Raw genomic sequence first — 56354 nt, 5'->3', positions numbered from 1 at the left:
AGTAGTCATGGTCTTTCCTTTTGTAAGTCTTTGTCAATTTTGGCTTGTTGGTGTTATTCGCCGCTGATCGCGTCCTTCTGGACGTCGCCCGCACCGCCGCGCCAACCGGTCTCGCGCAGCCAGCTTTCGAAGCTGCGCAGACCGGGGTGGATCGCGCGCAAAGCATCATACTCGCGCGGTGCCGAATGGCCTTTCCGGTAGAAGATGAAGTTGTTGAGCACGTCGTGCGCGTTGGGCAGGTCTGACGCGAGAAACGCCTCGTCGCTTGGCGGTGCAAACTCCGCAGGGACACCTGTGACTTTCTCGAAGGTTGCGGCGGCCTCTGAAATCGTTGGCGCGTCCGAACCAATACGCAGCGTCTTGCCGCCCCACTGGTCGGGATCAGCGAACATGATCCGGGCGAACGCGCCGATATCGTCGAGCGCGACCATCGGCCATGGCGCATCTCCTGCCAGTGGCCCGCGGAAGATCAAACCTTCGCGGCCGTCACTGAGGGTGCCTCTCTCCGGCAGGAAGATGCTTTGGAAGTTCTCGATATAGGGTTCGGTCACCAGAATAGCGGTGTGATTGGTGTACCAACCGTCATGATCTTGCCGGAAGAACTCATCTGACCTGCGCCAATCCATCTCGTGCTCGACAGACGCCTTCGCGTCATAGTGCGGAACTGCAACAGCACCGTCAGACCGGTTCGCCGCCGCGTCGAGCGAGGAGTGTATGAACAACGTGACACCGGCACGCTCCGCAGCTTCAAGAACTTTCAGACCATATGCCCGCTCCCTGGCAACAGACTTCTCACCTGCTGTCCAGAAATTGGTGTTTGAGAAGACCCCGTAAGCGTCCTTCATCACCGCATCGAGGCCGGTTCCGTCGTCAAGATCGCCGACGACGAACGCGACCCGGTCACCACCCGCCGCCTTCATGGCCAGCGCGCGCTCACTTTTTGGATCGCGTGTTAGAAGGCGAACGCTCCAGTCTTCGGTCTGGTCATTCAACAGCGCGTTGACGACAGCGCGGCCCATGGCCCCGGTACCGCCGATTAATGCAATAGTTTTGCTCATTGCTTCATTCCTTTTCCAAGCGCTGGGGTGTCCTGCAGGACGACCAGCTTCGAAAGGAAAGGTAGACAACAGCCATCATCTATTGAAACGCATTGTGTGGATGAGTAATATCCATGACATGAATTTAACTCAGTTCGACCTCAACCTTCTCCTCGTCTTCGAAGCCCTGCTGACAGAAGGCCATGTGACGCGCGCCGGTCGGCGTCTCAATCTCAGCCAGTCCGCGACCAGCAGCGCGCTGCGGCGACTGCGCGAGGCGCTGCAGGACGATCTGTTCGTCCGCACGGCCGATGGTATGATCCCGACGCCCCGCGCGCTGGAGCTGGCTGAACCCCTGCGCCGTGCGCTGCGAGATGTGCGTTCTGCATTGGATGGCGGCACTTTCGATCCATCGACTGCGGAACGCACCTTTACCGTCAGCGCGAGCGATTATGACGTCGCGCTTCATGTGCCGCGCCTGGCGCAGCGTCTTTCGAAAGAAGCCCCCGGGATCAACTTGCGGATTCTGCCACACATCAACGTAGACGCCGTGGCGCAGGTCGACACGGCCGAGGTTGATGCGGCGCTCGGCTGGTTTCCCCGCGCGCCCCAGCGGCTCCATACAGAACTGTTGCTTGAAGAGAGCTTCGTCTGTGTCATGCGCCGGGGACATCCCCTGGCTGCGCAGCTTCTCAAACTGGGGGACTTCGCCTCAGCCTCCCATCTGCTAGTCACACTGGTCGGTGACACCACCGGTATCATCGACGACCTCTTGGCGGAACGCGGGCTCGAGCGCCGCGTTGCCATGACGATCCCGCACTTTGCCGCCGCGCCAAGCGTTCTGGCTCATTCAGACCTTATCGCGACATTGCCGAAACGCCTCTCGGATCGCTTTGCGACCCAATACGGTCTGATCGCGCGCGCGCTGCCGTTCGAGAGTCACCGGACACGACATGAGATGCTGTGGCACCCACGGGTGGACAAGCATCCAGCGCATAAGTGGTTGCGGCAAACGATCAAGACTGCAATCGCAGGTGCCGGAGACGGAGCACCATGAGCTATCAGCAGCGCTGATGCCATCTTTATGGAAGCTCAATTGCCGTTTGTTGGGTGGGACGAGCGTCCAACGCCAGAAACTTCAAAGTCCACTCTTTGAGTGCGTGGGCCACTGCTTCGCCACACTATGATCGAAGGCCCCCTTGGTGGGACCCAGCAATGAAACGTGTCGAGCATTTGAGCGACAGGTTCACTACGTCACTCAGTGCCGGCAGGACAGACGTCCGCTGAACTTTCACTGGGTCGCTGCATTGTACGGGTTCGGCCTCGACACAAACGACTGGAAAAAGGAGCTTTCAAAATGGCTTCGATCAAGGCCGCGATCTGCATGTTTTGCGCCAGCATTTTGCTAGGCGGCCCAGCAAGTGCACAGAACGTTACTTCACCCTTGATAGACGGGCGCCCGTGGTCCGTCACATTGCCCGATGGACGTGCCATCGCAATGACGTTCATGCCGAACGGCGTTGTTGTGGCATCGGCCGGGTACGGGTCATCAGCCATGAGATGGGTCAGAAATGGCAATGTTCTGTGCATCTCCGGGGCACCGATCTTCCGCGCCGCCGCGATGCACCCTATCCCCAGACCAGGCCCCAAGATACGACCCGGACCGGGCCCGAAAATCCGCCCAGGCCCCGGTCCCAAAATTGCGCCCAGAGCGCAGCATGCGCCGAGCGTCCAGCAAAGACAGTGCCTGAGCCTGCAGGCCTACGGCACCGGGTATGCTGGATACACCGACCACGGACACATGGTGCTGTTCAACCGTTGAGCAGGCTTTGGCCTCTGTTTGAACGATCACGCAGATCAGCGCACAAACAGGCCCGACGTCAGAAGGTCCACGTGGTTTTTAACAAGGTGCTGCATGTCCAAAGGGGCGATGTCTTCAAAGGTCAGCCTCCAGATCGCTGCCATAACTACGGGGGCCATGATCAGTTTCGGACCGTAATCCAGCGCCTCGGGGCGGACCTCTCCTCGTGCGACACCATGGGCCAGCATCTGGGACATCATGTCCTGTGCGGCCGACAATACCGTGTCGTGGTAAAAGCGCGTAAGCTCTGGAAACTGACGCCCTTCGGCGATCAGGACACGCAGCAACACGATTGTGTCCTTGTCGACAAGTCGCACGTACATCGTGTTGAGCATTTGGGACAACACCTCGGAAAATGGCTGATCGGCCGCGTCGCCTGAGGGCCGTGCGTCGGTCATAACGGCACCGACACGCACGCGAAACGCTTCTTGAATCAGCGCCTCCTTGTCTTCGAAATACAGGTACACCGTGGACCTCGCGATCTGTGCCCGCGCTGCTATCGAACCGATTGTCGTCGCCGAGTATCCCTTGATCCCGAATTCCTGCACGGCTGCATCAATGATGTCGGTCGGGCGCATGTCCTTGCGCCGCCTGCGTTTGGTTTGTGTCATTTTGTGTCTCTTGTTGAAACGCTATTCGTTAATGACATATGTGTCATTAGTATTCTCAAGGACGAGAAATGGCCAACCCTGATCGATCCCAAGCCCCTGATTTACCACTCACGGATAATGGGCTTGAGGCGTCAGCACCAGAACGCGTCACCCGGGCACAGCCACGCAAACCTGTGCTTCGGATGGTGCCTCTGGTGCTGGCGTCAATGTTTGCGGGCGGGGTGATCGGCATGTATTTCCAACCGCCTGCCTTGCGCGCGTTCTTTGAAACCACGGGGCTGACGCCTGGTGCCGGGACGGACACGCCCATTGCCGTTGCCCTTGCCAAGGTCAGCACGCAGGAAGAGGTCGCCGTTGTCAGCGAAGGGGATATTGTCGCGTTGGGCCGCATCCTGCCTGCAGGCGATGTGATCAGGATTGCCACGCCATTCGGCGCCAGCGACGCCCGCATTCATGCGCTGAAAGTGGCAGTCGGGGATACCGTTGCGCAAGGGGATACGTTGGCAATCCTCGACAACAGGCTCGATCTGGAAAGCGGCATTGAAATGGCCGCAGCCACGGTCAAGGTCCGCGAAGCGACCCTTATGCAGTCCCGCGAAACCGTCCGCGCCAGCCGCGAGGAAGCGGCTGCCAATCTGGAGCGTGCCGAGGTAACGGCAAAGCAGGCCGACTCGGAATTGGAACGGGCCACGTCCTTGCTGGATCGCGGCGTCACCACCCGGGCTGACTTCGACGAGGTGGTTGCGCGGGCCACCGAAGCCGCGCGCGACGTGGAACGAAATCGCGCCACGCTGTCGCGGTACAATACGTTGTCCGGTTCGGTGCAGGCCGACATTGCCGTGGCCGAAGCCAATCTTGAGGCCGCGCGGGTCGATCTGCGCCGCGCTGAACGGGAGCTTGAGCGCAGCATTGTCCGCGCGCCGCAAGATGGCACCGTTCTCGACATAAATGTGCAGGTGGGGGAACGCCCGGACACCGACGGCGTCCTGAACCTTGGCGACATCGGGCAGATGACGGTCGAGGCCGAGGTATACCAGACCCTGATCGGGCGCGTGTCTATTGGTGATCCGGTGACAGTGACCGCGGCGGCCTTGGGTGACGTATTGACTGGCACCGTACAGGCGATTGGGTTGGAGATTGGTCGCCAGTCGATCACCTCGGATGATCCTGCGGCCAATACGGATGCGCGGGTGGTTGATGTGATTATAAAGCTTGACCCGGCCTCTTCGGACAAGGCCAAGCGTTACACCAACCTTGAAACCATCGTGCGCATTGATACGGCGCAATCCGAATGAGCAGGCTGTTGCAACGAATGTTTGGACGCCTTCCGATCGGATGGTTACAGCTGTCGCACAGCAAGGCCCGGTTTGCGGCCGCCCTTGCGGGCGTCGCCTTTGCCACGCTTCTGGTGTTCATGCAGTTGGGTATCTTGGGCGCACTCAACAGCTCCACAATCGCGCCCTACAGCTTCTTTGACGCTGACATCATTATTTCTGCCGAAGACGCCAACACCCTCACCGATGGCAGCAATGTCGCACGCAGTCGCCTGTTTCAGGCGTTGGGCGTGGCCGGTGTCGCATCCGGCACGCCGCTCTATATCGGTTCTCTCGACTTCCAATTGGATGGGGGCAGCACGGCCAGCCTAGAAACCTACGCGCTCGACACACAGGGGCAAGCCTTTGTCACCCGCACCATCGCGGCACAGTTCGACCGCCTGATCCCAGAAAACACTGCGTTGATCGACACGGCCATGCGCGGTGTGCCATCAAATGCGTTTGACGGATTACGCGCGGGCCAACCCTTCGCGTTCGAGATCAACGGCAAGACCCTGACAGCCGTGGGGACGTTGACAATGGGCGGCGGGTTCACCGCTGACGGCACCTTGTTCGTCTCCGACCAGACGTTTCTACGGTTCTTCAGCGGGCGCAGCAGTGGCGCGCCCAATCACATCCTGCTCAAAGTGACGGACGGCGCGGCTCCTGACGATGTTGTCACCCGTCTGCGCACGGTTCTGCCTGCCGAGGCGGTCAAAGTGCAAACGCTGGAAGAGGCGGCCGATGCCGATCTGGCTTACCAAACGACAGAACGGCCCACGGGCATCATCTTTGGCTTTGGCGTGCTGATCGGGATCATCGTCGGCATCGTGATCGTCTATCAGGTGTTGTCGACCGACGTGGCGGATCACCTCAGCGAGTATGCGACGTTCAAAGCGATGGGCTATGGGCAACCATTTTTCCTTGGGATCGTATTCGAAGAGGCGCTTGTGCTGGCCGTCTTTGGCTTCATTCCGGGCTTGTTCATTTCCATGCTCCTGTACATGGGGATGAGTGCGGCTACCGGGCTTCCCGTGGAAATGGAGATCACCCGCATCCTGTCCGTCTTTGTCGGCACCCTTGTTGCGTGCTGCCTCTCGGGTGCGATTGCGACCCGGCGGCTGGCGGGCGCTGATCCGGCGGACCTGTTCTGATGACGGACAACGCCCCCATCATCACCTCCGGCCTCGACCATTTCTTCGGCGCGGGCGAGGCGCGCAAACAGGCCATCTGGGACGTGAACCTGGAAATAGCACCCGGCAAGCTGACGGTTTTGATGGGGCCATCCGGATCCGGCAAGACCACCCTCCTGACGCTGATGGGGTGCCTGCGCGACGTCAAGGATGGCAGCGTCAGACTGCTGGGCACCGAACTCAACGGTGCGCCGGAAAAACAACTGGTCGCATTGCGGCGCAAGCTGGGGTTCATCTTTCAGGCGCACAATCTGCATGAAAGCCTGACCGCGACCCAAAACGTCATGATGGGGCTGCAAGTGCACGGGCGCGGTGATCCTGTCAAACAACTCGCCGCAGCCCATCACATCCTTGGGTTGGTTGGCCTCGATGATCGCCGCGACTATCTGCCGGGCAACCTGTCCGGTGGGCAAAAGCAGCGGGTTGCGATTGCACGGGCACTTGTCTCAAATCCCAAGATCGTCTTTGCCGATGAACCGACCGCAGCACTGGACAAGGTGTCGGGTCGCACCGTCGTGGAAATGCTCAAGGCGCTTGGCGTCCAACGCAACACCACTACGGTCATGGTCACACATGACAACCGCATTCTTGAGATGGCGGACCGCATCATAACGCTGGAGGAAGGCCGGGTGGTCAAGGATGTCGTCCAGCCCAGCAAGCCCTTGCAACTTGTCGAATTGACCAAGAGCTAATGCGATGACCAACTATGATCATCCCGTGTCATTGTTGGATCGTCGCACGCTGTTCCTTGGCGCATCCGTGCTTTCAGTAACGGCCTGCGCGGGCCAAGTGCCGAGCCTTGATGAGCTGCCCGACCCAAACGCGCCCGATCCGCTCGTCCGCTTTCGACTCTCAGCCTCGGACGATGCAGACGCATGGATGCGTCACCTCGACCCGTCGCGGATGCGCGGCGGTCCTAACATGCTTGCGCTGTCAGGGGGCGGAGAGGATGGCGCATTTGGCGCAGGTGCCCTGAATGGCTGGACCTCGCATGGCAGCAGGCCCGAGTTTGACTTGGTTACGGGCATTTCGACAGGAGCCCTGATCGCGCCCTTTGCCTTTTCCGGGCCGGAACACGATGCCGCGTTGAAAGAGATTTTTACCCAGCACGGCCCCAATGACATCTTGCGCTTGCGGGGGTTGCGTGGACTGCTGAACGACTCGCTCTATGATGTGAAACCGATGGCAAACCTGATTGCCAAATACACCTCTGCCGACGTGTTGAACGCCGTCGCCGCGCGTCACGCAGACGGGGCACGCCTGTTTGTGGTCACATCCAATCTGGACACGGGGAAAGGCACGGTCTGGAACATGGGCGCACTCGCATCTGATGGGCAGCATGAGTTGTTCCGTGAGGTGATGCGCGCCTCGTCCGCGCTGCCCGGCCTGTTTCCGCCGGTCACGCTTCAATACACAACCGAAGGCCGTACTGTCCGCGAAACCCATATCGACGGCGGCGTGAACATGCAGCTTCTGGCCGTACCGCCCGCTGCGTTTTCAGGTCCCACGCGTCGCGGAGATGGCGGCCACCTCTATGTCGTGATCAACAACACGCTTGATCCATCCCCCCAACCCGTCGCGCGCAACGTCATGTCGATTTCTCAACGCGCACTCACCACGATGATCCGCTCAAGTGCGGCTGAAACAGTGCGATCCGCGCGCCTGTTTTCCAAGCAAAGTGACCTTGATCTTTCGGTGGCGTCCATCGCTCAGGATTCCGGCATCACGTTCGATCCAAGCGCACGGTTCAACCAGCAATACATGCAACAGCTCTTTGCACATGGTTACGACCGGGCGGCACGCGGTGCTTTGTGGGGCAATCTGCCCAAAACGATCTAACCGACACCCATGCGGGCCACAAATCGTCACAGAGCCGACGGTGAAACACGCAGCAAAACGTGGTCCAGTTCAAGAAAACACTGAAATGACAGGCCATGGCACAAGATCAAAAACATATCCTGATTGTAGAGGACGATGCCGAGATTGCAGACATGGTCGGCAAAGCCCTTGGTCATGCCGGATATCATGTGTCTGCTGTCATGACCTCGGACGAGGTGCACATCACCTTTGCGCATGACCCGCCCGATCTGGTGCTGCTCGACATCATGCTGCCCGGGGACGACGGTATTGATATCATACGCCAAATCCGCCTCAACCGCACCACGCCCGTGATCATGCTGACGGCCCTGAGCGAAACCGGGGACAAGGTCAACGCCCTGCGCCTTGGCGCGGATGATTACGTATCAAAGCCGTTCAATTCTCAGGAACTTCTGGCCCGGATCGAAGCGGTGTTGCGCCGGGCTGCGGCGTCACCAAAACTAGCGCGCGACGTATATCTGGAGTTTGACGGCTGGCGGCTCGACACCCGGTCGCGCGACTTTCGGGCACCGGATGGATCACTGGTCTTGCTGACCAGCGCCGAGTTCGATCTGCTGCGCGTCCTGTGCGAGCACGCCGGTCAAATCCTGAGCCGTGACAAATTGGTCCTAATGACCCAGCAGCGTCAGGTCGAACCCTATGATCGCAGCGTCGATACGCTGATCAGCCGCATTCGACAGAAGACCGAAACCGACCCCACGCACCCGACCATCATCAAGACAGTGCGCAATGGCGGGTATGTCTTTGCCCCCAAAGTGCAGGAGATCATGCCGTGATCGAACGACTGCGCCATTGGATTGGAACGCTTGGGATCAGAGCGCAGATCGGAGCGCTGTTGGTTGGCACGCAACTTCTTGCCCATACCGTGACCTTTGGTTTCATGCTGTTTCTGTCCAGCGAACTTGGTCGTAAGTCCGAAGTCATTCTGGATCTGTCCGATCCGATGCTGAGCGTATTGCGTGTATTGGGCGACGACCCCGACAAGCTGGATGTGTTGGTCGATCAAGATCGCCGTTTCACCCTTGTTGACCAGGCCCCGCTTGAAGCCACCGTGCCGGATGTTGACGCCGTCGTGTCCGAGGCGATGGGGGCGGGGTCCATTGCAAGTGTCATGGCCTTCGCCCTACCGGACAATGCAGAGTGGCCGCCCGCTCCGCGGGTTCAGCCCTTCGGACTGGCCAGCAGGGCCCCGGATGGGCGGTGGCTGATCTTCACGCCTCGGCCCAACGTTATCACCCGCACGCTTCCCCGTGTTGCCTCCATTCTGGCGCTCAGCCTCCTCGCATTGCCCTTAATGCTCCTGTCGGTATGGGCTGGGGCATGGTTGGTTGCCCCCATTGCCCGCCTTTCGGCGGCTACGAACGCCTTTGCTCGCGACATTCAAGCGCCTGACATGGCGGTGGAAGGCGCACTGGAAGTGCGGCGGGCCATCGTCGCCTTCAATCGCATGCAGAACAAGCTACGCAGGCTAATTGACGACCGCGCCAACACGCTCGCCTCCATTGGGCATGACATGCGCACACCGCTGACCCGCCTGCGTCTGCGCCTTGAAACAGCCAACTTAGGCGCAGCGAAAGCGCCGGTGGATCGGGACTTATCGGTGCTGGAAAATATGATCGACGATGCCTTGCGATTCATGCGCGACGATCAACAACAGGTTGACCTGCAAAACATTGATCTGACAGCGCTTTGCCAGACGGCAGTCGATGCTATGCGGGATCAGGGTCACGACGTCATTATGTCCAGCGGGGCTCGCGTTGTCGCAGTTGGTGATCTGAAACTGACGATACGGGCGCTAGACAACATTCTGAACAATGCAGTGACGCATGCAGAAGCTGCCGAGGTTGCGGTGGAAAGTAATCCAACGTCTTCCACTGCGCAGATCGTTATCACGGACACTGGCCCTGGCATCCCTGACCACCTTATCTCATTCGTACAGCAACCCTTTAACCGGCTGCCGACCGTGGCAGCAGGGGACACGGGCGACAAAACTGGCTTTGGACTTGGCCTTGCCATCGCAAGTGATCTGATGGCGCGCCAATCCGGCGCATTGGAGCTCGCGGCAAACACACCACGTGGGCTCAGGGCAACCCTGACCCTCAAAACGCGACGCGATGGCGCATGACCGATGAACCACCCCCAAGACCCCGAATGGGCAGACCCGAGGTGTGGATCATCGTCGCGCTTCTGATCATCGCTGCCCTATCGGGCACCTACGCAGCACGTGTCTTGGTGTTTTGATGCGAGCTGTTCCTTCCACTGCAACCGAAAGGACCCAGAGATGAAACGCACGACACTTTTCATACTTCCCTTGACGCTCGCGGTACTGTCACTGGTCACATTGGCCCACGCCGATGTCGCCAGGCTGGCAGATGGCCAGCCCTGGAACGCTGATAATGGCGAAGGCCGGTCCATGACCATGACCCTTGCACCGGATGGGACCGGCCGAATGAAAATGGGGATCATGTCGCGCAAGGTTGCGTGGCGCGATGCCGATGGCGCGCTGTGCCTGAACGGATTGCCGGGCGGTGGTGAACGCTGCATGGCCTTGCAACCCGTCCAAGGTGGATATCGGGCCGAGGCAAGCGACGGAACCGTTCTGATCCTGACGCGCTGACCGAAGCAAAAGACAGGCCAATGCAGCCAGTTATCGACGCGCTTTTGGATGTAGCCGCGCGCATCCCAAACAGCTTTTTGTTGGCTATGACCATCAATGTGCCGTTGGTTGCATCGGCATATTACGTGTTCTGGCATCTGCTCGCGGATCGGTTGAGAAACTGGCGCATCCAGATCGTGCGCCGCGCCAACGCGACTCAGTTTCGGCGTGAGCTGAAGAACAGCTTTTACGTCCTGTGCGTGAACGCAATATTTGCGGCGGTGCTGACCTATCTCGGCACCATGGGACACACGCGGATTTACCTTGGCATCTCAGAGCATCACTGGTTGATCGCCTTGCTCACTTTTCCGGTGTTGCTGATCATGGATGACGCGTGGTTCTACTGGATGCACCGCGCCCTGCATCACCCGGCGATCTATCACCGCATCCATCATGAGCATCACAAAAGCCTGGACGTGAACCCGCTGACATCGCTGTCCTTTCACTGGGCGGAGCCTGTCTTGCTGACCCTTTGGATCGTGCCGGTTTCACTGATCTTCCCGCTTTACGCTCCGGCTCTGATGCTCCTGCAAGTCTATGGGTCCCTGGACAATCTGAAGTCCCACCTGGGATACGAACTCTATCCACGACGCTTGAACACAAGCCCCCTGCGGTTTCTGACTTCAAGCACCTATCACAATCTGCACCACACAAAATTCAAAGGGAACTACGGGGTCCACTTTCGGCTCTGGGACCGCATGATGAAAACCGAGTTGGATGATTACGAAGCGCGCTATGACGAAATTCAAAGAGCCAAACGAAGTTGAAAACGATTGTTCGGCGTTAGCTCTTTGGATAGCCAAGAGCAGATCGAAGATACCTCACTGTGCATCATACTATGGTTCAGCATTGCCCCAATGGGGGCATCTATGATCGTGCTGTAGCTGTTTGGTGGTTCCTTCATCGCAACAATGGTCCTGCTGGCAATTTGGGCGCCGACCGGCTGGAAACTCGAGACTATTGTTCAGACCCGTATACTGGAAGCCGTAGGCCTCAATGGTTCAACGGCATTGGCCTTGAATGTCTCAGCCTTCAACGTTGGCATCGCCTTCGGGGCGGCGAGGAACGCGGTGGTCGTTTTGGTTCTTACGAACCCAAGAACAGCCATTGGTCAGTAGCGCAGCATTCGGCACTTTGGGCTCTTTGCGGACCTTAGCCCATCTAATGTCTATGGTCGGCAGAGCGGACTAGGCTGCCTTTTGGTAGTCTTCGACCAATGGCAGCTCGCAGTTGTTGAGCTCATCCTGCAAAGTCGGCTTTGTTGGCGTGGTGCAACAACTGTATACATGTCATAATTGCGGTCCAGTTCCGGTATACAATGCCTGCATGAAAGAACCAATCACGATCCAACCATCTCGGTTTCGCGTTGCTAGCCATGAAATCATTTTCTGTTGCATCGCCCTCGTTTGGCCTCTGATTTATGTGGTCGACATCCACTGGGCAGGTCACATTAATCCCTTTTCCAAGCTGATGTTTGCCGTTTTTGGCGTGGCTGGCTTAGGATGGGCGATTTTTAGCTCCCGCAGGATCTGGCGGATTTTCCAGTCTAAACGTGCATGGCGGGCAACCATCGGCAACGGCAGGCTGCGGTGGGAATCGGGTATACCCTCCATGGGACTTCCGCTAGATATCGCATTGGCCGATATCGCGACCGCCATACAGGTCAAGACGTTCAAAACAGCCATCGACAGCGACGGTGAATACACAGAACTCGATGAATTCTACGAACTGCGTTTGACCGATGGGCGCGGGTTGTCATTTGATCGTGAAACCGTTGGAATTTATCCTGATCGTGTGTTCAAGGCATTGGAAAAACACGGTGTGACCTATGAACGCTGGCTGCAAAACACCACCAAACACAGTACCAATCATGCGCGCGTACGGGTCGATTAGCACTCCAAGCACGGAAACCAAGGTTTGATGGTTCAGTCATCGACGAACGCAAAGGCTGACATTCGTTACATCCGCAGCAATTGTCGAATGGGCTCAAACCGCACATCCGACACCAACGAAATACCCTGCATTCCTATCTCTAAAACCAACGTCATCAGGCGTTGAGACAACCGCTCCTGCGCCAACGAACTCCCCTCAGAACCCAGAACGTCGCTCTCAGGCCAGTCGGTTCGCATGCGGGTCGACGCAGACCGCCATGACACGGTTCACTCTCCCCAAGACCCAGAGGGAGGCAAGCCATGTCACAGATCCGCACCCGATCCGGTGGTCGCGCCAGCCGGCGCGCGCTGCGCTCAGCACCCAATGTCACCATGCTCCCCGGGCTCAGGAACACCCTGCCCTGGTGCGAGATCATGGATGGGTCACAGGTGGAACGGATCGATGCCGCTTCCATGGATATCCTCGAAAACGTAGGCGTCGTGTTCCGTGATGACATCGCGCTGGCCGACTGGAAAGCTGCCGGGGCCAAAGTGGTGGGCGAAACCGTCTATCTTGACCGTGGCCTTGTCCGCGACCTGATCTCGACGATCCCGTCGGACTTCACCTATCACGCCCGCGACCCTCAAAAGAACGTGCGTCTTGGCGGGCGGCACAGCATCTTTGTGCCCATGACCGGCGCGCCGTTCCTGCGCGATCTTGAGGACGTGCGGCGCAATCCAACTCTCGACGATCTGGCGATGTTTCACAAGCTCAGCCACATGATGCCCAGCCTGCATTCATCCGCCCACCATATCGTCGAACCCTACGATCACCCGATCAGCCACCGGCATCTGCGCATCACCTATTCGTCCATGAAACACTCGGACAAGACGTTCATGGGCATGACCACCAGCCCCAAAAACGCCGAGGATGTGATGGAGATGTGCGCGATCCTCTTTGGCGAGGACTTCATGGAGGATCACCCGGTCACGACGGGCAATTGCAACGGCAACTCACCCCTTGTCTGGGACGAAACCATGCTGGGGGCCATGCGGGCATTTTCCAAGCGCAATCAACCGGTTCTGTGTTCGCCCTTCGTGCTGGGCGGGGCCAATACCCCGGCCTCGGTCGCCGCATCGGTTGCGCAATTGAATGCAGAGGCACTTTCGGCCCTCGCCTACACTCAGGTGATCCGGCGCAGTGCGCCCGCGATCTATGGCCACTACCTGTCCACCGTGTCGATGAAGTCAGGCGCGCCGATGGCCGGCACGCCCGAGATTTCCATGATGAACTTCATGATCGGCCAGATGGCCCGGTACTATGGCGTGCCGTGGCGCACCTCGAACACGCTGGGTGGGGCCAAAACATTCGACGCACAGGCAGGCTACGAAAGCGCCACGACCCTCTCCGCCGTGATGCATGCCGGGGCCAACTATATTTGGCATTCCGCAGGCTGGAACGAGGCGGGCATGCATTGCTCGGTCGCCAAATTCATCGTGGACGCCGAACAATGCGCCATGGCCTACCGCATGGCCGAAGGTCTGAAATGGGATGATTTCGAAACCGCCGTTGCCGCGGTGCCCGACGTGGGCCCGGGGGGGCATTATCTGGGCCACCCGCACACGCAAGAGAACTTTCAGACGGCGTTTTTCATGCCGGAATTGTTCGACAACAACTCGATCGAGCAGTGGCAGGCCGAAGGATCAAAAGAGATCACGGAACGCGCCCTGGCACACGCCGTCAACCTTTTGGCAACCTATGAGGAGCCAAGATTGGATGAGGCCGTAGATGAAGCGCTGCACGACTACATCGCAAGACGGGAGCATGAGATACCGGCCGCAGACGCTTTGAACCAGGACTACTGATATGCGAAGGAATTGTGAGTAAAATGCTGGTTTGTCTCTTTTTAGATATTTTGACCGCAAAATCTGTGCGTGAGAGCCCCATAAAGTTGATTTTACGCTATTCTCCGCCTGCCCGCCACTCCTTCCACCGCAAATAAGCGTTCGCACCAAGCGTCGCAAAAGGCTGCGGCGGCAGGCGCTTGGGCTCTGCTTCCGCTTCAAAATAATCCGCAATCTCAGACGGCTGACCACAGCACCGATCCGCCGCCGCGATGCCCGTCAACGTGCCCCGCGCCGTGCCCAATCCGTTCTGCACACAAGCACTGAACAGCCCCTGCTCGATCTCACGTGCATGGGCTACACCGTTCAGAGACAGGCACAAATGCCCACCCCACACCTGGGCCTGACGCACACCCGTCAAATGCGGGAACCGCGCAGCAAAGGCGCGCGCGTGGGCACGGGCCGCCCGCCCCATGTCGCGGTCCGTCGGGTGCATTCCAGGCCGCACCGCCGCGCAGTTTCGGGTGACAATCCGGTGCCCACCCTGCCCCGTATCGATCCGGCGCACCGTTGTGCCCATGGGATCGGACGGCGTCACCCCCCAACGGGGCGCACCGCCCACCACCTGCGGATCCAAATCCTCGGTCATGGAGGCAAACAGGAACAACTGCACCAACCGCCCCCGCGCCACGCCAAAGCTCTCCAAATGCCCGTTCACGGCAAGGATCACACGCTCAGCCGTGACTGACCCCTTCGGCGCCCGCAGCACCCAATCCCGCCCCGCACGTTCAAAACGCAGAACCGGGCTGCGGTCATACACCTCCGCCCCGCGGGCCAGACCGGCTGCCAACCCACGCACGTAGCCCGCAGGCTGCAACATGACGGTGCCCGGCGTGTACAGACCCGACCGATAATGCGCGGAGCCGGTCAACTCCTTCATTGCCGGGGCATCCAACCACTCATGGGGCTCTCCCAACCCCTCAAGGTGCTTGGCGTAACTGCGGTTATGCGCATCGCCCGCTTCTGTCGCTGCACCATTCACCTTGCCCGCAGGATCGAAATAGTCCAGCGAAATGTCGTAATCGGCCACCGCGTCGCGGGCAAATGCAATAGCCGCGCGGTTCAACCGGGTCAGCATACGGTCATCCCCGGCACCCGCATAGTCTTCGGACGCAAGATCATGCGGCAGATCAATCATGAAACCGGAATTGCGCCCCGCCGCACCATCTGCGACGCGCCACGCATCCAACACAACAACCCGCGCCTGTGGCCAGTGCTGCAACACGCGCCGCGCCGCAGACAGTCCTGCGAAACCAGCGCCCACAACGGCCACATCCGCCGTCACCTGCGTCTCAAGCCGGGGAAAGGACGGCCCCGGCCCCAATATCTCCGCCCAACCTGCTGGGCCGCGATGCCGCGGCAAGCGGCGCGCGGCATATCTCATTCCACGGCCTCGTCTGCATCATCGGACAGATCCACCCAAATGGTCTTGATCTGGGTGTATTGATCATGGGCCTGCACCCCGTTGTCGCGCCCACCAAAGCCCGACATCTTCATGCCCCCGAACGGTGTCGCAATGTCACCCTCTCCATAAGCATTGACCGTCACGGTCCCCGCCCGCAACATCCGTGCCCCGCGCAGGGCGCGCTTGGCGTTGGAGGTGAACAGGGACGCACACAAACCATAGGGCGTGTCATTGGCAACCGCCATAGCCTCGTCAAACGACGCCACTGGGATCACCGCCAACACCGGGCCGAAAATCTCGTCTCGCGCCAGCGGATTGTCCGACGAAGCTGAGACAACGGTTGGAGAGACAAAGGGTTTATTCACAGAACCACCCACAAGGATATCCCCGGCTTTTTCCACATATCCACAGACTTTATCAAAATGCGAACCACTCACCAGCGCCCCTTGCCGCGTCTCAGGGTCCAGCGGATCACCCACGGGCAAATGGCGCATATGGGCTTCGATCCGCGCCAGCAGGTCCTCTCGCACATCCTCGTGCACGATCAGGCGAGAGATTGCGGAACAGTTTTCACCCATGTTCCAGAACGCGCCGTTGACGATGTGCTGCGCCACACGGTCAAGGTTTTCGGCATCGTCCATGACGACACAGGGGTTCTTGCCGCCCATCTCCAACACAACCTCTTTTGCATTGGACTCGGCGGCATAGGTCAAGAACTTCATGCCCGTCTCAGTCGACCCGGTAAAGCTGACCATGTCGATATCCATATGGCGGCCAATCGGTTCCCCCACATCCGGCCCGTGCCCCGGCACAACGTTCAACACACCGCGCGGCACCCCAGCCTCCATGGCCAACTCCGCGAGCCGCAGCGCAGTCAGCGATGTCTCCTCGGCAGGTTTCAGCACCACGGAACAGCCAGAAGCCAAAGCAGGCCCGATCTTCCACGCCATCATCAACAGCGGGAAGTTCCACGGCAAAACCAACCCGACAACGCCCACGGGCTCGCGCACCACCATGGCAATGTGATCATCCGAAGCGGGCGCAACCGAATCGTAAATCTTGTCGATGGCTTCCGCATGCCACTTGATGCAATGAATGGCCTCGGGCACATCGACAGTCTCGCAATCGAAGATCGTCTTACCACTGTCCACACTCTCCAGCACGGCCAGTTCACGAGCGTTCCGGGTCATCAGCTTGCACAACCGGATCAACACATCCTTGCGATCACTCGGGTGCAACCGCGACCAGCGCCCGTCCTCAAACGCCTCGCGTGCTTTGAGCACGGCAAAATCCACATCTTCCGCCCCGCAGGCCGACACTTTCGCAATCACATCCCCCGTCGCAGGGTTCACGCTATCAAAAGTCTTGCCTGACGCAGCGGGCCGAAACCCACCGTCGATAAAAGCGCTTGTGGCAGGTGTCAGATCTGCGGCGATGGCCTTGTATTCTTCTGTCGTCAGCATGGATTATCCCTCCGCCTCGATCTGCGCGATGGTGGTCTTCAGCACGCGGACCACCTGTTCCAGCGCCCGCTTGTCATCTTTGTTCAACGCCTTGAGCGGCGGCCGGATCGCACCCGTCTCAATGCCCTGGAACGTCACACCGTACTTGATGCATTGCACGAACTTGCCACCCTGCTCCAGCACCCGCATCAGCGGCATCATCGCCGACATGATGCGGCGGCCCTTGTCAAAATTCCCTTCGACCACGCAAGCGCGCCACAGCGCGACATGCTCATCAGGCAGGAAGTTCGATCCGCCACAGACCCAGCTTTTTGCCCCCCAGGCAAAGAATTCCAGCGCCTGATCGTCCATGCCACAGGACATCTGGATATGCGGGTAATCCCGCGCCAGCAGGTGCACCCGATTGATATCGCCCGAACTTTCCTTGATCGCACAGAAATTCCGGGACCGGCCTACGCGGTCGAGGAATTCCTCACCCATACTCACACCCATCCGTCCCGGATAGTTGTAAAGCATGATGGGCAGATCGACGGCCTTGTCGATGGCAAGGGCGGCCAGCGCGTTTTCCCGCTCGGTCGGCACGGCATAGGGCGGCGTGGCCACCAGCAGCGCATTGGCACCCATACCCTTGCCGCCCTGTGCCAGCGCCATCATGTCGGCGGGCAGCATCGCGCCTGTACCCATGATCATTGGCACCCGGCCCGCCACGATCCTGATCGTCCGCTCTGCCACCTCAAGCCGTTCGGCAACGGTCATGGCGTAATTCTCGCCCGTTGATCCGCCCGAAATGAGGCCGTGCACACCTGCCGCGATCAGTCGCTCAAGAACTGCATCCAGCGCCCCGAAATCCGGCGAGTAATCCGCATTAAAAGGGGTGACAACAGGGGTATAAATCCCGTTGAACTCCATGATGGGCGTCATAGGCGCGCCTCCTGTGGGGGTGGGCCCAGCGGCAGATCAAGGCCGCCGGGCATGACAAACTGAGCGATCCGGTCGCGTGACAGCGCCCAATGGGCTTGCGCCAGCTCTCCGGCCCGCGCGGCATCGCGTGCGTCGATTGCCTCGATGATCTGTTCGTGATGGTCGCGAGCGGTTTTGATGGTGTTTTTGTCAGCGTCGGTGCGCGGAGCGTAGAACGTCATCGAAATGCGCGCATGATCCAGCAGCAGCCGGTTGAAGCTGGGCAACAGGAACGGGTTGTCCGCCATCTCGCCCGTGATGCGGTGAAACCGGTCATTGGCCAGCGCCCGATCTGCCGTCGAGCCATTGCGCAGCGCGCGGATGAATATGTCCTGCGCTTCGGCCAGCTCAACGACCTGTGCGGGGGTCCGGTTCTCGGTTGCGAGCTGCAGGATGGCTGCATAGATCATAGGGGCTGCGATGAAAAAAGCGCGGAGGGAGGCATGGGACATCTCCGACACCTGCGCCCCCCGGTTCTGGCGCAGGGTGACATATCCCTCGCCTGCCAGCTGCCGCAGCACTTCGCGCATCGGCGTGCGGGACAGGCCGTGCTCAGCGCACAGACGGGCTTCATCCAGATCGGTACCGGGCGCCAGATCCAGTGTCAGGATACCGGCGACAAGCGCGTCATAGGCGTTGGATTTAGGCGACGACTCAGATTGCATACAATATGTATACAAAATCTGTCCCCGCGGGGACAATCCAAAAAGTAAGGCGCAGGTAAACCTGCGCCTTTAACCTTCTTTTCATCTGTAAGGCGCACCTACCGGTGCGCCCCGCGGCTCAAACAAAATCGATATGTTTGTTCATAGGCATCTCACGAATCCGCTGCCCGGTCGCCGCAAAGATTGCGTTGGACAGCGCCGCAGCAGCCGGCGGAACCATAGGCTCACCCATGCCACGCACGGTGTCGCCATTCTCCAGCCCGCGCACGAAAATCTCCGGCGCTTGCGACAGGCGCATGCCTTCGAAATCATAATAATTCCGCTGCTCCGCCATGCCGTCTGCGATCGTGATCTCGGAGTTCATGGCATGGCCCAACGCCCAGACGATGCCGCCTTGCACCATGTTTTCAAAGTTGATCGGGTCGATCACGCGGCCAACCTCGGCAGCCACCCAGACCTTGTCGATCTTGATCGCGCCGTCCATGTTTGTGACTTCGACCACTTCTGCGGTAGGGACGCCAAAGGACATGCAAAAGGCAACGCCACGCCCCTTGTTCGGCCCCAAGTCATTGCCCCAATTGGACATTTCAGCGACGGCTTCCAGGGTCTTGCGAGACGGATCGTGCCAACACAGCCGCATCCGCTCCTCCATCGGATCGGCACCCGCGGCATGGATCAGCTCGTCCAGAAAGACGTCATGGAAGAACCCGTTGGTCGACGCTCCCACCGACCGCCAGCTTGAGACCGGCGCAAGTTCAGGCGCGCGGTAGCCGGTGACGCGGTAGTTGGGGATCTGCATGGGTTGCTCCCACGCGCCAGCGACGATTTGCAGGTCGGGGCCCGGGACAGGCAGACCCTGCCGTCCCATCTGGCTGGCCACAACAGAGGGCATGGCGATGCCCAGATCATAGGCCTCGACCGTGCCATCACGCACCGCACCACGCCCGCGTGCCATGGCGATCTGGCGGGTGTCGTTCTGGACGGTGTCCTCTTCGCGGCTATAAGTCAGCTTAACGGGCGCACCCTTCATTTGCATTGCAATTTCAGTGGCTTCGCGCACGACCCGGTCCTCAAGACGGTGACCAAAGCTGCCGCCCATCATCAGCACATGGACAAAGACCTGATCCGTGTCCAAGCCGGTCAACTTCGCCACGTTGGTTTGCACAAAGCGCGGGATCTGGGTGCCGGTCCACACATCCGCACGGTCGTCCGTGACCTGCACGACGGCAGAGATCGGCTCCAACGGCGCGTGGGCAAGGTAGGGTGCGCGGTACTCGGCCTCGATCACCTCGGCGCCTTCCAATACAGCGTCCACGTCTCCGTCATCACGGAAGCGGCTGTCCTGATGGTCCGAGGTGAAGCTGTCGGACAGGGTCTGCCAATGCTCTGCCTGCTCTGCCGGATACGGGGCTGGTCCCCAATCGACATCAATCGCGTTCACGGCCTGAATGGCGCGCCATGTGTTGTCGGCCACGACGGCCACACCGTCCGTCACCTGCACCACGTCGATGACGCCCCGCATCTCGCGTGCAGCCTCTGCGTCAAAGCCGTTCATGATCCCCCTGCGGGGGCTGGTACGAACCGACGCATGCACCATGCCATCCATTTCGAAATCGATACCATAGCGCTGTGTTCCGGTGGATTTGGCAAGAATATCAACGCGCTCCATCTCTTTCCCAACCAGCCGCCAGGTGGAGGGATCGCGCAAAGTCACATCGTTGACCGGGTCCATGGTCGCTGCCGTGGCCGCGAGTTCCATGTAGGCAATCGTTCCACCACCGGGCAGGATCACCGCGCCTTTTTCAGTTTTGAGGTCAGAGACATCCGCACCCGTCTGTTCGGCGGCTGCGGCCTTCAACGTTTCACGCGCCACGGCCCCTGCAAGGCGCAGCTTTTCAAAGCTGTCGGGCACGGTGGTCGAACCGCCTGTGATCTGCATACCCATGAACTTCATCATCGCATCCATGATCCCGCGTGTCGTGTCAGCAGCAAACCCATCATCGGTGGATCGGAAGGGCGCCGCCTCGGCGCTCAAAGCCGTGTTGTAATAGGCGGGGTCAGGCATACCGGGATCGACACTGACCTGATCCAGCTCGACATCCAATTCCTCTGCAATCAGGGCGGCCTGCACGTGGTATGCCCCCTGCCCGCTGTCGGCACGCGGGGTAATGAGCGTGATGCCTGTGCTGTCGATCTTGACGTAGGGCGTCAGCGCCGCCTCGCCCTCGGCCAGATCATTCAGAAGCGGGTTCGAAATGGGGCGCTTGTAGGCATAGTAGCCAAAAGCGACGCCACCGACGACGGCGGCTGAGCCCACAAGAAAGGTGCGACGCGCGATTTTTCCGATACGGCCCATGATTACGCCTCCTGCAGCTTGGTGGCGGCGGTTTTGACGGCGGCCCGGATACGGGAATAGGTCCCGCAGCGGCAGAGATTGCCGTTCATCGCGTCATCAATATCCGCATCTGTCGGTGCCGGGTTGATCGCCAGCAAGGACGCCGCCTGCATCATCTGGCCCGACTGGCAGTAACCGCATTGAGCCACTTGGTGTTCCACCCACGCCTGTTGCACGACATGCATAGCGTCGGGAGTGCCGAGCCCTTCGATCGTGGTCACGTCGCCCCAGACATCTGCCGCTGCGGTTTGACAGGACCGGACCGCCTCACCGTCGATATGCACCGTACAGGCCCCGCATTGCGCAACACCGCAGCCGTATTTGACGCCCTTTATGTTCAGCTCGTCCCGCAGAACCCAAAGCAGTGGCATGTCATCCTCGACATCCACCTCGTGTTCCGTGCCATTGACCGTGAGTTTCATCGCGCGCTCCTGAAAGGGTCGGTTTCATACCGAAGATATGTCAGGGCCGCCCGATAGTAACTTGCAGATCACGCCAATCGAGGTGAATATGACGCCAAGTCATTTATGGGCGCGCATAGCGCACATAGGCGAAAGCGGCCCCGTCGGGCGACCAGTTGGGCACGTTGATGGATCCCTGCCCGCCATGGAATTCAGCAACGGTACGTGCCGCACCGCCGTTCTGCGGCATCAGCTTCAGTGCAACGTCCTGGCCACGGGGGTGGCCCTCAACATCTTCTGGATAGGCCAAGTATAGCACGCGGCGCCCATCCGGCGAAGGGTGCGGGAACCAGTTGACCGGTGCGTCATCCGTCATCTGCTGCAAGTCCGAGCCGTCCGGGCGGATGCGCCAGATATCCGCCGTTGCGCCGTGGTGATCCGAATTGAACCAGATCCATTGCCCATCGGCTGAGTAATCCGGGCCATCCTTGTGCCCGGACCCAGAGGTCAGCTGGGTTTCGTCCCCGCCCCTGGCCGGGATGGTGAAGATTTGAAACAGGCCATCGCGCTGCGCCGTGTAGGTCAGCGTCGTGCCATCTGGCGACCAGCCATGGAAATATGATGGGACCAGAGGTGTCACCTTGGTCGGAGTGCCGCCCGTGATGGGCAATGTATAGATGCAGGATGTGCCGCGCGCGGGGCTTTCGCTGACCGCCAGCGTTTTGCCGTCGGGCGAAATGCCGTGATCGTTGTTCAGCGCGCTCAGCGGCCCGGTGTCGATCCAGTGGATCGCACCATCGGCAAGGGTCAGGCGAAACAGCCGTCCCCCACCATTCAAAACCAAAAAGGTCCCGCAAGGGGACCAGTTCGGCGCCTCGATCAAATCGGGCGTTTCATGGACAACCTGCTCGACGCCAGTGGCGACGTCGTGCAGGACCACGAAGCTGTGTGGCGTCAAAACTCGACGACGGCGCGGATCGACTTGCCTTCGTGCATCAGGTCGAAGCCGTGGTTGATTTCGTCCAGCGTGAGTTTGTGGGTGATCATCGGGTCGATCTCGATCTTGCCGTCCATGTACCAGTCCACGATCTTGGGCACGTCCGTGCGCCCCTTCGCCCCGCCAAAGGCGGTGCCGCGCCAGACGCGGCCCGTGACCAGTTGGAAGGGCCGGGTCGAGATTTCGGCACCCGCCGGAGCAACGCCGATGATGATCGATTCACCCCAGCCCTTGTGCGCCGCTTCCAGCGCCGTGCGCATCACCTCCACGTTGCCGGTGGCGTCGAAGGTGTAGTCCGCCCCACCGTTGGTCAGTTCGACCAGGTGCGCGACCATGTCGCCGTCGACCTTGGAGGGGTTCACGAAGTCGGTCATGCCGAAATGCGTCGCCATCTCGACCTTGCTGTCATTGAGGTCCACACCGACGATCTGGTCACAGCCTGCCAGTTTGAGGCCCTGGATCACGTTGAGGCCGATGCCACCCAGGCCAAAGACGATGGCCCGCGAGCCAATCTCGACTTTGGCGGTGTTGATCACCGCACCGATGCCGGTGGTAACGCCGCAGCCGATGTAGCAGATCTTGTCGAACGGCGCGTCCTTGCGGACCTTGGCCAGTGCGATCTCGGGCACGACCGTGTGGTTGGCGAAGGTGGAGCAGCCCATGTAGTGGTGGATCGGCGTGCCATCGAGCATCGAGAAGCGGGTGGAGCCGTCGGGCAGCAGGCCTTGCCCTTGGGTCGCGCGGACCTTTTGGCACAGGTTGGTTTTGGGGTTCAGGCAGTATTCGCATTCGCGGCATTCGGGCGTGTAAAGAGGGATAACGTGGTCGCCCACTTCGAGCGTTGTGACCCCCTCACCCACTTCGATGACGACGCCTGCGCCTTCGTGGCCGAGGATAGCGGGGAAGATGCCTTCAGGGTCGGCGCCCGAGCGGGTGAACTCGTCGGTGTGGCAGAGGCCGGTCGCCTTGATCTCGACCAACACTTCGCCGGCGCGGGGGCCGTCGAGGTTCACCTCCATGATCTCAAGCGGTTTGCCAGCCTCAACTGCGACAGCGGCGCGGGTTCTCATCATAGTGTGTCCTCCCATTCGGTGTTTGCGGCATGTGAGCCAGTGGAAGGTCGGTCTGTCAATGGAAAGGGCTGGGAAAATGTCAGTCCGGCCCTTCGGGGAGGATTTTTGAAAACAGGGAAGACGAGGCCGTCATCCTCTTCCCTGTTTCTGGAAAATCCTCGGGGGTGAGGCCGTAAGGCCGAGGGGGCAGACAGCCCCCTTTGGCAAAACGGTTGCTAGGCGCGCGCCAGAACGAAGTCGTGCACGACCTCGTAGTACGGGCCGTTCATACCTGCATCAGCAATCTTGCCTGCATCTTCGATCAGGTCAAATTTCGCCATCAGGCTTTCCTTGACCCCAAAGACCGCATCGGAGTGGATATAGGGATCATCCGGGTCGAAGATGTGGGTGGTCAGCGTCTCGAACCCATCGGCTTCGAGGATGTAGTGCAGGTGCGCGGGCCGGAACGGGTGACGGCCCAGCGCGCCCATCAGCTTGCCCACGGGGCCATCGTCGGGGATGGGGTAGTATTTCGGTTTCACGCCTTTGAAGTGATAGGTACCATCGCCGCCTGTGCGGAACACGCCGCGCAGGTTGAAGTCGGGCTGGATGCCCTTTTGCTGGACGTCATAGAACCCTTCGTCATTGGCCTGCCATACGTCGATCTTGACCTTGTCGATGGGGTTGCCGTCGGTATCCAGAATGCGCCCCTTGACCAGCATTGGCACACCTTTTTTATCAAGGCAGATGTTCGAGCCCATGGGCAGTTCCGGGGCATCAGGCAGGTGGAAGGGGCCGAGCACCGTGGATTCCGAAGCGCCGGACGGTTTGCGGTTGTTGATTGCGTCCACCAGCATGGAGACACCGAGCGTGTCGCTGAGCAGGATGAACTCCTGCCGCCAGTCGGTGCACATGTGGCCTGTCTCGGTCAGGAACATGATTGCCTTGAACCATTCTTCGTCCGTTGGTTCGATCTCTTTCACGCAGGCATGCATGTGGCGCACGATTGCATCCATCACCTGCGCCAACCGTGCGTTATCGGTGGTGGTACGGGCGTTGACCACCTCGGCGGAGTTGTCTTCGGTGAAGTATCCGTCGTGGGTGTTGCTCATGCCATGGCCTCCTGCTTGGCGTGTGTGTTCTGGGCCAGGATCGCGCCGAGCACCCGTTCCAGTTCAGCTTGGGGATTGTCCATCATGCCCTCGGCACGCCACGCGACGTGGTGGTCAGGGCGGACGAGGACGCAGCCCGCCTCGCCCACTTCGCGGGCGCGGGCCCAGTCGCCGGTGTGATCGACGAGGGGTTGGCGCGGGCCAATGACATGGGTGGTCAGGTTGATGCCCATCTGACCCGCAACGGCTTGCGCGGCGTCGGCCCATGCCCGGCCATTGAGGCCCGTGATCAGAGCAAAACCGCCCTGCGTCAGATCGAGCGTCGAGTGCTTGGTGCCGTGCTGATCGAAAAGCCAGACATGGGGCAACCGCGCGCCCGGCCATGTGGTGGGTTGGTAGTGCAGTTCGTGATCCAGATCGAAGGCCGGTTCCATCTGCCCGTCCGTCACCACCGCGTCCGAGCGGTAGCGCTGGTTCATCTCGACCCCGTGGGCATCGAATTCGTATTTCTTGAAGGCGATGGCCTCGCGCAGGGCGGCCCGTTGGGCCTCGGCCTCGGGCGTCGAGTCACAGCGTTTTTCCATGTTGGCCTGCATCACGTCGGGGTCGGTGTGGCCGATCAAGCCCAGCGCTTCGAAGATGGGGCCAAATTCGCCGATGGACTGGTTGGCGCGGGTGACGATCTGTTTCGCCACGGGCGCGCGTTCGGTGTTGTAGCTGTCAAGCAGCCCCTCGCCCGCCTGCCCCTTGAGCACGGCGGCGAGTTTCCACGAGAGGTTAAAGGCGTCCTGGATCGAGGTGTTGGAGCCCAGCCCGTTCGAAGGTGGGTGCCGATGCGCGGCGTCACCCATGATGAATACGCGCTCCTTGGACATTTGCGTGGCGTAGGCGTCGTTCACCGTCCAGTAGCTGATGCCTTGCATGTCGATCTCAAGCTCGGGATCGCCCACCAGATCGCGGATGATCTTCTTGGCCTCGTCATCGTTGAGTTCGGGCCGTTCACCTTCGATGTCGTAGCCCCAGATCGCCAGCCATTCGTTCCAGGGACGGACCATGCGCACGACACCCATGCCGATGCCACCCACGTTCGAGCCCGGTTGCATCACCCAGTAGAGGACCGAGGGGCGGTGGGCGACGTGTTGGCTGAGGTCGGCCTTGAACAGCAGGTTGATAGACCCGGCAACGCCCATCTTGCCCTCGATGGGAAGGCCGGTGTTTTCGGTGACCTGGGAGTTCCCGCCGTCTGCGCCGATCAGGTATTTGGAGCGGACGGTAAAGGTCTTGTTCGTCAGTCGGTCGAGCAGCGTTGTGGTCACCCCTTCCCCATCCGCCTCGTGGCTTTGGTATTCGCAGGACATGCGCGCCTGCGTCCCGCGCGCGCAGGCGGTTTTGAACAGCAGCGGCTCCATGAAGGTTTGTGGTAGGTCATTCATCTTGCTGGGTGAACTCAGGTCATGTTCTGCGCGGCTGAGCGGATGTGTGCCCCATGTCTGGATGCGCCCCAACTCCTCGCCCGTGAGGCTTTCGCAGAAGACGTTGGAGCCCATGAGGTCCTGTTTGGTGGCGTGCATATACGCCTCGTCCTCGACCTCTCGGCCCAGATCGCGCAGCACTTCCATCGTGCGCTGGTTGGTGATGTGGGCGCGGGGGCTGTTGGCCAGCCAGCGGTAGCGGTTCACCACCATGTTCTCGATGCCATAGCTGGAGAGCAGCGCGGCGGTGGCGGACCCGGCGGGGCCTGTTCCGATGATCAGGACGTCTGTTGTGATGTCGGCCATGTGTTCCTCCCAGAGAGTGGCGTTCAGGTGGGTGCGGTGCCGGTCCAGGCGGCTTGCAGCAATTGGCGGATCCCGTCGCGCGTGATGGGCGCGGGGTTTGGATAGGGTTTTTGGGTGGCAAGGTCGGCGGCGTGATCGAGGTTGTCCTCCGTGACGCCGAGGTCTTGGAGCGCGAGGGGGGCGTTCATTTTCGTGGCAAAGGCATGGAGCGCCGGGCCGGGGGCCGTACCGCCAAAGATATCGGTGACGGGTTTCAACAGGTCGGGCACCGCTTGCGCGTTGTAGTGGATCGCATGGGGAAGGATGATGGCATGCGTGTCGGCGTGGGGCAGATCGAAGCTGCCGCCAAGCGTGTGGCAAAGCTTGTGGTGCAGGGCCATCCCCACCTGCCCCAGCACCGCTCCGCAAGCATAGGCGCCGCGCAGTGTCTTTTCCCGGGCCATCACGTCGGCCGGGTTTTCGAGCACAGCCGGGAGGCCGTCAGCAAAGTGCTGCATCCCGTCAATCGCCAACGCGGTGCTGTGGTCGGTCCGGTTTTCGGCATAGAGCGCCTCGGCCGCATGGGCGATGGCGTTGAGGGCGGAGGTGACCGTCATGGCCGTGGGTAGCGATGTGACAAGTTCGGGGTCGTAGAGGATGGTTTCAGGTTGGACCTTGGGGTCTGTCAGCGTGGTTTTGATGCCGTTTTCGGTCTGGCCGAGGATGGGCGTCGCCTCGGACCCGGCATAGGTGGTGGGGATCACGATTTGCGGCACGTCTGTACGCAGGGCGATGGCTTTGGCGAGGCCCGTGGTGGAACCGCCGCCGATGGCAATGACGCAATCTGCCTTCACGTCGTTCAGATGAGCGACGGCCTCCTCGCTGATATCAACGGGGGTATGCATGGCAGCGCGGGCAAAGATACCAGCGGCCATGTCGCCCAGCGCTTCGGCGACCTGCATTGCGCTGTCGCATTGCTGCGGGGTCGAGAGGACGAGGGCATGTTTGCAGCCGAGCCGGGCGACCTCTTTCGCCACCGTGTGGCGCAGTCCAGCACCGAAGCGCACGCGGGGGGACGAGGGGGCGGGTTGGGTGAGCATGTGGGAAGGCTACAAGGGTCAAACGATTATGTTGATACGATTTACGGGCCGCAATATAACCTGACGCTATGCAATTGGATCCCAATCATCTGGTCATGCTCGCCGCCGTGGTCGATGAAGGCGGCCTGACGCCAGGCGCCCACGCCCTTGGCAAGTCGCAGCCATCTTTGTCCCGCACACTGGCCGCGTTGGAGGCCCGTTTGGGTCAACCCCTGTTCGAAAAGGGTCGTCGTCCGCTGGTGCCGACCGAATTGGGCGCGGCGTTGGCGGCGCAGGGCCGTGTCATCCGGCAAGCCAGTGGGGAGGCTTCGGTTCAGGCGGATTTGTATATTGGCGGCAAGACCGGAGCGGTGCGCGTGGCGGGGACGCCGGTGTTCATGGATGCCGTCATTGCCACGATGATTGCGGGGTTCCAGCAAGCGCATCCCAATGTGCGGATCGATCAGAGCTATGGTTACGCCGATACACTGATGCGCGACGTGGAAAGCGGCGCGCTGGATCTGGCCATCTGCCCCCTGCCCCCGGGTGACCTGCCCGAGCCGATCGCCTTCGAAGAGATCCTGCAGGGCCGCAATGTCATCGCCTGTCGGATGGGTCATCCCCTCGCCCGGAAGCGGGCGTTGCGGCTGGAGGACATCGCCAACTATCCCTGGATCGCACCGCCGACGAACAGCCCACTCTACCAGGACCTGCGCGCCATCCTGCACGAGATCGAGGTGGAGGATGTGAAGGTCAGCTTCTCGGGCGGGTCCATCAGCGCGGTGCGCACGGTGCTGGAAGGGTCGGACAGCCTGACGATCCTGCCCTATTCGGTCATCTTCATGATGCGGCAGCAACAGGCGCTGACGGCACTGGACATCCGCATCAAACACGCGCCGCGCAACCTTGGGATCATCAGCCCGGCCGACCGGCCCGTGCGCCCCGCGGTGCGCCGGTTTCATCGTCACATCGCATCCGAGTTCAAGGCGCTGGCGCGGTCGATCTCGCATGCGCAGCAGAATTCGGTGTGGCGGGCGTGAGTTTCGGGACACGTGGACCGAAAAGACAGTGAACATGCCATGACGCTACCGGCCGCTTAGAGGCGCGCTTGCACAAGCGCGGGTCTATGCAAAGATCGGGCGGATAGGACGCGCTTCGGGCGTGAATTTGGATAGCGGCGCAGTGGACCTTCGGGAGAGCTGGATATTTATGCCACGAACATATCCTCGGCCGCGGGCTCGCGATTGCGGGAAATGTCCGCTTGGAGCCCTAACCGGACTTTGGCCATACCATGCTGTGCTGCATCGCAGCATTCCAAAAGCGGTCATTGAGAAGTGATGGCCATCCAACCTTATCACGGGGCAAAAACCTGCCAAAAGCTTAGAGAGTTTTGCCGGGGATTTTTGTCACGGCCGAGCGATTGATCATAGGCGGGTCAGCACATGCGGTCAAAAACGACCTTTTTTGCCCCAGTTTCGGTTAGCTCATAGCGATGACCTCAACCTCGACCAGCCATGATGGATCGAGCGTCGTTACGACGATTGCGGTGGTCGGCACTACACGGCCGTCAAGGGCCTTCTCACGCGCCGCCTGGTTCTTCCCTGCATACTCCGGTCGGGCGAGATAGCTGGTAAGGCGAACGATGTTTGCGACGGACATATCGGCCTCTGTGAGGACCCCAAATATGTCTGCGCTCCGTGGTGTCAATTCATCCGGAAACTGACCCGAGCACCGTTTTCTGGTTCAAATCCTGGGGTGGCGTCCGGCCGAACTTGTGCACTGCTCCCCAATCTCTGACCGCTGCAAGCTGGATTTTGCAGGCTCTCGCACGATGACAGGCTGTTGACACCATCTGGCTCGTGCGTGGCACTCGGGACCTCGTACCCGATCGCGCTTCCTCCAGGTTCCGGGTGACGCCTCGCCGCCCCGACGCGCAGAACGATATGCCGTTGAGGGGCAACTGGCACCTCAAAACCGATCCGTGTCGCGACTTCGATGGCGAGCACCCGATACCGGGGATCGGATGGTCAAGGAGAGATGCGGCATAACCCCTCCTTCTTCGGGATTCACCACCATCGGTCCAAGGGCCCGACTTCAGGTCAGAACTCCAGAGCCTTTTGTAGGTTCCCAACCCCAATCCGACCACGCCCTTCTGCTGCAATAGACGCGGTCGACATGACGCGGCAATGTCCACCCCTGAGCATCGAAGTAAGCGGCCACAGACGGGCAGCGGGCACGGATCAACTCATCGGCACGCGTCCCGAGATCTCTGCAGTCTGATCGCTTGAACGGCGTCGTGGCGACCGCGATGACGGGTTGAGGCTCGGAGGACGTCGCCTGCGCAGCTCTGATATGGGCCCAAGCAGCGTCTTCCTCGTCAATTCCGCGCGAAAGGCGGTGCAAGATCATGGTGCTCCGACTCTCGGGGAAACAGCGCCCCAATCTGACAATTGATGCCGGCAGGCCGTCTTGCGCCGCAGTCCGGACCAGGTGCTCCGCTTCGAGTTTCGTCTCATGATAGATCGTTCGAACCCGCACATCACTGTTGTCTTCAATCCAGCGCGCGTCCTCACCGGCTGCCGAACCGCCCCCGTAAAGCGCGGTCGTGCTTGTGAGGACCAGCCTCTCGACGCCAGCAAGCCGTGCAGCCCTGATGACACTGAGCGTCCCCCCCACATTGATCGACCGAAAGTCCTCATCCGGGACCTTGCCGACATGCGGGGCGTGTAACCCCGCGCAATGAATCACCAGCTGGTGTCCTTCGAACACAGATGCCAGTTGATCCGTATCGCGTATATCGAGTGCGCGGATGTCCGTGGCCCCGTGCATGTCGATCCCGGTGCACCCTTCCGCACCGTCGCGAAGGCTGGCCATGATCGCTTTGCCTATGCGACCGGCAGCGCCGGTAACAACCGTCTTAGGAAGGTGATCGCCTATCATTCCATGCTGCTGCGAAGACGTCCTGCGCCGACGAGCTTTTCGTACTTGCTTTGCGAAACCTGGAACTCGTCTTTCAACCACTTTCGGAAATGACGCGCCGCGGCTGACGAGCTCCGCGATTCCGGCTCCACCAACCAATAGGCTTCGCCGGTTTTTGCAGTGATCGGAAACGGGACCACCAGATCACCTGCATCAAGTGCGTCCAACGCCATGGTCTGCCATACCAGAGTAACACCCATACCTGAGATCGCCGCTTCGATACACAAATCGGGAGAAGACATCATCGACCTCTCTTTCAGATTCAAACGCGATGCACCCGCGGCCGTAAGCCAGAGAGGCCAGCCAGAGCCGCCTTCTTCTCCAAAAATGATCGGCACCTGTTCGAGATCCTGAATGCTTTCCAGTTTGCCAAGCAGGGCCGGCGCGCAAACAGGAAACAGTTCCAGGTCCATCAGTTTGCTTGCTCGCAGGCCGGACCAACTGCCCAACCCGAATCTGACACCATAGCTAAACTGGCCATTCCGCAAATCTGCCAGGTCGTGGCTGGAGTCGACCGTCAGATGTATGTCATCGTTCGTCGAGCAAAAGTTGCCCAACCTCGAGACCAGCCAGCTTTTCGCCAGGCCAGGCGCAACCGTAACACGCAATTCCTTGCTCTTTCTCGAATCCAGAAGGGACAAGGCCGAGTCTATCCGGTCAAATCCGCCGGACAGTTCCTCGAGAAACCCGTGATAGTCCTGCACAGGTACGAACCCGTCAGATGTGCGGTCAAACACGCGGTGTCCCAACTGCTCTTCAATTCGCACGACCTGTTTGCTGATCGCGCCGGGTGACACACAGAGATGCGAAGCGGCCTTGCTAAGGGTGCCGTATCGGCTCAGCGCAGAAAGCGCGCGCAACCCGTTCATCTGGAATCTCGCGAGATGGTCCATGGAAGCCCTCCGGTTCGTATGGAAAAGCGGATCGAATTATTGTCGATTGTTGGTCAGACGCACCCAAGCATACGATACCTCAAAGGAGTCTTGAAACCAGTTATTCCCGTAAAACGGGAAATCGGCGGATATCCGAAATCTGCCGAAACCGCTTCGGTCGAGACAGGAGTATACCATGAAGTGCATCGTTGTCGGCACAGGGTTTGGAAGCGTTCATGCCGCATGGCTCAGGGCCATCCCAGACGTTGCAATTGATGCGCTGATTTATGGATCGAACGCCCTCAATGCCGGGGCGATGCGCGCTGAGCATGGCATACCGACGGTCGGCACCGACCTGTCAGAAGCGCTCGGCCGGAAGGGCATCGACCTTGTGTCGATTGTGTCTCCTCCCGAAACGCACCTGATGCATCTGCACGCCGCCACCACAGCGCGCGTCCCGGTCGTTATTGACAAACCATTGGCGCAGGATCTGAAAACCGCGCAAAAAATCCATGCGTTGGCAGAACACTCGGAACAGGACGTGTTCGTGTTCTTTCAATGGCGTCTGCATGCGGCAGCACGCCGGATGAAGGAGCTGGTCAATGCCGAAGCGCTTGGGCGATTGACTCATGCCACGGCGGCTTTCGAGCATGACTTTTTGGCGCCCAACCGGACGCTTTGGCCCTGGCGGCACCAAAACAGTTGCGCCGGTGCCGGGTCGCTGGGTGATATGGGGGTTCATCTGTTCGATCTCCTGCGGTTCGTGACTGGTCTTGAATGGAACGTCACGTCCGCAAGCTGCAGCGTCGCGCATCCCAAGCGCCATGCTCCGCAGGGCACCATCGACTGCAACGCCGACGATCTGGCACATGTCAAACTCCTGTCGCAGGAGCAAAACCTGACGGCTCAGGTCATGACGTCCCGGGTCTCGTTGGGCCGGCGCATGATCGTGCTTGGCCTCTACGGTACAGACGGCGTGGCCAGCGCAAGGTTTGACCCAGAGACGGGAACTGCCTCCGTCACGATGCAACTGGGTCTGCAGCAAGAGAAAACCGAGACATTCGAAAGCGGCAACCCCTATGAGCCGATTGTCAGGCTGCTGAAAGGCCGCCGCGCGATCGCCGAGTCACCGGCCCGGACAGCTGATGGGCTTGCAGCCCAGATTCTTATGCTGGCGGCCGTCTCGGCAGCCCAGATTTCCGATCAATCCGAAAACGAGGAGCGCTTACATGGCTGACCCGATCAAACTTGCTGTGGCTGGAGTGGGAAACAACATTTCCGCTCTATATCAAGGTGCGGACTATTACAGGGAGATGCGCAGGCAAGGCCGCGACGAAGATGCAACTCTTGGTATTCGATGCGAAGAGATCGGCGGCCTGCATGTTGAAGACATCAATTTCGTCGCGGCCTTTGATGTGCATCCAGGCAAGGTTGGCAAATCGTTCTCTGAAGCCGTTCTGGCGCCTCCGAACAACTATCCGAAGCTCGATGTCCCGCTTCGTTCCTACGACTTCAAGATCGAACATGGCTTCACCGAGTCCAATCTGACGTCGGATCTTTCTATGGCGCATATAGTTGATACGTTGCGCAAAAGCGGTGCGGAAGTGCTGTTGTACTCCTTGCCGACCGGTCTGCAGTGGGCCGCGGAGGCTTACGCCGAAGCTGCCCTGCAGGCTGGTGTGGCCATTGTGAACTGCACACCGGAAAAGATCGCGCGAGACCCGGACATTCTGGCGCGCTTCGAAGCGGCCGGCGTCCCTTGCGTGGGGGACGATCTGGCCAGCCATCTCGGCGCATCTGTCGTCCATCGCACGCTTCTCGGCCTGGTAGGAGACCGTGGGTTGACCTTGCGCAGCACCTATCAGCTCAATTTCGGCGGGAACGAGGACTTTCGCAATCTGCGCGATCACGGCAGCAGCAAGGCGGAATCCAAGATCAACGCGCTCCGCCAGAAGGGATTGGACACTGAAAAGATTCAGATCATCCCATCCGCCGGCTACGTCGATCACCTCGAGGATAACAAGGTCGCAATCATCAATCTTGAAGGCTACGGGTGGGCTGCGCGTCCGGTGACGCTCGACCTTAAACTGAAGGTTCAAGACAGCTCGAACGCAGCGGGTGTGATCATTGATCTGATCCGGATTGCGACCGTTGCGCACCGCAAGAAGATCAGCGGCTTCCCGCTTGCTGCGGCCACCTGTCTCAAGTCGCCGTCCTGCGGACACGAAAACGTATCGAGCGCCGAGATACAACAGGCGCTGGTCGATTTGCAAACCGGTCTCGCGTCGACGGCAGCGCAATGAATCTGCGCCTTTCACCAAGGCATGCAGGACGCGACCCCGCCCACGTCCTCATCCTCGCCTTTGACGGGGTGGACGAACTGGATTTGTTCGGGGTCTATTCAATTCTCAGCAAGGCGCGGAATTCCGTCGTCGCTGAAGTTGTCATCGCCTCGCCCGAAAGGTCCGTTCGGGCCTCTGGCGGTGTCGACATTCCCACCCAGCCAATTGGCGACCATATCGCCGGTTGCGGCGTGCTTGTTGTCCCGGGCGGAAGCGGGGCCTGGGACACAGCGCGGGCCGGGACTCTCAGCGATGCGGTAAAATGCGCCTACCGGGATGGCGCGCGCATCTACTGCTGTTGTTCAGGTGCGCTGATCGTCGCTGCGGCGCTGATGCCCCGACAGGGGCGCATGGCCATTCATGCCCGCAAAAAACAGAATTTGCGTGCGTTCTTCGGTGGTGAGATCGTCAGCGGCATCGTCGAAAGCGACGGCATCACAACCATCGGCGGACAGCCCTTCGAGGGGGTCAAGTCGGTCCTCGTCGCGTTCCGAATTCTGAACGATTTGGACGCGACCGTTTCGCAGCGCGTCGCAGAACGGACCGAAATCAGTTGGAGCCCGGCAGATGCGCTCCGGTAGTACAGCGCGACCAGCGACGATGGGCTGGGTGCTCGTCACTGGTGCCAGCCGCGGCATCGGTGCCGCTGTTGCCTCCACGCTGCACAGTCAGGGATGGGGCGTGATCCTCTGGGCGCGGGACGCAGAAGCGCTGGAACAGCGCGCTCGTACATTGGATCCTTCGGGCCAAAGCGTCAGATGGGCAGCGGCCGATGTCGGCGACCCCGATGCCGTTGCACATGCCGCACACCTCAGCTTGCGAGCCGAGACGCCCCTTGCCGGCGTTGTACTCAACGCCGGGCACGGACGCTGGCGTCCTTTGCAGGATGTGACCTTCAAGGACTGGTCCGACACCTTGTCGGGAAACCTCACGGGTTCGTTCCTGACCCTGCAGGCTGCATTGCCGCATCTGGATGCGGTGCATGTGCCGATCATCCTGGGCATGTTGTCGGACAGCGCACTCTGCGCTTTTCCGAATCGTGCAGCCTATGCCAGCGCGAAAGCCGGTCTTGAGACCCTGCTGGAAACGGCGCGCCGGGAGTACAGGTCCAAAGGTATCCGTGTGTCACTGATCTATCCCAGCCGGGTCGATACGCATTTTGCCGGCAGCCACGACACCGCTCACCCCGGTATGCGCGCCGACGGGCTGTCCGCCGAGCAGGTGGCCGAAGTCGTGCGCTGGATTTTCACGATGCCCGACTCCGTCGAAATCCGGAAGCTCGAACTTTCGTCCATCAAGGTGAGCTTTGGTCTTGAGGAGGATCGCTATGCTGAAGCGAGTTGAGAAAAGTGTGCTTGTTCCCGACAAGCATTCCAAACCGGTCGGAGCCTATTCTCCGGGGATCGCGATAAGCCCCAAGTCTGCCGACAGGATGGTGTTTGTCACCGGGCAGGTCGCAACAGATGCCGAGGGGACCGTGTTGTGCCCCGAGGATCCGGCAGGGCAGACCCGTGAGGTCTTCAACCGGATCGCACAGGTCCTGGCAGAAGCGGATGCGACCCTTAATGATCTCGTATCGATTACGATCTATGTCACCGACCTTGATCATTTTGAGGCTGTTTCTGGTGTCCGCAACGACATCCTCAAAGACGCCGCCCCCAGCAGCACATTGGTGGAAGTCGCCGGTCTGGTCGAGCGCGGCTGTCTTGTGGAAATCAGCGGCATCGCGGTCCGATGATGCAGAATCTGGCGACACTTGAACGGCCCGATATCGTCGCGGCTCTGCGGAACGCGGCCGCGACGAAAAAGCTCGCGGCGATGGGGGCGGTGAACTACGACGAAATCTTTCTGTTGCCTGGCACAATGCGCGACGATGGCGCGTCTCATGTCAGCACCAAGCAACTGCTGGCTGGCGGGCACGCGGCGAATTGCGCAACGGCGCTGGCGCGTCTCGGCTGTGCCCCGGCCGTCATGGGAGCGGTCGGCCGCGATTCCTATGGTCACTGGCTGATCAAGGATCTGAACGCAAACGGCATCGACGCGTCGGACGTGGTTCAGATCGACGCACCGACCGGTCGGGCGATCATTCCGGTCTTCGAAGACAGCCACTTCATGATTCTCGAAAGAGGTGCAAACGAGTTTTTCGAGTTGGCGGATCCCGCCCGGATTGAAGGCTTCGACGGTCTCGCCGTCTTCGATCCTGGGCTTCCGGCACTGCAAAACCTGGTCTGTCATCTTGATGGTGCAACAGGCACGCCAGACATCTATTGGACGCCCGGCGGGCACTATGCTGCACATCCTATCGTTGCGGACTTGTTTCCCTACCTGCGCGCCGTCTTTCTCAACACCGCCGAGGCAGAGGACTTTCATCGCGCGCATCCCGGGCTGCGGGCGTCCTACCCGGATATCTGCGTTGTCGAGACGCAAGGGGCTGCCGGGGCGACCTGCAGCGCGGGCACGCTCAGAGCGCATGCGCCGGGCTTTCTGACGGACTGCATTGACCCGACCGGCGCGGGTGACAGTTTTGCTGCGTGTTTCATCCTTGCCGATCAGGCGGGCCTGGAATGGCCACTCTGCCTGAAACTGGCCAACCTCGGCGGCATGATCGCGGTGGAAACCGTTGGGGCACGGCCCAAGGGCTTGTCACTTGATCGCCTTGAAGTTGAAATCAATTCTCGCGAGTTGGCTCGATGAGCGGCTTACCCGCTGCGGAGCCGGAGCAGGACACACTGCTGCGTCGGCAGGGCCGCGTCCAAGAGCTCGAGAGCAGCGCGGACGGATGGCGCGGGCGCATCGGTAAAGAGTTCACCTCAAGGCGGGCGCTGACTGTGGTGCGCGCGATACTTGAAGAACGTGAAACAGAGACCGATCACAGCGCGTCCCAAATCCTTGTCGGCTTCGACTGCCGCCGGCTCAGTGAAAAAGTGGCGCGGCTGGCCGCTTCCCTGATTTCGGAACGCCCCGCAGAACATAAAGTCACGCTGGTCAAACATCTGCCGACGTCGACGGCCTCTTTCCTCACCTCGCAGGAATTCGACCTCGCGATATTGGTGACGGCCAGTCACAACGCCGCGGATTGGAACGGGATCAAGGTCAAGGTCGCGCCGGGTGTTTCGGCCTCGCCGGACTTTGTCAGGCGCGTAGACGCCCGTCACGTGACGTTGCCCGACCGTTCCGTGGCACCCGCGCAACCGGCGACAGACCTCGCGGCATCTGAGCCCGGAATGTTTCTGTCACGCCATGCCCGGGCGGTTGCAGCAGCTCTTCCCTGCAAAAGCGGCAAAAGATTTCGTGTCTCCATCGACGGACTTGGCGGCATTGCGGAGCCCGCACTGGCGCGGCTGGGGCAGTCTCTGGGCTGGCAAACCCTGCCAAGTCGCAGGCCAGTTGATGCCGACTTGTGCGGCCATAGTCCCGACCCATCGCGGCCGAGTGTGCTCAAGCGGCTTTGCACGCGGGTCGAGGACGAGACTGCTGATTTCGGCCTCGCTCTGGATGGGGATGGGGATCGCATCTTCGCGGTGACCGAAAAGGGCGAGGTTGTTCCAACGCACGATCTCATGGCGTTGTTGCTGCTTCATCAGCACCATTCGGACAGCCCTGTCAGACGCATCGCCATCACGCAGTCGGTTGGGGTTTCCGTCCGGCGCGCGGCTGCCTCTATCGGCGCTGAAATTGTCGAAACACCTATCGGGTTCAAATACATTTCGAAGCTGCTGAGTGACCGGGGTGTTGATGCAGGTGTCGGCGCCGTCGGCGATATCGCCTTTCGGGCTCAGACGACTGACCGTGACCCTTTGTTCGTGGCTGCCCAGCTTTCGCAGCGGCTGAGCTGCAGCGACCGCCCGCTGTCGGCCGAGATAGAACAGTTGCGTGTCCAGTTCGGGACAGATGGGCTTCGGTGGATCGAACATCATTTCCCGAATGCTGGCGCGCGGACTGGCGAAGACCTCAGAACGCTTTTGACTGACATTGCGCACATCGTGAACATCTCGCCCGCTGGATCGGAAACGCTGGTCGGAGGAAGCGCTCGCGTCCGTTGCAACTCGGCTGCCTGGCTCATGCTTCGACCTTCGACAACCGAAGGCGGGCTGCGCCTTTATGGCGAGCTGCTCCACGCCAATGCACAGCGTCAGGCCGCCCTCTGCGATGCGATCCAGCACAAACTGAACTCATCAGATCAAGGGAGACAGTCATGACCCCGACATTGGGAATCATCGGTGGAACCGGGTTTTACAAGCTGCTTGAAGATATTGAAGAGGTCTCGCCGGACACGACCTTCGGTCGGGCAAGCGCGCCGATAAGCCTTGGAAAGATCAATGGCCACGGCGTTGCGTTCCTGCCGCGCCACGGGCGCAATCATGACTACTTGCCCTCGGATGTCCCTTACAGCGCGAATCTTGCCGCGCTCAAAGAGATCGGGGTCCAAAAGATTCTGGGCTTCAACACCGTGGGTAGCCTTCAACCCGACTATCGTCGTGGTGACTTCGTCGTCACAGACCAGTTCGTCGATCGGACACGGCGACGCGGGGATACAATCTTCAACGGGGACGCCGGCGCCCATATCAGCTCCGCCTACCCTTACTGCCCACAGATGCGAAAAGCCGCGATTTCAAGCCTTAAGAAAGTCGGGGCCCGCAAACACGACGCCGGGACCGTCGTGGTGATCGAGGGTCCCCGGTTTTCCAGCGCGGCCGAAAGCCGATGGTTCAGCGCGCAAGGCTGGCACACCGTCAACATGACTCAATACCCCGAGGTTGTTTTGGCCAGAGAAATGGAGCTGTGCTACGCCAACGTGTCCTTCGTCACCGATTATGATGTCGCAGCAAAGGAAATTGTGGGCGACGAAGATGCGGCACCGGTGACACATCACGGAGTGCTGAGCGCCTTTGCCGCGGGAAGCCCCATAGTGATGGGCTTTGTGCGCGAAATGGTCGATCGTGTGGTGGCCTTGAATGGCAGTTGCGGCTGTGCGACGGCTCTTGCGGAGGCGCGCACATGACGGACGATCTTGTATCCGCCGGCCAGAGCGCCCTTGCGCGCGCCCGAGGCGATATGCCGGTTCTCGAAAGCATTCGCCAGGACTTGAAGGGGACGCCTCCGCTCGACGGGGCGCGCATCGCCGGCTGTCTTCATCTCACCAAGGAAACCGGTGTCCTGATCCAGCTTCTCAAGGACGCAGGCGCAGAGATTGCGTGGACCGGTGGGGACGAGGTTTCCACCCAGGATGAGATTGCCGCAGCCCTCCAGAACGATGGGATTGCAACCTTCGGACGCCGGGGCATGACGACCGCCGAGGTGCACACCGAAATCGACCGCACGCTGGAGCACCATCGCAACGGACCCACGATCATAATCGACAATGGCGCGCGGCTTGTGCGCGCTGCCATCGACACGCCCGAGCGCTTTCCCGGTCTTCTCTTCGCAACCGAAAAGACGACCGAAGGCTGCGCGGAATTGCGAGAGATCGCTGCGCACCGACCAATTGAGCTGCCTGTCTTTCTGGTCAACGACGTGGTGACAAAATGGGAAGTGGACAATACATTCGGCACCGGGCAATCGACGCTTGACGGTATCCTGCGCGCCACCGGCCAGCTGATCGCCGGGAAGGCCTTTTGCATCTGCGGGTACGGGCATGTCGGCCGGGGCGTTGCCATGCGTGCGGTCGGGCTGGGCGCGCGAGTCATCGTCGTCTGCCGCAGTTCGGCCACGGCAGTTCGCGCCACTCTAGACGGATTTCAGGTGCTTCCGCTCGAAGAGGCCATTGCGCGCGCAGACATCCTCTGCACCGCGACGGGCTTTCCGGATATCGTGCAGGCGTCGCATCTTGAACGCGCGCGTGACGGTATCACGCTTTGCAACACGGGGCATTCGGTCACAGAAGTCGACGTTGACTCCCTTGAAGAGATGGCGGCCAGCTCAGCCCATCTCAGCGATCAAATCGTCCGCTACTCCATGCGGGATGGCAGACGTATTGACCTGATAGGGCGCGGCGGACTGGTCAACCTGGCCGCTGCTGCAGGCAACCCCAGTGAGGTGATGGACGTGACCTTTGCCAACCAGGCCTTGTCCGTGCTGGCCGCAGCCCGCGCGTCCACTCCCCTAAAGGCCGGGCTGCACGAAATCACCGCCGCTCAGGACGAGGGCGTCGCTCTCAGAAAGCTGCAGGCGATGGGCGTGCAATGTGACGCCCCTATGGTGGAGGAGGCATTGAAATGAACAAGGTTCACAGAGCTGACGCATTGACAGACGCCCGGGACCGGCTGGCGCGGGCGGCGTCCGACATGCCGGTGCTGTCGACCATCGCTGGACGTTTCGAGAAGGATGTCCCTTTCCGGGCGCAGCGCATCGCCCTGTGCGGTCACATCACCGAGGCCACGGCGATTCAGGTTCGGACACTGATGGCACTGGGCGCTGATGTCGCCTGGTGCGCTTCAAGCACGTCCACAACGGATGATGCCGTCGCGGCGCTGATGCACGACGACGTGGCGTTGATCGTCGGCGAAAGAGGAATGTCGGAGGACGCCTTGCACGCGGGCGCGACGGCCGTGTTGGCGCATTGGAAAGACGGCCCGACCATTCTTCTGGATGAGGGTGCAAGACTTATCCGGGCCGTGCATCGAGATAAGCAAGACATCAGCAACATCAATATCGCTGCCGAAAAGACACCCGAAGGCATCGAGGCGATCGGGGCGCTGCGCCTGCGAATCCCGGTTCTGATGAGTGACATGTCGATCGGCAAGCGGCTGGTCGATAACCCCCATGGAACAGGCCAATCCATTCTTCAGACCATCTTGACGGTCACTCAAGGCCTGCTGGCGGGCAAAACGCTGCTGGTTTGCGGATATGGTCGCGTCGGCAGCGGTCTGGCCCACAAGGCGCGCGGCCTCGGTGCGCGGGTTCTCGTGTCCGAAACTCGCCCCACGCGCGCCCTCATGGCCGCACTCAACGGTTTTGAAGTTCTGCCAATCGTGAAGGCCTTGCCGCAGTCGGACATTGTCATCACCGTCACGGGCCAACCTGAGGTGATTGGTGCGAAGACCTTCGCGCAGCTGCGGGACGGGGCGCTGCTGGTCAACGGCGGCCACTTGCCAGTGGAGGTTGATACCGCGGCACTGGCCCAATCGACGGTCAAGGAGGATCATGCGCCGGGGCTGACAAAGCATACTTTTGCTGACGGCAGATCCGTTCTGCTGATGGCCGGCGGAAACATCGCAAACCTCAGTGTCGGGACGGGCAATCCGAACAGCGTCATGGACGCCACTTTTGCAAGTCAGGTCCTCGGCCTGACCCATGCGATGGATCTGAAACTTGAGCCGGGCCTGCATCCGCTGCCAGACACTGGCGAGAAGGCCGTCGCACGACTGATAGCGGAATCCCTGGGCATTGACGTATCCGCCTTGGATCGCCCGTGCGAGGCGGCGAGATGAGCGCCGTCCGACATCGGCTGCCCGCCAGCTTCACGCTCACGGTCTTACGACACGCGCAGACTGCGGCAAATCTGGACGGGACGTTTTGCGGTATACGTGATGTGCCCCTGACGCCATTGGGAGCCGAAATGGCGCGGCGGCTATCGAGGAACCCCTTTGTGGACCCTGACGCCGCGTTGTTTTGCAGCCCGTTTCGGCGAACCCGGCACACCGCTGAGGCGCTGGCGCGGGCTCTCGGTATCGCGGACATCAAGGAAGACCACCGGCTGGCGGAAACCCGCTTCGGCGCGTGGGAAGGCAAGACAAAGGCAGAAATCGCGTCGGAGGCGGATTATCGGCGCTGGCGGCAGGACCCCTACAATCATCGGCCCCCTGGGGGAGAAAGCGGCGCGGAAACGCTGGACAGGTTGCTGGGGGGCCTGACCGAGATACTGCGACTGTCCAGCCGCGTCATCGTGGTTACGCACAAATCTCCTGCCCGCCTGCTCGCGGCCTATTTCAGCCAATATCCCCTCGAACGCTATCGCGACATGGCCGGTTTTCATGTCTCGTCGGCGACGCGGATCATACGCACGGCACGAAGACACGATGTGGTCGAAGGACCAAGCGTCGATCACCTGCCCGCCGACTGGCGCAAGTCCCCCGATCAACTGACACGACAAGACCCCAAGGATACCAAATCCAATGTCCCGGCAGACTGAGCGTCCAATGTCGGCCCCCGTGCTCCTTCTGGCTTTCAGCCTTGCGCTGCTGCACATGCCAAGTGGAATTCCCGCCCCATTCTATCCCATCTATCAGGATACATTCGGGATCGGTGCCAATACGATTTCGATGTTTTTTGCCACCTATATTCTGGGGGTGGTCGTGGCCTTGGTTCTCGCTCCAAGGGTTCTGTTCTACAATAATGTCCTGATCGCCGCCTGTGCGCTGTCTCTGGTTGGAAACATCACGCTGCTCCGGTCATCCTCCGTCTTCGAAATCTTTTTGGGGCACTTCATCCACGGAATTGTCTTGGGGATATTCACGGTCGTGATCCCGGTGGTCTTGGCCCGCATCGACTTTTCGGGTGAATCGAAGATTGCCGGCCGGATGACCACATCGGCAAACGCGGTTGGTCTCACGGCGGGACCGCTTTGGGGGGGCGTGATGCTCGCCTATGTCCCTGGCGGCGACACGCTGGTCTGGTGGTTGCAGATCGCGATGACGGTGGCGATCTTGCCGTTCATGCGCATATCCCTGCCGGATCTGTCAAACGAGGAAAGCGCACCAGCAGAGAGTTTCAGGCAGTTTGTCCGAGATCCCCTGACATTTGCCGCAACGCTGGTCGGGTTCGTGGCCTTTGCATCAGGAGGGCTGTTGGCGGCCCTCGGATCCGTTTTGGCCGACACCGTCATGGGGGCCGAAAACGCCGCGGTTCAGGGCCTGGTCGTGTCGTTGAGTTTTGCCCTTTCGGCGGTAACGGGCGCCGTCAAGCTCAAGCGCAGCGATGCTGCGACGCTAGCACTGGGCGTTTGCTTCGTAGGCATAGGTGTGTTCGGTATGGCGGTCGCGATTGTTTTCGCCAACCTCTGGGTGTTTCTCGCTGCAGCGGCAGTGAATGGCGTCGGCCAGGGGTTCGGACTTCAGGGAGGGACGCAGGCGGTCGCGCATCGCAGCAATGCCAATCAAGCAGGCCGATCCGTCGCTGGGTACTTTCTGTTATGCTACGCGGGAACCGTGCTCTCCAGCTTCGGTGTCGGGATACTGATCAGCTGGACGGATCTCGTCTTCGCCAGTTTGGTTTTCTGTTCCGGCTTGCTGCTGATCTGCTTTGCGGCCCTGTGGATTTCGCAGCGCGAAGTGCTGCGTCAAATTCATCCCAACAGAGACGGGGCATAACGGTGACACGGGCTTTCGACAGTTTCGATCCCTTTTCGGGACTGGCCGAGGAACTCGGCGTCTGGCTCCCGGAGGCTGATGATGGATCCCACGATATCGGTCATCTGGCCCGCGTCTGGCGTTTTGCCCGACATATCAACGAGTCGGAAAGGGCCGACCCGTTGATCCTGTTCGCCGCAACCTTTCTGCATGATTGCGTCCAGATCGAAAAGAACGATCCGCAGAGACAATTTGCCTCTCGGCTTTCGGCACGGCGCGCAAGATCGGCTCTGCATGATCTGTGCTGGCCAAAAGCGTCGATTGAACAGGTTCAGCACGCGATCGTGGCCCACAGCGTATCCGCCGGCATTGCCCCGCAAAGCCCGGAAGCACGGATCTTGTGCGACGCAGATCGCCTTGATTCCTCGGGCGCGGTTGGCATCGCGCGTTGCTTCTATGTTGCTGGCCGCATCGGCTCTTGCCTTTTCGATCAATCGGATCCAGCGGCCAGAGATCGCGATCTCAATGATATGTCCTTCGCGCTGGATCACTTTCAAACGCGCCTGATCTGCTCAACCGACAGCTTTCACACCAAAAGTGCAAGGAGACTGGCGAAAAGCCGCATGGAGTTTGCAAAGAGCTTCCGCAGGCGTTTCTTTGCCGAGCTCGACAGTTCTCACGACTGTCAGACTGAAATTCGCGCTACCGGATCGCCAATCCGATAGCGCAAGGCAGCCCTCACTGTACCCGGGGTCAGGACCCATCGGGTTCCAGCGGTCAACGTGGGTCACGGCTGCAAGACGAGCGGTGACCCTATGGCCGCGGCTATCGCCGGGAGGGAGGAGACCAAGCTCTACGTTGGCTACCCGCCGGTCGTCGACGCGGGGCTTGCCGTGGGACTTCGGGAAGACCGGTTCGAGACGCGCCATCTGTGCGTCCGTCAGCCAGAAGAGATTGCTCATGTCACCGCTCGCTTTTCGAGCACTGAGTCATGGGCTTACCGCGCTAGCAATCAGCCCTGAGCCTAACGTCTAGAAGGATGAAGGTTCTTCGACGCGGGCCACGCAAAGCACCACCGTGGAAATTATGAGGCTTTGCCAATGCCGCAGAGTTCCTCAACGAGCCACTTTCGAAACGCCGTTACCTCGCGCGTCCTTCGCACCTCTGTCGGTTCGACAAACCAATAGGAGATGCCTGTAGTGAAGCGCCCCGGAAAGGGGGCGACGATGCGGCCCATATCAAGCGCATCCTGTGCCAAGATTTCCCATGCAAGGAAAACCCCCTGACCGGCCATCGCGGCGTCGATGCAGAGCGAGGCGTCAGAAAAGACGGGCCCCTCTCCCAACTGCTCCTCTGACATACCGTTCGGCGATAGCCAAACGTCCCATCCAAACATCGAGTTGGGCTCACGAATGATCGGGACACGCGTGAGGTCTGTTGGATCGTTTAGGCGGTCTGCGAGGCTTGGCGCACAAACGGGAAAGACGCGCTGCGGAAGTATTTCCTCCGCTAGCAATCCTGACCAATTACCCCAACCCACGCGAATGCAGGCATCAATTTCTCCGGGCCTGGGATCGACGAGATCGACAGACGCATCAATCCTGACTCGAATATCTGGATACACCTCAGAAAAACGCCCCAACCGCCAAACCAGCCACTTTCCTGCAAACACAGGTGCGACAGACACAGTGATTGCGTTTTCGTTTCTACGCCGAGCGACGGAAACCCCGCGCGCCAAGGCTGTGAAGCCGTCGGCAAGGTGTGCGGCCACCTCGCGACCTAACTCTGTCGGCTCTAATCCTTTCGGCTGACGGTCGAACAGCACTCTTTGGAGTTGGGCCTCCGCTTTGAGAATTTGTTGGCTTACTGCGCCGGGTGTGACACCAAGTTCGTTTGCTGCCGCGCGAAGGGTTCCGAGGCGGGCCACCGCTTCCACTGCCCGCAAGGCGTTGAGGTTCACATTGGACAGTTCAATCATATTGATTTTCTATACGGTAGGCGAGGAAAAGTCTATATTTTAAAGCGCCGTAAGATGATTGTATGCAGACATGCTTTATCTCTTGAACCTCATCTTTGCGAACCGTGGGCGACAGCAGAGCTGTGTTTATCTGGGCGCATTGAGTCGTTATGGCTCAGAGGACGAAAAGCAATGGCGACGCGACCCGCTATCGCATCCGGCACTCCGGAACATGACGCCGCGTGAGCTTGCCGACCTGCCTTTCGATCCGGTTCAGATACTCCCGGATTAATCATCTTGAAGGCGGTCGGTTAGTATTGCCCAACGATCCAGTAGTCGCTGGCGAGATTGGAACAAAGCGCGAGGCGCAGCCCCTCGGCGCGCAACCGTGCCCAGATGTCCGCCATGCCTGGGCGCAGGGCGACAGAGCCGGTCTCGATCATCATCCGCTCCATCACCTCAAGAAGCACGCGAGGATCAAACTCGGCCCCAAGCGCGTCGGGCCAGTGCGTAAACGGCCGATCCTCACGCATGAGCCGATGCTTCAGCTCCTGCCGCTTCTCCGGCGACAGCGCCTTGAACAGTGGCCGGAAGGCCTGCCGCCTATCGGTGATCTCGACCAGCGTTCCGAATGCGTCGAAACACACCGCCTCGATCCCGTCGAAGATCGGCGGCAGATCAGTGAGAGAGGCCGGGGTCACGGTCGATCTCCCTGTCGATCTCGCGGTCGTTCTCCTTCTCGACCTCCTGATCTTTCTCCTGGTCTCGCTCCTCCTCGATCTCCAGCTTTTCGCGCGGCTTGTTGAGCACGTCCTTCAGCCGCTCGTTCACGGACGGCTTGCGCGTCTCGCGCCCGATGTCCTCGCCAAGCTCGGGATCGCTGTGTCCGTCCAGCCTGTGAACCACCGCCTGCCCGTCACGCCCGGCGTCCTTCTCCAGATCTCCTTCAGGCGCTCCCGCGCATAGTTGCGCCCGCGTGCCGGTTCTTCGTCGCTCTGCCCACCACGGTCCTTGTCCGTGATCCGCGCCAACCTCTCCCGCATGTCTTCTGGCCCGGCCCGTTCGCCGCGCTCCTTCGCAGCCGCCGCCCTGAGTGCCGCCAGCCCGGCCGAGACACGCCCCTGCCCTGCATCCCGCTCGGCCCCGTAGGTCTCCCGCGCGATGTCCAGCCGCTCGCGCAGCTCGCGGAACGCAGCACGGGCCTGGCGGGCGGCATGGACGACAGCCCCGCGCTCGGTGACGGGGACGTATTCCCGGCCCTGGCGCTCGGCCATTGCCTTCGCGCGCCGTTCCATGGAATTGGCCGCTGGCCCCAGCTTCAGCTCCGGGTCGCGGTCCAGCTCCTCGGCTGACAACTCGTCCCCCCGCTCCAGCGCCGCCTCGCGTTGCGCTTCGAGCGACCGGTGATCGACACGCTCGGCCACCCCTACCCCTTCAAGGACGCGGTTCTGTAGATCGGCCCAGACACCGCGCATCTGCTCGATCTCGACGCCGCCGGTCTTGGCGGAATCGAGCACACGGGTCTTCGAGGTGAAACCCTCCTGCTCCAGTTTCCGGGTGCTGGTCAGAACGTGGGCATGGTGGTTCCGCTGATCGCCTTCGCGGTGCGGCGCGTGGATCGCCACGTCGACGGCCACGCCGTAGCGGCTGACCAGCTCCTGGGCGAAGTCGCGGGTGATCTGCGAGCGGTCCTCGGCGCTGATCTCTGACGGCAGCGCCAGCTCCCATTCGCGGGCGGTAACGGAATTGCGGCGGGTCTCGCTGGCCTCGACCTCGTTCCAGAGTTTCGAGCGATCCAGCGCCCAGTCCGGGGCATCTTTCGGGGTCAGGATGAAGGTCTCCTCGATCCCCTGCTTGCGGGTGTAATCGTGGACGCGACCTTCACGTTGGCACTCGATGCGCTCCCCGACACGGTAGGCAGCCGCCGCCGTGGCAGAGCGCCCGGCGCTGCGTTTGATCGTCTTCACGGAGAGGTGGTAGCTGACCTGCGGACAATCGCCTGCCTGGTAGAGATTGCTGCAAATCTTTAGACACGGGTGAAGGGTTTGCATAAGTGCGCTCTCAGCGATTTGTAACACCACAGTATCACTGGATGGTATCTGAGGGGCTTAGAACGGACTGCTGGGTCGCAGCACCATCAGTCTATGCCCCCCGTGGGTCACGGCCCTTAGCCGACCTTGCGCACCCCGTCGGCATGCCGCACTCGCAGCCCGCTTTGCGGTCATTCGCTGCAGGTGCAATATCCGGCGTCGCTTGAACTCACACATCGCGGGACGAACAGGACATTCGCTGCGGCTGTGCCGATGACCGCTCAGTAAAAACCTACCGGCGAAAATCGACCGCTTTGGATGAGACCCTTGTCATAGGAGACACAAAGCTTGATCTTTGTAGTCCACACCTTAAGGCGGTAGGCATGACTGAGGTGTATCAGCGTCAAACCCAATAGGAGAGTGAGGTATGGTCAAGAGTATCTGCGTAGCTTCTGTTATTGCTATTGTCGCCGGTCCGGCATTTGCAGACGATTTGACCGTTGCTCAGAGTGCCCTTGCTCGACAGATGTACGAGACAGTGCTGGAGCGGGCGGTCGTCAATCGAATGGCGGACATGTGCGCTGAAGTTACTTTGAACGAAGCGCAATTGGCCTCTCAAAGAGATCACATCATGTCCTTAGCGCAGCAGAACTTTTCGTCCGGCGAAGACTTCATGAGAGCGGCGGGGAGCGAAGAGCAAGAGAAAATGGGGGAAGACATGCGTCGGTTTTTCTTCCAGCGGGGTGTAGAATGGGACTCTTCTGCTGAAGAGTATTGTGAGTTGGCCCACACGTTGATCGAAGCAGAAGCAGCTACTGCGACCCATCTAGAAAGGCGGGAATAGTTAACCGTCCTGCTGGTTTCTGGTTGCCAACGCCATGATCGATAGCGGATGCGATATCAACCAGATACGCACTTAGATTTCTCCTACTGACCGGGCGACCTGTGAAGTAGCCGATTGCTGTTTGCAGACACTGATGCATAACGCAACATCTGTTAGAGTGGGCTCTTTGCCGCCATCGGAGCAACCGCAGCATTGGATCGTCCGACGATGGATGCGTCTACGTGGACGGCCCCCCATTGCGGATCTTGGCTCCGCGATCCTGTTTCTGCGGTGCGGCCCGTCGAACCAGCCGTTCGCTGCAAGCGCGAAATCAAGCCGATGACGAACTCACACATCGTGAGGCTGCCCTTTCTATCTATGAATCGTTCTGGAACCGACTACACCACAACGGGTGTGTTTTTGAACAAGACAGGTCTAAAGTCGCTCGCATAGTTGGAAGCTAGGACTTATTCGCATGAATTTATCGGAGCAAATCGAAAAGCTACAGACAGCGATTGGCAACGCGCAAGAGGAAGTTGATCGGGCTTGCCAAGACATGCTGGACGCCAATAACCACGAATTTGCTGCATTGTCCGATAACGCAAGAAATACGTTTCGAAAACAATACGAGCGATCAACGGATGACTTCGGAAACTGGTCGAATGCTTTGACAGCACTGAAGGGCGAACTCGAAGAACTTCAGAAGAAACAAATACTGGAATAAAAGGGAGCCCATGGTGGTTTGGGCGTTTTCTTACCATACGATAAACGTTCACGTTTCGCTCTGACGTCAAAGTTGGATCCGGCCCATTCCTGCCATTCACTGACCTGTCAAGATGCTGCTGTCGCAGCCCACATAACCGCCGTTCGCTGCAAGCGCGAACTTCAGGCTTCATAGAACTCACGCATCGCGGGACAAAGCTCGATTTCGCTGCAGATGCGCCAATGACCACTTCAGATATGATTGATCGGCAGAAATTATCGATATCGTCCGTGGGAAAAGCGGTTGAGTATTTGCCTATTGTACCCGCAACACAGAATTTGGATCGCAGTATGTTACCGTGGGCTGTGCAGGACCTTGCGGCTTTTCATCTCCAATGCTTCAAAACCACATGTCCGTCACGGTCCGGCCATCACCTGGAAGTTCTTTGAAGCTGTCGTGCCCCTCAAAGTGGCGGATTGGAATCTGGCCAATTGGAGAGGGGTCAGACATCCGAAGATTGACGGCCGTCCGCTTACGTCCGCTTTATCCTCTTACCGGACCTTTGATGTTGGCAGTCAACGCTGCACCGCAGCGTTCTCGATAGCAGACATTGACAAATCGTGATCAAATGACTCTGCCTTCCGAAAACAACGTGCTAAAATCATCAGGATTTCGCTAGGTGTTTTTGACCGGGCTATGTGGCTGATCTTGTGCAGAGTGCGGCGGCGTGAACAAAATCGTTTTCGTCAACACGCCTATGCAGCGATCAGGCGTTCGGTGGGCTCGATGTCTGGAATTCGATACCCTTGGCCCCAAACCGTTTGGATACAATCTTGGTCCAAACCAGCCTCGCGTAAGGTCCGCCTGATCTGGCAAACAAATACATCAACAGTTTTTTCTTGAGGTGGGTCTTCCCAGCCATAAAGATGATTGAACACCATTTCCTTCGTCACAGTGCGCCCACGCTTCAGAAATAGGAGTTCCAGCAATTTGTGCTTCTTGTGCGGAAGAACAATATCCTGCCCATTGACGGAGAACTGATTCACAGAGGTGTTAAAAGTCACCCCACCGCACGTAATGCTCTCGGACGATGTGCCATTGGCGAAGCGAAGGATCGCATCACATTGCATCTTGGTCAGGCGATCATTGCCACATTCGGGCACCACAATATCCAGATCTGGCTGAGATCTATCACACAGATTTACAACATGGTCCTGAGACACGAGACCGATTGTGACTGGGATGTCCAACGTGTTTCGAGCATTCTGCAGGGCCGTTCGAACTGATTGTCTGTCTCCGCACAAGCCAAACAAAGCGGCTTGAAACGAATGCGTGCCTTCAAAATCTAACACATGGTCCGCATCCTCGGCGCGATGGATATCCCATGACTGACCGATCACTTGCTTGCGCACTCGGTCCAGCAACTCGTCTGAGCCAAAAAACAAAATGTTCACGACGCCACCTCGCTAGCGACCCGTTCCAATGGGGGCTGCTTAGCGAGCTCCTGCACGTCCTGAACCTTGCTTAGCTCCGCAACCGCTACAAACAGCCCAGTCGCTTCGCGATTGTCACCTTCTCGCGCTATGCGATAGGCAACAGTTTCAAGCTTTTCTATCAATACTGGCGTGGGCCAGTCCTCGTAGCCTTCAAAGTACTTCTGGGCGATCAGCGTCGCCCGTCTGCGCATTTCCTTTTGGTTATTCATAAGCATTCCCCACAATGACAGATGAGTAATTTCGCGTTGCATAAATCAGCGCGACCACTCGCATAAGGGGAAAAAATCTTACGTGACGTCACTTTCGGGTGCCGAGATGCTTCGAAGAATTCGAGAGTGACGTTGCTCTCTGATCCAGGCCATCCAGTAGCAGGTCAGACCGTTTTCTGTGCAGATGGATGGTCGTTTGGGCAGGCTCTCGCCGATGCTTTGATCGAGTGTTCAGCTTTGAGACGCTGCCGAGCGTCCGCTCAACGCAGAGACCAGCAAACCCTTACTATTTAGTGAAAAATCTAGGTGAGCCCAGGCCCGCATTTCGTTCACTGGGTCAGATGTTACAGTGCGACCCGACAAACGAGCCGTTCGATTAAGGTGCACGTTTTTGAAGATCGAACGCCCAGTTTTTTGGATGACGTGCCAATGCGCTGCGGGCGGTTTGACCTTTTGCCCAAAGCTCCCCGCTTACAACCAAAGTTTGCGAGTCTTTTGACAGCGGCCTTGCTATAGGTGCACGCGTCACTCTAAAGTTGCATTTTTGATGCCGATACACCGCACTCTGTCAAGCGTGATATACCAAATTGGATCACATATGAACTTCTCCGGTGGTCCCAATCCGCACACACTAGACACTGAACGAGCCGGCTTGGTGGAAGACGGCAAGGTCTTGGCGAGGCGTGTTTATGCTGTCTCTCGGCTGACACCTACAATGATGTTGGCGAATGTCGCCAACGCCTTGTCGTTGCTCCTGATCCTTTGGTTCGAGAAGCAGACTCGTGTCGATGCCATCCTTTGGGCGATGGTTGTGATTATTGTTTCAGGTTGGGTCATATTCAGACAGTTCATTAGGCGACGAAAACCGTTTCCCAAGACACTCTCCCGTCGCACTTTCAGGCGAAGCGTGATCCAGGCCGCGTTTCTGGGGGCACTCTGGGCATACCCAGGATTGACCATTCTTCCGGAAGCCGATGGTCTCCTGCAGTCATTCCTGATTGCATTGGCGGCGGGCATGATTGCTGGAGGCGCGATCACACTCTATCCACTTCCTGCTGCAGCTTACACGTTTTGCGGAATAATCCTCTTGGGATCGTTTGTTGGCTTCAGCCGGACCGCCGATACGCCGACTTTCTGGGCGTTCGCACTCGTCTCCGTAACTTTCTTCATCATAATTTTTCAAAGTATCAAGCGTCATGAGCGTGTATTCGTATCCGAATTCGAAGCACGTACGGTCCTCAACATCCAAAACGAACGCATGGGAGAACTGCTTGAAGCTGCCCGCCGTGATACGTTGGAAGAGAGGAAGCGGAATGAGGAACGATTGCTTCAGACCCAAAAGTTGGAAGCAGTCGGTCAGCTCACGGCCGGTATTGCACATGACTTCAACAACCTTCTGACGGCAATACGCGGCCACGCAGAACTTCTGGAAATATCTGGCGGCGCAAATAAAGAGCTGATCGATCCAATCGTGCAATCTTCTGATCGTGGCGCTGAATTAGTGCGCAGGCTTTTGGCCTTTGCGCGTCAGCAAGCGTTGGCTCCAAAGTCAATCTTTCCGTCAGACATCATCCGCGAGACGGTAGCACTTATGCGGCGGACGCTGCGAGAGGACATTCAGGTAGAATTGGACCTCGCGGAAGAGACATGGCCTGTTTTGATGGACCCTGGTCTTTTGAGCAATGCGTTGCTGAACCTCGGAACCAATGCCCGGGATGCCATGCCTGAAGATGGGACAATTACGATAAAACTGGAAAACGCTTTCGGTGATTTGGCCCCATCCCAACTGACCGGCGACTATGTGAGCCTCTGTGTCCAAGACACCGGGTCAGGCATGAATACTGAAACGCGACGCAGAGCGATTGAGCCTTTCTACACGACAAAGGAATTCGGCACAGGCAGCGGTCTGGGGCTGTCGATGGTCTATGGATTTGCCGTTCAATCCGGTGGGACAATGACGATTGAAAGCGCCCCGGGCCATGGGACGACGGTAACCATCTTTCTGCCGCGTTCGGCGATTTCGCCAGAGGATGACAATAGCGAGTCATCCGATGATCTTCCTTTAGGAGAAGGCAAGACGGTTCTGCTTGTAGAAGATAATCTGTCGGTTCGTGACAGTGTAACCCGGCTCTTGGAGTCGCTTGATTATTCCGTCAAGGCGACAGAAAGCGTCGAAGAGGCGAAAGATGTCCTCCGTCGTTCCTCAGAAGCTCCACAGATGATCCTGTCCGATGTCGTGCTTCCCGGCGGACAGCGGGGGACCGATTTTGTACGAGAAATTCACGATAGCCACCCACAGATAGGGGTAGTTCTCATGTCTGGATACGCCGATACCGGCGAACCCGAAGAAAGCGACACACTCGGAGAGGTGCTTTTTCTTAGCAAGCCCTTCACGCGTGCCGCTCTAGCGTCAACCATGGCGAAGGCCGGAAACGCTACCGTGGATTAGATGCACGATGTCAAACGTGGACCGCCCTTTGCGGATGAGGTGGATGGCTCCTGCTCCACCGGCATCGAACGTGCCAAAGTGCAGTTGTTATCGACTGCAAGGAAAGGAGCCACCCAATGACAGTAAAGACCGTGGGCCTGGATTTGGCCAAGGACGTTTTTCAAGTTCACTGCGTTTCAGCGACGGGACGCAAAATCATGAACAAGAAGATCAAGCGTGCGAAGCTGCTGGATTTCTTTGAGACGTTGCCGCGATGTGTTGTGGGCATGGAGGCCTGCGGATGCTTTCGATGCGACTTCCTGTGTCAGTCGCAAGAATGAAAACCGACAAAGCTGTTTTGGCAGTAGCCACGTGGGCCAGCTCGTACCCGAGATGCTCGATTTCTTTGATTAAGAGGTCATTGAGTACTTTAAGTCTGCTCGAGGCTGGGACTTGGCGGACAGTTCTTCGGATTCCTTCAAAGTCTACTTTAGTCTGGTCCATCTGGCAGCTCCCCAGCACAAGGTGTAAAAGATGGAAGTTCAAAGTCGCATTTTATTGATTGGTAAAAGTTCCCGTCGCGGGGGGAAATACTGCTCAAGGCGCTTCGAGATGCATCAAAAACGCCTCTTCGGGCAATAAAGGCGACATAAAGTATCTGACACGGCGTCATTTTCGCAGCAACCTTACTGACACGAACCCGAAACAACGAAAGCCACTACTGCAGGGAGTTCATTGGTATTGGTCAATCTGGCGCTGTGTAAGGCTGTGATTGCTATGGCTGCTCAGTATCCACCGAAAACAACAGTCATCATCAGAACGGACCTCGATCATAGGTCCGAAGCTGACAATCATCGCCAGAATGAGAACGTCGCCACCCGAACTCACGCTGTTTAGCGTACACCAATGCCCGAGGTAGTAAAAAAAGAGTGCGCAGGAACAGTGCCAGGAGACCAAGCGGAACTGAAAAATGCAAGTAAAAGCACTTCGAGAAATGCGATCATGGGTCATTCTTGCCAAACAGGAAAGCTCTCTCCATCGCAAGCTATGCCGATAGCAGGTTGACTCACTCACGGGCAGCTCCGACTATAAATGAAGTACGACAGCCAACTAATAGAATTGGATATTTTGAGTGAAACTTTGCTTAACTATTGTGTTTGCGTGCCTTGCGGCCATCTCAACACCGGCTATCGCCGGACAAAGCCTACAATTCACTACGTCTGAACCGAGTATCGCTCATGGAGGGGGGTGCAGAAAGTCTTCGCCTGCGGGCCAATGCTGTCATGCTGGATCAAAGCCCTATCACTGCCACTAGTGTCTCAGGGCAGAAAGCCGTCGTATTCAGTGCTGATATTGCTTAAAGTAAGTGATTCAAAGATAGATTTTTAATGGAAAAACTCAAATACTATGTTGGTCAGGGATAAAAATGATCTTGTTCGTTCGCTACCTGTTGTTGTCATTTCTAATTGCGATGATTTCCGCTTGCTCAGTAACCGCACCCGTCGCGGCAATTAGCGAGAGTGGCGAAATCATGCGTGGTCAAGCAACTGCCACTCTGGAAGAGGGCGCATATTTTGTTTCAGATGGTCAAGTCACCTGCACGGGCAATTACAATCGACTTGATGGCTCACTAACAATTCCACTTTCTATTCTGTGTGACGATGGACGAACGGGAATTGGGTCAGCCACTCGTACTGCAAGCGGAACGTCTGGATCGGGACAATTCTCAATGAGTGATGGGTCGCAATGGCGGTTTGTTTTTGGCGAAGGCGCAGCCCTGCTCTAGCAATCCTTCGATCTATGCTTTTCCCGAAGCCTAGAAAAGCCCGTTGTATGGCGGCGTCAAGCTTGTCCGGTGGTGATGTAGAGACACAACTTGCGGAGGCTAAGGGCCTTGAAAGGCGTGGGCGACCCAGAGCCGCCCGAAGCTCGCTATGCAACAAGCGTTTTGGGCTCGCTTGGAAGGTCTTCAACCAGTCCAGAATTCACAAAATATAGCTCCATTTCTGCCCGTGATATTCCACAGTCACTCAGCAATCGACTGTACTCTTCGGCGTTGAACTCCCAGAGACCTACACCAATTTTGTTTTTCTCGCTCTGAGACCATCCGACTACTGTCGGAACCGATCCAATGAAGCGGTAAACGGGCAGCATCTTCCTGTCAAAAACACCAACGTAGTGCTCGACGGAAAACTCTTGCATGATTTTGCCGCCAGCCGCCATCAGCTTTGCCGAAGCATTGGACTTTGCGCCCGGGGATACGCAAAATCGCGTGCATTCCCAGATTATGGGACTTTGGATCTTCACGTTGTTTGTGATGTGCATGAAATGGTCGTTGACCATCGTTCTGCCGACAGTGGGTAGGAGCCGCATCGATGCTTCATGCAAGCCATGTTCGTTTGCAACTATCACGTATAAAGGATTTAGTCTGTCATATTCGTCTCGCTCCTCGCCTTGAGTATTTACCACAACGTCCCAGCCAAGCCGATCATGAAACTGCTCTGCCCGATCCGTGAACATAGAATGTGTTAAAAACGGCTTTTTTGACAGGTCATCGCCGTAAAGAAAGTGAATCATTTTTCCGTCCTCTTTTTTTAAGTACGGGAACAATCCAATATTTAGGTTAGCGATAGGTTGGACCACCGAACGGTGAAACACGTGTCTGAGCAACACCCGCAACACAGACTGTCAGACAAGGAACATCTCATCATGAGAAACGGCCCATTGCGCCAACAGGTCCCTGCAAAGGGTTGCTTGGGAGCCAGTCAATTCGAGGGCAGCCAAATCGATCGATAGTCCAATAATCGCTTCATGGATTTCGAGCAGTTTGGTTTGTTCGCCATAACTGCCTGATTGCCATCCCCCTTTGAGAACTGAAGCCGCAGAGGCCAATGCCAGGACGAGATGCTGCACTGAGGCCTGAGGAAATGTTCGACATGTTTCCACTACCGCCTCAGCGGCAGCTGACCCGTTCACAAAAAACTGCTCGACAAAATACGCTTCAAGGGCGTTCCATTCTTGCGCGCCCACCACCTAAGTATCCATTCCCAATTGTCTGAAAAAGAGTAAGGGGGATTTTTATTGTTTAAAAGTAGATATTTACGCTCAACTTTGGATGGAATTCGAAATCAGACAATCACCTTGTCGATTTGAAACACTATAAGAGCAGGTATTCTATCGCTGCGCCTAGTTGAAAAATCGTGATGGTGGCGCCGAGTGCCAATATGAAGCAGGCCAAAACGCGCTTGCGCCAGCTCGGTCGGCGATTGTCATTAGCGACGCTATCCAAAATCCGTTCAGGCATCTAATATAGCCATACCACGGTGGTGAACTGTGAGTGTTGGTTTGAGAACCACAACATTGTCCTCCCCATCATAGCTAGTATCCAGCGCAGCGAGTAGCATGTCATGCTTCGCCGCAACGACAGCTCTCTGCAACTGGTCCTCCAGATGCTCCAAACCGTTGTTCATCGCGTACTGGATGAGTTCATCGCATACTTCTATTAGCCAGTCATGTTTTTGCATTTTCGAATCCCCGGGTTGAGTGGTGCTACAACCAGACGATGTATTGGTTACTGGATGTTTAACCCGGGGTGGGGTTGAGGGTCCTGTTGCTCA

Annotated in this window: 56 protein-coding genes and 2 pseudogenes (1 of these 58 running past the window's edge); 31 read left to right on the top strand and 27 right to left on the bottom strand. The window is 58.9% G+C overall.

Going from position 1 to position 56354, the window contains the following annotated elements; translation table 11 throughout:
• Together AC53L6_RS15900 and AC53L6_RS15895 are read right to left on the bottom strand one after the other, a co-directional pair.
• On the bottom strand, positions 1–9 hold the beginning of the coding sequence (locus AC53L6_RS15900; protein ID WP_496908575.1) for an NmrA family NAD(P)-binding protein. It extends 888 nt beyond the left edge of the window; 9 of the gene's 897 nt are visible here — the first part of the coding sequence; the start codon lies at positions 7–9; its stop codon lies off the left edge, out of view.
• A gap of 44 nt (positions 10–53) precedes the next feature.
• A complete protein-coding gene (locus AC53L6_RS15895; RefSeq protein ID WP_496908574.1) occupies positions 54–1058 on the bottom strand; it encodes an NmrA/HSCARG family protein in 1005 nt (334 codons plus the stop codon).
• Between the two features lie 118 nt (positions 1059–1176).
• On the opposite strand from AC53L6_RS15895, the gene AC53L6_RS15890 reads away from it, so the two are divergent.
• Together AC53L6_RS15890 and AC53L6_RS15885 are read left to right on the top strand one after the other, a co-directional pair.
• Complete coding sequence (locus AC53L6_RS15890; protein ID WP_496908573.1) at positions 1177–2094, top strand: LysR family transcriptional regulator; 918 nt, start codon at positions 1177–1179, stop codon at positions 2092–2094.
• Between the two features lie 300 nt (positions 2095–2394).
• Entirely contained in the window at positions 2395–2859 is a 465-nt protein-coding gene (locus tag AC53L6_RS15885; RefSeq protein ID WP_496908572.1) for a hypothetical protein, read from the top strand.
• Between the two features lie 35 nt (positions 2860–2894).
• Here the strand turns inward: AC53L6_RS15885 and AC53L6_RS15880 are convergent, their stop codons facing one another.
• Positions 2895–3509 (bottom strand): TetR/AcrR family transcriptional regulator, encoded by a 615-nt coding sequence (locus AC53L6_RS15880; protein ID WP_496908571.1) that lies wholly within the window; start codon positions 3507–3509, stop codon positions 2895–2897.
• Between the two features lie 68 nt (positions 3510–3577).
• Between AC53L6_RS15880 and AC53L6_RS15875 the strand changes: the two genes are divergently transcribed.
• The 10 genes from AC53L6_RS15875 (at position 3578) to AC53L6_RS15830 (ending at position 14286) form a co-directional block, all read left to right on the top strand.
• Positions 3578–4804, top strand: a complete 1227-nt coding sequence (locus AC53L6_RS15875; RefSeq protein WP_496908570.1) for a hypothetical protein — start codon at positions 3578–3580, stop codon at positions 4802–4804.
• A gap of 17 nt (positions 4805–4821) precedes the next feature.
• Entirely contained in the window at positions 4822–5976 is a 1155-nt protein-coding gene (devC, locus tag AC53L6_RS15870; RefSeq protein WP_496908569.1) for an ABC transporter permease DevC, read from the top strand.
• Positions 5976–6707 carry an ATP-binding cassette domain-containing protein gene (locus AC53L6_RS15865; protein ID WP_496908568.1) on the top strand — a complete coding sequence of 244 codons (732 nt, stop codon included), beginning with the start codon at positions 5976–5978 and terminating at the stop codon, positions 6705–6707. Before devC ends, AC53L6_RS15865 begins: the two co-directional genes overlap by 1 nt.
• Positions 6708–6711: 4 nt before the next feature.
• Positions 6712–7854 carry a patatin-like phospholipase family protein gene (locus tag AC53L6_RS15860; protein WP_496908567.1) on the top strand — a complete coding sequence of 381 codons (1143 nt, stop codon included), beginning with the start codon at positions 6712–6714 and terminating at the stop codon, positions 7852–7854.
• A 95-nt stretch (positions 7855–7949) separates the two neighbouring features.
• Entirely contained in the window at positions 7950–8669 is a 720-nt protein-coding gene (locus AC53L6_RS15855; RefSeq protein WP_496908566.1) for a response regulator, read from the top strand.
• Complete coding sequence (locus AC53L6_RS15850; protein WP_496908565.1) at positions 8666–10018, top strand: sensor histidine kinase; 1353 nt, start codon at positions 8666–8668, stop codon at positions 10016–10018. The genes AC53L6_RS15855 and AC53L6_RS15850 overlap by 4 nt, the downstream gene beginning before the upstream one ends.
• Positions 10019–10174: 156 nt before the next feature.
• Positions 10175–10510 (top strand): hypothetical protein, encoded by a 336-nt coding sequence (locus AC53L6_RS15845; protein ID WP_496908564.1) that lies wholly within the window; start codon positions 10175–10177, stop codon positions 10508–10510.
• A gap of 20 nt (positions 10511–10530) precedes the next feature.
• Positions 10531–11316, top strand: a complete 786-nt coding sequence (locus AC53L6_RS15840) for a sterol desaturase family protein (protein ID WP_496908563.1) — start codon at positions 10531–10533, stop codon at positions 11314–11316.
• 559 nt (positions 11317–11875) lie between these two features.
• Positions 11876–12442 carry a hypothetical protein gene (locus AC53L6_RS15835; RefSeq protein WP_496908562.1) on the top strand — a complete coding sequence of 189 codons (567 nt, stop codon included), beginning with the start codon at positions 11876–11878 and terminating at the stop codon, positions 12440–12442.
• A 299-nt stretch (positions 12443–12741) separates the two neighbouring features.
• Positions 12742–14286, top strand: coding sequence for a trimethylamine methyltransferase family protein (locus AC53L6_RS15830; RefSeq protein ID WP_496908561.1), 1545 nt, complete (start codon positions 12742–12744; stop codon positions 14284–14286).
• Between the two features lie 97 nt (positions 14287–14383).
• Here the strand turns inward: AC53L6_RS15830 and AC53L6_RS15825 are convergent, their stop codons facing one another.
• The 11 genes from AC53L6_RS15825 to AC53L6_RS15775 all read right to left on the bottom strand — a co-directional run bounded on the left by AC53L6_RS15825 (position 14384) and on the right by AC53L6_RS15775 (position 27632).
• Positions 14384–15709: an NAD(P)/FAD-dependent oxidoreductase gene (locus AC53L6_RS15825; RefSeq protein WP_496908560.1), complete on the bottom strand. Its 1326-nt coding sequence runs from the start codon at positions 15707–15709 to the stop codon at positions 14384–14386.
• Positions 15706–17193 (bottom strand): aldehyde dehydrogenase, encoded by a 1488-nt coding sequence (locus tag AC53L6_RS15820; RefSeq protein ID WP_496908559.1) that lies wholly within the window; start codon positions 17191–17193, stop codon positions 15706–15708. The genes AC53L6_RS15825 and AC53L6_RS15820 overlap by 4 nt, the downstream gene beginning before the upstream one ends.
• 3 nt (positions 17194–17196) lie before the next feature.
• Complete coding sequence (locus AC53L6_RS15815) at positions 17197–18114, bottom strand: dihydrodipicolinate synthase family protein (RefSeq protein ID WP_496908558.1); 918 nt, start codon at positions 18112–18114, stop codon at positions 17197–17199.
• Positions 18111–18818, bottom strand: a complete 708-nt coding sequence (locus AC53L6_RS15810) for a GntR family transcriptional regulator (protein WP_496908557.1) — start codon at positions 18816–18818, stop codon at positions 18111–18113. Before AC53L6_RS15810 ends, AC53L6_RS15815 begins: the two co-directional genes overlap by 4 nt.
• Before the next feature lie 118 nt (positions 18819–18936).
• Complete coding sequence (locus tag AC53L6_RS15805; protein WP_496908556.1) at positions 18937–21174, bottom strand: xanthine dehydrogenase family protein molybdopterin-binding subunit; 2238 nt, start codon at positions 21172–21174, stop codon at positions 18937–18939.
• 2 nt (positions 21175–21176) lie between these two features.
• Complete coding sequence (locus AC53L6_RS15800) at positions 21177–21635, bottom strand: (2Fe-2S)-binding protein (RefSeq protein WP_496908555.1); 459 nt, start codon at positions 21633–21635, stop codon at positions 21177–21179.
• Between the two features lie 103 nt (positions 21636–21738).
• The gene (locus AC53L6_RS15795; RefSeq protein WP_299772973.1) at positions 21739–22554 is read right to left on the bottom strand and encodes a TolB family protein; all 816 of its coding nucleotides are present in this window, start codon (positions 22552–22554) and stop codon (positions 21739–21741) included.
• Between the two features lie 14 nt (positions 22555–22568).
• A complete protein-coding gene (locus AC53L6_RS15790; protein ID WP_299706099.1) occupies positions 22569–23681 on the bottom strand; it encodes an S-(hydroxymethyl)glutathione dehydrogenase/class III alcohol dehydrogenase in 1113 nt (370 codons plus the stop codon).
• A 218-nt stretch (positions 23682–23899) separates the two neighbouring features.
• Positions 23900–24775, bottom strand: coding sequence for an intradiol ring-cleavage dioxygenase (locus AC53L6_RS15785; RefSeq protein WP_496908554.1), 876 nt, complete (start codon positions 24773–24775; stop codon positions 23900–23902).
• Positions 24772–26553 carry an FAD-dependent oxidoreductase gene (locus tag AC53L6_RS15780; protein ID WP_496908553.1) on the bottom strand — a complete coding sequence of 594 codons (1782 nt, stop codon included), beginning with the start codon at positions 26551–26553 and terminating at the stop codon, positions 24772–24774. Before AC53L6_RS15780 ends, AC53L6_RS15785 begins: the two co-directional genes overlap by 4 nt.
• A 23-nt stretch (positions 26554–26576) precedes the next feature.
• A complete protein-coding gene (locus tag AC53L6_RS15775; RefSeq protein WP_496908552.1) occupies positions 26577–27632 on the bottom strand; it encodes a maleylacetate reductase in 1056 nt (351 codons plus the stop codon).
• Positions 27633–27700: 68 nt separating this feature from the next.
• Here AC53L6_RS15775 and AC53L6_RS15770 point away from each other — a divergent pair, with 68 nt between their 5' ends.
• Complete coding sequence (locus AC53L6_RS15770; protein WP_496908551.1) at positions 27701–28651, top strand: LysR family transcriptional regulator; 951 nt, start codon at positions 27701–27703, stop codon at positions 28649–28651.
• A gap of 439 nt (positions 28652–29090) precedes the next feature.
• Here the strand turns inward: AC53L6_RS15770 and AC53L6_RS15765 are convergent, their stop codons facing one another.
• The 3 genes from AC53L6_RS15765 to AC53L6_RS15755 all read right to left on the bottom strand — a co-directional run bounded on the left by AC53L6_RS15765 (position 29091) and on the right by AC53L6_RS15755 (position 31459).
• A complete protein-coding gene (locus AC53L6_RS15765) occupies positions 29091–29318 on the bottom strand; it encodes a RidA family protein (RefSeq protein WP_496908550.1) in 228 nt (75 codons plus the stop codon).
• A gap of 387 nt (positions 29319–29705) precedes the next feature.
• Entirely contained in the window at positions 29706–30551 is an 846-nt protein-coding gene (locus tag AC53L6_RS15760; RefSeq protein ID WP_496908549.1) for an NAD-dependent epimerase/dehydratase family protein, read from the bottom strand.
• Positions 30548–31459 carry a LysR substrate-binding domain-containing protein gene (locus AC53L6_RS15755; protein WP_496908548.1) on the bottom strand — a complete coding sequence of 304 codons (912 nt, stop codon included), beginning with the start codon at positions 31457–31459 and terminating at the stop codon, positions 30548–30550. Before AC53L6_RS15755 ends, AC53L6_RS15760 begins: the two co-directional genes overlap by 4 nt.
• A gap of 199 nt (positions 31460–31658) precedes the next feature.
• On the opposite strand from AC53L6_RS15755, the gene AC53L6_RS15750 reads away from it, so the two are divergent.
• The 13 genes from AC53L6_RS15750 to AC53L6_RS15690 are packed head-to-tail and all read left to right on the top strand — an operon-like array spanning position 31659 to position 43816.
• Positions 31659–32699, top strand: coding sequence for a Gfo/Idh/MocA family protein (locus tag AC53L6_RS15750; protein ID WP_496908547.1), 1041 nt, complete (start codon positions 31659–31661; stop codon positions 32697–32699).
• A complete protein-coding gene (locus tag AC53L6_RS15745; protein ID WP_496908546.1) occupies positions 32692–33765 on the top strand; it encodes an inositol-3-phosphate synthase in 1074 nt (357 codons plus the stop codon). The genes AC53L6_RS15750 and AC53L6_RS15745 overlap by 8 nt, the downstream gene beginning before the upstream one ends.
• Positions 33762–34385 carry a DJ-1/PfpI family protein gene (locus tag AC53L6_RS15740; protein WP_496908545.1) on the top strand — a complete coding sequence of 208 codons (624 nt, stop codon included), beginning with the start codon at positions 33762–33764 and terminating at the stop codon, positions 34383–34385. Before AC53L6_RS15745 ends, AC53L6_RS15740 begins: the two co-directional genes overlap by 4 nt.
• Positions 34372–35148, top strand: a complete 777-nt coding sequence (locus AC53L6_RS15735; RefSeq protein ID WP_496908544.1) for an SDR family oxidoreductase — start codon at positions 34372–34374, stop codon at positions 35146–35148. The genes AC53L6_RS15740 and AC53L6_RS15735 overlap by 14 nt, the downstream gene beginning before the upstream one ends.
• A complete protein-coding gene (locus AC53L6_RS15730; protein WP_496908543.1) occupies positions 35132–35542 on the top strand; it encodes a RidA family protein in 411 nt (136 codons plus the stop codon). The genes AC53L6_RS15735 and AC53L6_RS15730 overlap by 17 nt, the downstream gene beginning before the upstream one ends.
• The gene (locus AC53L6_RS15725) at positions 35539–36498 is read left to right on the top strand and encodes a carbohydrate kinase family protein (RefSeq protein ID WP_496908542.1); all 960 of its coding nucleotides are present in this window, start codon (positions 35539–35541) and stop codon (positions 36496–36498) included. Before AC53L6_RS15730 ends, AC53L6_RS15725 begins: the two co-directional genes overlap by 4 nt.
• Positions 36495–38003, top strand: coding sequence for a phosphohexomutase domain-containing protein (locus AC53L6_RS15720; protein ID WP_496908541.1), 1509 nt, complete (start codon positions 36495–36497; stop codon positions 38001–38003). The genes AC53L6_RS15725 and AC53L6_RS15720 overlap by 4 nt, the downstream gene beginning before the upstream one ends.
• A complete protein-coding gene (locus tag AC53L6_RS15715; protein WP_496908540.1) occupies positions 38000–38806 on the top strand; it encodes an MTAP family purine nucleoside phosphorylase in 807 nt (268 codons plus the stop codon). The genes AC53L6_RS15720 and AC53L6_RS15715 overlap by 4 nt, the downstream gene beginning before the upstream one ends.
• On the top strand, positions 38803–40023 hold the full coding sequence (locus AC53L6_RS15710; RefSeq protein WP_496908539.1) for an adenosylhomocysteinase: 1221 nt from the start codon (positions 38803–38805) through the stop codon (positions 40021–40023). Before AC53L6_RS15715 ends, AC53L6_RS15710 begins: the two co-directional genes overlap by 4 nt.
• A complete protein-coding gene (locus AC53L6_RS15705) occupies positions 40020–41234 on the top strand; it encodes an adenosylhomocysteinase (RefSeq protein ID WP_496908538.1) in 1215 nt (404 codons plus the stop codon). The genes AC53L6_RS15710 and AC53L6_RS15705 overlap by 4 nt, the downstream gene beginning before the upstream one ends.
• Positions 41231–41935, top strand: a complete 705-nt coding sequence (locus tag AC53L6_RS15700) for a histidine phosphatase family protein (RefSeq protein WP_496908537.1) — start codon at positions 41231–41233, stop codon at positions 41933–41935. The genes AC53L6_RS15705 and AC53L6_RS15700 overlap by 4 nt, the downstream gene beginning before the upstream one ends.
• On the top strand, positions 41919–43112 hold the full coding sequence (locus AC53L6_RS15695; protein WP_496908536.1) for an MFS transporter: 1194 nt from the start codon (positions 41919–41921) through the stop codon (positions 43110–43112). Before AC53L6_RS15700 ends, AC53L6_RS15695 begins: the two co-directional genes overlap by 17 nt.
• A 2-nt stretch (positions 43113–43114) precedes the next feature.
• On the top strand, positions 43115–43816 hold the full coding sequence (locus AC53L6_RS15690) for an HD domain-containing protein (RefSeq protein WP_496908535.1): 702 nt from the start codon (positions 43115–43117) through the stop codon (positions 43814–43816).
• Between the two features lie 138 nt (positions 43817–43954).
• Here AC53L6_RS15690 and AC53L6_RS15685 read toward each other — a convergent pair.
• From AC53L6_RS15685 to mobQ, 5 genes and pseudogenes are all read right to left on the bottom strand, one after another.
• Positions 43955–44053, bottom strand: a pseudogene (locus AC53L6_RS15685) (IS5/IS1182 family transposase); the annotation flags it as partial.
• Positions 44054–44175: 122 nt separating this feature from the next.
• Positions 44176–45069, bottom strand: coding sequence for a LysR substrate-binding domain-containing protein (locus AC53L6_RS15680; protein ID WP_496908534.1), 894 nt, complete (start codon positions 45067–45069; stop codon positions 44176–44178).
• Between the two features lie 290 nt (positions 45070–45359).
• Positions 45360–45749 (bottom strand): HAD family hydrolase, encoded by a 390-nt coding sequence (locus tag AC53L6_RS15675; protein WP_496908533.1) that lies wholly within the window; start codon positions 45747–45749, stop codon positions 45360–45362.
• Positions 45727–45879, bottom strand: a complete 153-nt coding sequence (locus tag AC53L6_RS15670) for a hypothetical protein (RefSeq protein WP_496908532.1) — start codon at positions 45877–45879, stop codon at positions 45727–45729. Before AC53L6_RS15670 ends, AC53L6_RS15675 begins: the two co-directional genes overlap by 23 nt.
• A complete protein-coding gene (gene mobQ / locus AC53L6_RS15665; RefSeq protein WP_496908531.1) occupies positions 45876–47099 on the bottom strand; it encodes a MobQ family relaxase in 1224 nt (407 codons plus the stop codon). The genes AC53L6_RS15670 and mobQ overlap by 4 nt, the downstream gene beginning before the upstream one ends.
• A gap of 406 nt (positions 47100–47505) precedes the next feature.
• Between mobQ and AC53L6_RS15660 the strand changes: the two genes are divergently transcribed.
• Positions 47506–47922: a hypothetical protein gene (locus tag AC53L6_RS15660; RefSeq protein WP_496908530.1), complete on the top strand. Its 417-nt coding sequence runs from the start codon at positions 47506–47508 to the stop codon at positions 47920–47922.
• A 454-nt stretch (positions 47923–48376) separates the two neighbouring features.
• Positions 48377–48625 carry a hypothetical protein gene (locus tag AC53L6_RS15655; RefSeq protein ID WP_496908529.1) on the top strand — a complete coding sequence of 83 codons (249 nt, stop codon included), beginning with the start codon at positions 48377–48379 and terminating at the stop codon, positions 48623–48625.
• Positions 48626–49359: 734 nt separating this feature from the next.
• On the opposite strand, the gene AC53L6_RS15650 is transcribed toward AC53L6_RS15655, so the two are convergent.
• A complete protein-coding gene (locus AC53L6_RS15650; protein ID WP_496908528.1) occupies positions 49360–50058 on the bottom strand; it encodes a winged helix-turn-helix domain-containing protein in 699 nt (232 codons plus the stop codon).
• Positions 50055–50309 carry a hypothetical protein gene (locus AC53L6_RS15645; protein ID WP_496908527.1) on the bottom strand — a complete coding sequence of 85 codons (255 nt, stop codon included), beginning with the start codon at positions 50307–50309 and terminating at the stop codon, positions 50055–50057. The genes AC53L6_RS15650 and AC53L6_RS15645 overlap by 4 nt, the downstream gene beginning before the upstream one ends.
• Before the next feature lie 655 nt (positions 50310–50964).
• Between AC53L6_RS15645 and AC53L6_RS15640 the strand changes: the two genes are divergently transcribed.
• From AC53L6_RS15640 to AC53L6_RS15630, 3 genes and pseudogenes are all read left to right on the top strand, one after another.
• Positions 50965–52758, top strand: a complete 1794-nt coding sequence (locus AC53L6_RS15640) for an ATP-binding protein (protein ID WP_496908526.1) — start codon at positions 50965–50967, stop codon at positions 52756–52758.
• Between the two features lie 116 nt (positions 52759–52874).
• A pseudogene (locus AC53L6_RS15635) lies at positions 52875–53039 on the top strand (IS110 family transposase); the annotation flags it as partial.
• A gap of 1124 nt (positions 53040–54163) precedes the next feature.
• Positions 54164–54523 carry a hypothetical protein gene (locus tag AC53L6_RS15630; RefSeq protein ID WP_496908525.1) on the top strand — a complete coding sequence of 120 codons (360 nt, stop codon included), beginning with the start codon at positions 54164–54166 and terminating at the stop codon, positions 54521–54523.
• 146 nt (positions 54524–54669) lie between these two features.
• Here AC53L6_RS15630 and AC53L6_RS15625 read toward each other — a convergent pair whose 3' ends face one another.
• The 3 genes from AC53L6_RS15625 to AC53L6_RS15615 form a co-directional block, all read right to left on the bottom strand.
• A complete protein-coding gene (locus AC53L6_RS15625) occupies positions 54670–55380 on the bottom strand; it encodes an acyl-homoserine-lactone synthase (RefSeq protein WP_496908524.1) in 711 nt (236 codons plus the stop codon).
• A gap of 45 nt (positions 55381–55425) precedes the next feature.
• Positions 55426–55767 (bottom strand): hypothetical protein, encoded by a 342-nt coding sequence (locus AC53L6_RS15620; protein ID WP_496908523.1) that lies wholly within the window; start codon positions 55765–55767, stop codon positions 55426–55428.
• Positions 55768–56033: 266 nt separating this feature from the next.
• Positions 56034–56261: a hypothetical protein gene (locus tag AC53L6_RS15615; RefSeq protein WP_496908522.1), complete on the bottom strand. Its 228-nt coding sequence runs from the start codon at positions 56259–56261 to the stop codon at positions 56034–56036.
• Positions 56262–56354 lie beyond the last annotated feature (93 nt).

Source organism: Tateyamaria sp. LSS28 (assembly GCF_059611725.1).
Note: the sequence above shows the minus strand (reverse complement) of the source record. Positions and strands in the feature narration are given on the sequence as shown.

Excerpts from the sequence above, each read along its gene's own strand:
- AC53L6_RS15895 (WP_496908574.1), bottom strand. The coding sequence starts at position 1,058 with ATGAGCAAAACTATTGCATTAATCGGCGGTACCGGGGCCATGGGCCGC.
- AC53L6_RS15890 (WP_496908573.1), top strand. The coding sequence starts at position 1,177 with ATGAATTTAACTCAGTTCGACCTCAACCTTCTCCTCGTCTTCGAAGCC.
- AC53L6_RS15885 (WP_496908572.1), top strand. The coding sequence starts at position 2,395 with ATGGCTTCGATCAAGGCCGCGATCTGCATGTTTTGCGCCAGCATTTTG.
- AC53L6_RS15880 (WP_496908571.1), bottom strand. The coding sequence starts at position 3,509 with ATGACACAAACCAAACGCAGGCGGCGCAAGGACATGCGCCCGACCGAC.
- AC53L6_RS15875 (WP_496908570.1), top strand. The coding sequence starts at position 3,578 with ATGGCCAACCCTGATCGATCCCAAGCCCCTGATTTACCACTCACGGAT.
- devC (WP_496908569.1), top strand. The coding sequence starts at position 4,822 with ATGTTTGGACGCCTTCCGATCGGATGGTTACAGCTGTCGCACAGCAAG.
- AC53L6_RS15865 (WP_496908568.1), top strand. The coding sequence starts at position 5,976 with ATGACGGACAACGCCCCCATCATCACCTCCGGCCTCGACCATTTCTTC.
- AC53L6_RS15860 (WP_496908567.1), top strand. The coding sequence starts at position 6,712 with ATGACCAACTATGATCATCCCGTGTCATTGTTGGATCGTCGCACGCTG.
- AC53L6_RS15855 (WP_496908566.1), top strand. The coding sequence starts at position 7,950 with ATGGCACAAGATCAAAAACATATCCTGATTGTAGAGGACGATGCCGAG.
- AC53L6_RS15845 (WP_496908564.1), top strand. The coding sequence starts at position 10,175 with ATGAAACGCACGACACTTTTCATACTTCCCTTGACGCTCGCGGTACTG.
- AC53L6_RS15840 (WP_496908563.1), top strand. The coding sequence starts at position 10,531 with ATGCAGCCAGTTATCGACGCGCTTTTGGATGTAGCCGCGCGCATCCCA.
- AC53L6_RS15835 (WP_496908562.1), top strand. The coding sequence starts at position 11,876 with ATGAAAGAACCAATCACGATCCAACCATCTCGGTTTCGCGTTGCTAGC.
- AC53L6_RS15830 (WP_496908561.1), top strand. The coding sequence starts at position 12,742 with ATGTCACAGATCCGCACCCGATCCGGTGGTCGCGCCAGCCGGCGCGCG.
- AC53L6_RS15825 (WP_496908560.1), bottom strand. The coding sequence starts at position 15,709 with ATGAGATATGCCGCGCGCCGCTTGCCGCGGCATCGCGGCCCAGCAGGT.
- AC53L6_RS15820 (WP_496908559.1), bottom strand. The coding sequence starts at position 17,193 with ATGCTGACGACAGAAGAATACAAGGCCATCGCCGCAGATCTGACACCT.
- AC53L6_RS15815 (WP_496908558.1), bottom strand. The coding sequence starts at position 18,114 with ATGACGCCCATCATGGAGTTCAACGGGATTTATACCCCTGTTGTCACC.
- AC53L6_RS15810 (WP_496908557.1), bottom strand. The coding sequence starts at position 18,818 with ATGCAATCTGAGTCGTCGCCTAAATCCAACGCCTATGACGCGCTTGTC.
- AC53L6_RS15805 (WP_496908556.1), bottom strand. The coding sequence starts at position 21,174 with ATGGGCCGTATCGGAAAAATCGCGCGTCGCACCTTTCTTGTGGGCTCA.
- AC53L6_RS15800 (WP_496908555.1), bottom strand. The coding sequence starts at position 21,635 with ATGAAACTCACGGTCAATGGCACGGAACACGAGGTGGATGTCGAGGAT.
- AC53L6_RS15790 (WP_299706099.1), bottom strand. The coding sequence starts at position 23,681 with ATGAGAACCCGCGCCGCTGTCGCAGTTGAGGCTGGCAAACCGCTTGAG.
- AC53L6_RS15785 (WP_496908554.1), bottom strand. The coding sequence starts at position 24,775 with ATGAGCAACACCCACGACGGATACTTCACCGAAGACAACTCCGCCGAG.
- AC53L6_RS15780 (WP_496908553.1), bottom strand. The coding sequence starts at position 26,553 with ATGGCCGACATCACAACAGACGTCCTGATCATCGGAACAGGCCCCGCC.
- AC53L6_RS15775 (WP_496908552.1), bottom strand. The coding sequence starts at position 27,632 with ATGCTCACCCAACCCGCCCCCTCGTCCCCCCGCGTGCGCTTCGGTGCT.
- AC53L6_RS15770 (WP_496908551.1), top strand. The coding sequence starts at position 27,701 with ATGCAATTGGATCCCAATCATCTGGTCATGCTCGCCGCCGTGGTCGAT.
- AC53L6_RS15760 (WP_496908549.1), bottom strand. The coding sequence starts at position 30,551 with ATGATAGGCGATCACCTTCCTAAGACGGTTGTTACCGGCGCTGCCGGT.
- AC53L6_RS15755 (WP_496908548.1), bottom strand. The coding sequence starts at position 31,459 with ATGAACGGGTTGCGCGCGCTTTCTGCGCTGAGCCGATACGGCACCCTT.
- AC53L6_RS15750 (WP_496908547.1), top strand. The coding sequence starts at position 31,659 with ATGAAGTGCATCGTTGTCGGCACAGGGTTTGGAAGCGTTCATGCCGCA.
- AC53L6_RS15745 (WP_496908546.1), top strand. The coding sequence starts at position 32,692 with ATGGCTGACCCGATCAAACTTGCTGTGGCTGGAGTGGGAAACAACATT.
- AC53L6_RS15740 (WP_496908545.1), top strand. The coding sequence starts at position 33,762 with ATGAATCTGCGCCTTTCACCAAGGCATGCAGGACGCGACCCCGCCCAC.
- AC53L6_RS15735 (WP_496908544.1), top strand. The coding sequence starts at position 34,372 with ATGCGCTCCGGTAGTACAGCGCGACCAGCGACGATGGGCTGGGTGCTC.
- AC53L6_RS15730 (WP_496908543.1), top strand. The coding sequence starts at position 35,132 with ATGCTGAAGCGAGTTGAGAAAAGTGTGCTTGTTCCCGACAAGCATTCC.
- AC53L6_RS15725 (WP_496908542.1), top strand. The coding sequence starts at position 35,539 with ATGATGCAGAATCTGGCGACACTTGAACGGCCCGATATCGTCGCGGCT.
- AC53L6_RS15720 (WP_496908541.1), top strand. The coding sequence starts at position 36,495 with ATGAGCGGCTTACCCGCTGCGGAGCCGGAGCAGGACACACTGCTGCGT.
- AC53L6_RS15715 (WP_496908540.1), top strand. The coding sequence starts at position 38,000 with ATGACCCCGACATTGGGAATCATCGGTGGAACCGGGTTTTACAAGCTG.
- AC53L6_RS15710 (WP_496908539.1), top strand. The coding sequence starts at position 38,803 with ATGACGGACGATCTTGTATCCGCCGGCCAGAGCGCCCTTGCGCGCGCC.
- AC53L6_RS15705 (WP_496908538.1), top strand. The coding sequence starts at position 40,020 with ATGAACAAGGTTCACAGAGCTGACGCATTGACAGACGCCCGGGACCGG.
- AC53L6_RS15700 (WP_496908537.1), top strand. The coding sequence starts at position 41,231 with ATGAGCGCCGTCCGACATCGGCTGCCCGCCAGCTTCACGCTCACGGTC.
- AC53L6_RS15695 (WP_496908536.1), top strand. The coding sequence starts at position 41,919 with ATGTCCCGGCAGACTGAGCGTCCAATGTCGGCCCCCGTGCTCCTTCTG.
- AC53L6_RS15680 (WP_496908534.1), bottom strand. The coding sequence starts at position 45,069 with ATGATTGAACTGTCCAATGTGAACCTCAACGCCTTGCGGGCAGTGGAA.
- mobQ (WP_496908531.1), bottom strand. The coding sequence starts at position 47,099 with ATGCAAACCCTTCACCCGTGTCTAAAGATTTGCAGCAATCTCTACCAG.
- AC53L6_RS15660 (WP_496908530.1), top strand. The coding sequence starts at position 47,506 with ATGGTCAAGAGTATCTGCGTAGCTTCTGTTATTGCTATTGTCGCCGGT.
- AC53L6_RS15655 (WP_496908529.1), top strand. The coding sequence starts at position 48,377 with ATGAATTTATCGGAGCAAATCGAAAAGCTACAGACAGCGATTGGCAAC.
- AC53L6_RS15645 (WP_496908527.1), bottom strand. The coding sequence starts at position 50,309 with ATGAATAACCAAAAGGAAATGCGCAGACGGGCGACGCTGATCGCCCAG.
- AC53L6_RS15630 (WP_496908525.1), top strand. The coding sequence starts at position 54,164 with ATGATCTTGTTCGTTCGCTACCTGTTGTTGTCATTTCTAATTGCGATG.
- AC53L6_RS15615 (WP_496908522.1), bottom strand. The coding sequence starts at position 56,261 with ATGCAAAAACATGACTGGCTAATAGAAGTATGCGATGAACTCATCCAG.